The 55,971-nt window shown below is 71.0% G+C and carries 52 protein-coding genes and 3 tRNA genes (1 of these 55 cut by a window edge); 28 read left to right on the top strand and 27 right to left on the bottom strand.

The window, feature by feature from the left end:
- Positions 1-79: 79 nt before the first annotated feature.
- Positions 80-562: a MarR family winged helix-turn-helix transcriptional regulator gene (locus tag NON19_RS16765; RefSeq protein WP_255928869.1), complete on the bottom strand. Its 483-nt coding sequence runs from the start codon at positions 560-562 to the stop codon at positions 80-82.
- A gap of 2 nt (positions 563-564) precedes the next feature.
- The gene (locus tag NON19_RS16760; protein ID WP_255928867.1) at positions 565-1,995 is read right to left on the bottom strand and encodes an MFS transporter; all 1,431 of its coding nucleotides are present in this window, start codon (positions 1,993-1,995) and stop codon (positions 565-567) included.
- Between the two features lie 275 nt (positions 1,996-2,270).
- Between NON19_RS16760 and NON19_RS16755 the strand changes: the two genes are divergently transcribed.
- The 6 genes from NON19_RS16755 to NON19_RS16730 are packed head-to-tail and all read left to right on the top strand — an operon-like array spanning position 2,271 to position 7,577.
- Positions 2,271-3,626, top strand: a complete 1,356-nt coding sequence (locus tag NON19_RS16755) for an ATP-binding protein (protein WP_255928865.1) — start codon at positions 2,271-2,273, stop codon at positions 3,624-3,626.
- The gene (locus NON19_RS16750) at positions 3,623-4,045 is read left to right on the top strand and encodes a roadblock/LC7 domain-containing protein (RefSeq protein ID WP_372514165.1); all 423 of its coding nucleotides are present in this window, start codon (positions 3,623-3,625) and stop codon (positions 4,043-4,045) included. Before NON19_RS16755 ends, NON19_RS16750 begins: the two co-directional genes overlap by 4 nt.
- Positions 4,042-4,395 (top strand): DUF742 domain-containing protein, encoded by a 354-nt coding sequence (locus tag NON19_RS16745; RefSeq protein ID WP_255928863.1) that lies wholly within the window; start codon positions 4,042-4,044, stop codon positions 4,393-4,395. Before NON19_RS16750 ends, NON19_RS16745 begins: the two co-directional genes overlap by 4 nt.
- The gene (locus NON19_RS16740) at positions 4,373-4,972 is read left to right on the top strand and encodes a GTP-binding protein (protein ID WP_255928861.1); all 600 of its coding nucleotides are present in this window, start codon (positions 4,373-4,375) and stop codon (positions 4,970-4,972) included. Before NON19_RS16745 ends, NON19_RS16740 begins: the two co-directional genes overlap by 23 nt.
- A complete protein-coding gene (locus tag NON19_RS16735) occupies positions 4,969-6,492 on the top strand; it encodes a cytochrome P450 (protein ID WP_308213699.1) in 1,524 nt (507 codons plus the stop codon). The genes NON19_RS16740 and NON19_RS16735 overlap by 4 nt, the downstream gene beginning before the upstream one ends.
- Positions 6,456-7,577 carry a cytochrome P450 family protein gene (locus tag NON19_RS16730; protein WP_308213701.1) on the top strand — a complete coding sequence of 374 codons (1,122 nt, stop codon included), beginning with the start codon at positions 6,456-6,458 and terminating at the stop codon, positions 7,575-7,577. Before NON19_RS16735 ends, NON19_RS16730 begins: the two co-directional genes overlap by 37 nt.
- 23 nt (positions 7,578-7,600) lie before the next feature.
- Here the strand turns inward: NON19_RS16730 and NON19_RS16725 are convergent, their stop codons facing one another.
- The gene (locus NON19_RS16725) at positions 7,601-8,464 is read right to left on the bottom strand and encodes an alpha/beta hydrolase (protein ID WP_255928859.1); all 864 of its coding nucleotides are present in this window, start codon (positions 8,462-8,464) and stop codon (positions 7,601-7,603) included.
- Positions 8,465-8,560: 96 nt separating this feature from the next.
- On the opposite strand from NON19_RS16725, the gene NON19_RS16720 reads away from it, so the two are divergent.
- Positions 8,561-9,049, top strand: a complete 489-nt coding sequence (locus NON19_RS16720) for a hypothetical protein (RefSeq protein ID WP_255928857.1) — start codon at positions 8,561-8,563, stop codon at positions 9,047-9,049.
- Between the two features lie 301 nt (positions 9,050-9,350).
- Here NON19_RS16720 and NON19_RS16715 read toward each other — a convergent pair.
- The 3 genes from NON19_RS16715 to NON19_RS16705 all read right to left on the bottom strand — a co-directional run bounded on the left by NON19_RS16715 (position 9,351) and on the right by NON19_RS16705 (position 9,745).
- Positions 9,351-9,427 (bottom strand) — tRNA-Ile (locus NON19_RS16715).
- Between the two features lie 167 nt (positions 9,428-9,594).
- Positions 9,595-9,667 (bottom strand) — tRNA-Asn (locus NON19_RS16710).
- Positions 9,668-9,672: 5 nt separating this feature from the next.
- Positions 9,673-9,745 (bottom strand) — tRNA-Asn (locus tag NON19_RS16705).
- Between the two features lie 209 nt (positions 9,746-9,954).
- Between NON19_RS16705 and NON19_RS16700 the strand changes: the two genes are divergently transcribed.
- Together NON19_RS16700 and NON19_RS16695 are read left to right on the top strand one after the other, a co-directional pair.
- On the top strand, positions 9,955-10,254 hold the full coding sequence (locus NON19_RS16700; protein WP_255928855.1) for a YtxH domain-containing protein: 300 nt from the start codon (positions 9,955-9,957) through the stop codon (positions 10,252-10,254).
- 45 nt (positions 10,255-10,299) lie between these two features.
- A complete protein-coding gene (locus tag NON19_RS16695; protein WP_255928853.1) occupies positions 10,300-11,757 on the top strand; it encodes an FGGY family carbohydrate kinase in 1,458 nt (485 codons plus the stop codon).
- A gap of 128 nt (positions 11,758-11,885) precedes the next feature.
- On the opposite strand, the gene NON19_RS16690 is transcribed toward NON19_RS16695, so the two are convergent.
- From NON19_RS16690 to NON19_RS16665, 6 genes are all read right to left on the bottom strand, one after another.
- The gene (locus NON19_RS16690; RefSeq protein ID WP_372514164.1) at positions 11,886-13,142 is read right to left on the bottom strand and encodes an RNA polymerase sigma factor; all 1,257 of its coding nucleotides are present in this window, start codon (positions 13,140-13,142) and stop codon (positions 11,886-11,888) included.
- 95 nt (positions 13,143-13,237) lie between these two features.
- A complete protein-coding gene (gene dnaG, locus NON19_RS16685; protein ID WP_255928851.1) occupies positions 13,238-15,133 on the bottom strand; it encodes a DNA primase in 1,896 nt (631 codons plus the stop codon).
- A gap of 91 nt (positions 15,134-15,224) precedes the next feature.
- Entirely contained in the window at positions 15,225-16,499 is a 1,275-nt protein-coding gene (locus NON19_RS16680) for an NAD(P)/FAD-dependent oxidoreductase (protein ID WP_255928850.1), read from the bottom strand.
- Between the two features lie 777 nt (positions 16,500-17,276).
- Entirely contained in the window at positions 17,277-18,572 is a 1,296-nt protein-coding gene (locus NON19_RS16675; RefSeq protein ID WP_255928848.1) for a deoxyguanosinetriphosphate triphosphohydrolase, read from the bottom strand.
- Between the two features lie 70 nt (positions 18,573-18,642).
- Positions 18,643-18,825 carry a hypothetical protein gene (locus tag NON19_RS16670; protein ID WP_255928846.1) on the bottom strand — a complete coding sequence of 61 codons (183 nt, stop codon included), beginning with the start codon at positions 18,823-18,825 and terminating at the stop codon, positions 18,643-18,645.
- 149 nt (positions 18,826-18,974) lie between these two features.
- On the bottom strand, positions 18,975-19,388 hold the full coding sequence (locus NON19_RS16665) for a gamma-glutamylcyclotransferase family protein (RefSeq protein ID WP_255928844.1): 414 nt from the start codon (positions 19,386-19,388) through the stop codon (positions 18,975-18,977).
- Between the two features lie 87 nt (positions 19,389-19,475).
- On the opposite strand from NON19_RS16665, the gene NON19_RS16660 reads away from it, so the two are divergent.
- Positions 19,476-20,162 carry a SanA/YdcF family protein gene (locus NON19_RS16660; protein WP_255928842.1) on the top strand — a complete coding sequence of 229 codons (687 nt, stop codon included), beginning with the start codon at positions 19,476-19,478 and terminating at the stop codon, positions 20,160-20,162.
- A gap of 147 nt (positions 20,163-20,309) precedes the next feature.
- Here NON19_RS16660 and NON19_RS16655 read toward each other — a convergent pair whose 3' ends face one another.
- Positions 20,310-20,474, bottom strand: a complete 165-nt coding sequence (locus tag NON19_RS16655; RefSeq protein WP_255928840.1) for a hypothetical protein — start codon at positions 20,472-20,474, stop codon at positions 20,310-20,312.
- Positions 20,475-20,732: 258 nt separating this feature from the next.
- Here NON19_RS16655 and NON19_RS16650 point away from each other — a divergent pair, with 258 nt between their 5' ends.
- The gene (locus NON19_RS16650) at positions 20,733-21,140 is read left to right on the top strand and encodes a rodlin (protein ID WP_255928838.1); all 408 of its coding nucleotides are present in this window, start codon (positions 20,733-20,735) and stop codon (positions 21,138-21,140) included.
- A 180-nt stretch (positions 21,141-21,320) separates the two neighbouring features.
- Here the strand turns inward: NON19_RS16650 and NON19_RS16645 are convergent, their stop codons facing one another.
- Entirely contained in the window at positions 21,321-22,448 is a 1,128-nt protein-coding gene (locus NON19_RS16645) for an alpha/beta hydrolase (protein WP_255928836.1), read from the bottom strand.
- 260 nt (positions 22,449-22,708) lie between these two features.
- Here NON19_RS16645 and NON19_RS16640 point away from each other — a divergent pair, with 260 nt between their 5' ends.
- From NON19_RS16640 to NON19_RS16610, 7 genes are all read left to right on the top strand, one after another.
- Positions 22,709-23,467 (top strand): MgtC/SapB family protein, encoded by a 759-nt coding sequence (locus tag NON19_RS16640; protein WP_255928834.1) that lies wholly within the window; start codon positions 22,709-22,711, stop codon positions 23,465-23,467.
- A 90-nt stretch (positions 23,468-23,557) separates the two neighbouring features.
- Positions 23,558-24,505: a phosphotriesterase family protein gene (locus NON19_RS16635; RefSeq protein ID WP_255928832.1), complete on the top strand. Its 948-nt coding sequence runs from the start codon at positions 23,558-23,560 to the stop codon at positions 24,503-24,505.
- Positions 24,506-24,560: 55 nt separating this feature from the next.
- Positions 24,561-25,862, top strand: a complete 1,302-nt coding sequence (locus tag NON19_RS16630) for an ABC transporter substrate-binding protein (protein WP_255928830.1) — start codon at positions 24,561-24,563, stop codon at positions 25,860-25,862.
- A 5-nt stretch (positions 25,863-25,867) separates the two neighbouring features.
- Positions 25,868-26,782 carry a carbohydrate ABC transporter permease gene (locus tag NON19_RS16625; protein WP_255928828.1) on the top strand — a complete coding sequence of 305 codons (915 nt, stop codon included), beginning with the start codon at positions 25,868-25,870 and terminating at the stop codon, positions 26,780-26,782.
- Positions 26,782-27,618 carry a carbohydrate ABC transporter permease gene (locus tag NON19_RS16620; protein ID WP_255928826.1) on the top strand — a complete coding sequence of 279 codons (837 nt, stop codon included), beginning with the start codon at positions 26,782-26,784 and terminating at the stop codon, positions 27,616-27,618. Before NON19_RS16625 ends, NON19_RS16620 begins: the two co-directional genes overlap by 1 nt.
- A 76-nt stretch (positions 27,619-27,694) precedes the next feature.
- Positions 27,695-28,579: an oxidoreductase gene (locus NON19_RS16615; protein ID WP_255928824.1), complete on the top strand. Its 885-nt coding sequence runs from the start codon at positions 27,695-27,697 to the stop codon at positions 28,577-28,579.
- A gap of 589 nt (positions 28,580-29,168) precedes the next feature.
- Complete coding sequence (locus NON19_RS16610; RefSeq protein WP_255928822.1) at positions 29,169-31,004, top strand: APC family permease; 1,836 nt, start codon at positions 29,169-29,171, stop codon at positions 31,002-31,004.
- A gap of 26 nt (positions 31,005-31,030) precedes the next feature.
- On the opposite strand, the gene NON19_RS16605 is transcribed toward NON19_RS16610, so the two are convergent.
- From NON19_RS16605 to NON19_RS16590, 4 genes are all read right to left on the bottom strand, one after another.
- Positions 31,031-31,771 carry a polysaccharide deacetylase family protein gene (locus tag NON19_RS16605; RefSeq protein ID WP_255928820.1) on the bottom strand — a complete coding sequence of 247 codons (741 nt, stop codon included), beginning with the start codon at positions 31,769-31,771 and terminating at the stop codon, positions 31,031-31,033.
- Between the two features lie 501 nt (positions 31,772-32,272).
- Positions 32,273-34,987: a pyruvate, phosphate dikinase gene (ppdK, locus tag NON19_RS16600; protein WP_255928818.1), complete on the bottom strand. Its 2,715-nt coding sequence runs from the start codon at positions 34,985-34,987 to the stop codon at positions 32,273-32,275.
- Between the two features lie 435 nt (positions 34,988-35,422).
- Positions 35,423-36,550 (bottom strand): tRNA dihydrouridine synthase DusB, encoded by a 1,128-nt coding sequence (gene dusB / locus NON19_RS16595; protein ID WP_255928816.1) that lies wholly within the window; start codon positions 36,548-36,550, stop codon positions 35,423-35,425.
- Between the two features lie 75 nt (positions 36,551-36,625).
- Positions 36,626-37,492: a helix-turn-helix transcriptional regulator gene (locus tag NON19_RS16590; protein ID WP_255928814.1), complete on the bottom strand. Its 867-nt coding sequence runs from the start codon at positions 37,490-37,492 to the stop codon at positions 36,626-36,628.
- A 101-nt stretch (positions 37,493-37,593) separates the two neighbouring features.
- Here NON19_RS16590 and NON19_RS16585 point away from each other — a divergent pair, with 101 nt between their 5' ends.
- The 6 genes from NON19_RS16585 (at position 37,594) to NON19_RS16560 (ending at position 43,466) form a co-directional block, all read left to right on the top strand.
- A complete protein-coding gene (locus tag NON19_RS16585; RefSeq protein ID WP_372514162.1) occupies positions 37,594-39,069 on the top strand; it encodes an MFS transporter in 1,476 nt (491 codons plus the stop codon).
- 103 nt (positions 39,070-39,172) lie between these two features.
- Positions 39,173-39,751: a riboflavin biosynthesis intermediates N-glycosidase gene (ybiA, locus tag NON19_RS16580; RefSeq protein ID WP_255928812.1), complete on the top strand. Its 579-nt coding sequence runs from the start codon at positions 39,173-39,175 to the stop codon at positions 39,749-39,751.
- A gap of 142 nt (positions 39,752-39,893) precedes the next feature.
- Positions 39,894-40,898, top strand: coding sequence for an aldo/keto reductase (locus NON19_RS16575; RefSeq protein ID WP_255928810.1), 1,005 nt, complete (start codon positions 39,894-39,896; stop codon positions 40,896-40,898).
- 26 nt (positions 40,899-40,924) lie between these two features.
- Complete coding sequence (locus tag NON19_RS16570; protein ID WP_255928808.1) at positions 40,925-41,515, top strand: TetR/AcrR family transcriptional regulator; 591 nt, start codon at positions 40,925-40,927, stop codon at positions 41,513-41,515.
- 89 nt (positions 41,516-41,604) lie between these two features.
- Positions 41,605-43,050: an MFS transporter gene (locus tag NON19_RS16565; protein WP_255928885.1), complete on the top strand. Its 1,446-nt coding sequence runs from the start codon at positions 41,605-41,607 to the stop codon at positions 43,048-43,050.
- Complete coding sequence (locus NON19_RS16560; RefSeq protein WP_255928806.1) at positions 43,050-43,466, top strand: MarR family winged helix-turn-helix transcriptional regulator; 417 nt, start codon at positions 43,050-43,052, stop codon at positions 43,464-43,466. The genes NON19_RS16565 and NON19_RS16560 overlap by 1 nt, the downstream gene beginning before the upstream one ends.
- 66 nt (positions 43,467-43,532) lie before the next feature.
- Here the strand turns inward: NON19_RS16560 and NON19_RS16555 are convergent, their stop codons facing one another.
- On the bottom strand, positions 43,533-44,915 hold the full coding sequence (locus tag NON19_RS16555) for a glycine--tRNA ligase (RefSeq protein ID WP_255928804.1): 1,383 nt from the start codon (positions 44,913-44,915) through the stop codon (positions 43,533-43,535).
- Between the two features lie 162 nt (positions 44,916-45,077).
- Here NON19_RS16555 and NON19_RS16550 point away from each other — a divergent pair, with 162 nt between their 5' ends.
- The gene (locus tag NON19_RS16550; protein ID WP_255928883.1) at positions 45,078-45,485 is read left to right on the top strand and encodes a Fur family transcriptional regulator; all 408 of its coding nucleotides are present in this window, start codon (positions 45,078-45,080) and stop codon (positions 45,483-45,485) included.
- Positions 45,486-45,554: 69 nt separating this feature from the next.
- On the opposite strand, the gene NON19_RS16545 is transcribed toward NON19_RS16550, so the two are convergent.
- The 4 genes from NON19_RS16545 to leuA form a co-directional block, all read right to left on the bottom strand.
- Positions 45,555-46,358, bottom strand: coding sequence for an isoprenyl transferase (locus NON19_RS16545; RefSeq protein WP_255928802.1), 804 nt, complete (start codon positions 46,356-46,358; stop codon positions 45,555-45,557).
- A gap of 26 nt (positions 46,359-46,384) precedes the next feature.
- The gene (gene recO, locus NON19_RS16540; RefSeq protein WP_255928800.1) at positions 46,385-47,221 is read right to left on the bottom strand and encodes a DNA repair protein RecO; all 837 of its coding nucleotides are present in this window, start codon (positions 47,219-47,221) and stop codon (positions 46,385-46,387) included.
- A gap of 14 nt (positions 47,222-47,235) precedes the next feature.
- Positions 47,236-47,955 (bottom strand): TerB family tellurite resistance protein, encoded by a 720-nt coding sequence (locus NON19_RS16535; RefSeq protein WP_372514161.1) that lies wholly within the window; start codon positions 47,953-47,955, stop codon positions 47,236-47,238.
- A gap of 256 nt (positions 47,956-48,211) precedes the next feature.
- Complete coding sequence (gene leuA, locus NON19_RS16530; RefSeq protein ID WP_255928798.1) at positions 48,212-49,981, bottom strand: 2-isopropylmalate synthase; 1,770 nt, start codon at positions 49,979-49,981, stop codon at positions 48,212-48,214.
- A gap of 310 nt (positions 49,982-50,291) precedes the next feature.
- On the opposite strand from leuA, the gene NON19_RS16525 reads away from it, so the two are divergent.
- On the top strand, positions 50,292-51,410 hold the full coding sequence (locus tag NON19_RS16525; RefSeq protein WP_255928796.1) for a M4 family metallopeptidase: 1,119 nt from the start codon (positions 50,292-50,294) through the stop codon (positions 51,408-51,410).
- 9 nt (positions 51,411-51,419) lie between these two features.
- Entirely contained in the window at positions 51,420-51,686 is a 267-nt protein-coding gene (locus NON19_RS16520) for a protealysin inhibitor emfourin (RefSeq protein WP_255928794.1), read from the top strand.
- Between the two features lie 142 nt (positions 51,687-51,828).
- Here NON19_RS16520 and NON19_RS16515 read toward each other — a convergent pair whose 3' ends face one another.
- From NON19_RS16515 to NON19_RS16505, 3 genes are all read right to left on the bottom strand, one after another.
- On the bottom strand, positions 51,829-52,833 hold the full coding sequence (locus tag NON19_RS16515) for a GTPase Era (RefSeq protein WP_255928792.1): 1,005 nt from the start codon (positions 52,831-52,833) through the stop codon (positions 51,829-51,831).
- A 128-nt stretch (positions 52,834-52,961) separates the two neighbouring features.
- The gene (locus tag NON19_RS16510; RefSeq protein ID WP_255928790.1) at positions 52,962-53,312 is read right to left on the bottom strand and encodes a cytidine deaminase-like protein; all 351 of its coding nucleotides are present in this window, start codon (positions 53,310-53,312) and stop codon (positions 52,962-52,964) included.
- Positions 53,313-53,334: 22 nt separating this feature from the next.
- Positions 53,335-54,150, bottom strand: a complete 816-nt coding sequence (locus NON19_RS16505) for a helix-turn-helix transcriptional regulator (protein WP_255928879.1) — start codon at positions 54,148-54,150, stop codon at positions 53,335-53,337.
- A 154-nt stretch (positions 54,151-54,304) separates the two neighbouring features.
- Here NON19_RS16505 and NON19_RS16500 point away from each other — a divergent pair, with 154 nt between their 5' ends.
- Positions 54,305-55,711 carry an MFS transporter gene (locus NON19_RS16500; RefSeq protein ID WP_255928788.1) on the top strand — a complete coding sequence of 469 codons (1,407 nt, stop codon included), beginning with the start codon at positions 54,305-54,307 and terminating at the stop codon, positions 55,709-55,711.
- 68 nt (positions 55,712-55,779) lie between these two features.
- Here the strand turns inward: NON19_RS16500 and NON19_RS16495 are convergent, their stop codons facing one another.
- Positions 55,780-55,971, bottom strand: partial view of a hemolysin family protein gene (locus NON19_RS16495; RefSeq protein ID WP_372514160.1) — the end only. The gene runs 1,098 nt beyond the window's last position; 192 of the gene's 1,290 nt are visible here — the last part of the coding sequence; its start codon lies off the right edge, out of view — the gene reads right to left on this strand; the stop codon is at positions 55,780-55,782.

Raw genomic sequence — 55,971 nt, 5'->3', positions numbered from 1 at the left:
CCACCCGCCCACCCGTTTGTCCTGGGCTTTTGGTTGCCGTCGCGCTCTGTCCGGTGGTGGGTCGGGGTGACTGCGACCCCTAACGGCAGCGCGAGGCGGCCGTCTCGTCCAGGTGTTCCGCCAAGCGGAACAAAGCTGGCAGCGCCGCCCGCACGACCTCCCGCTCCCCCTCGTCCAGTGCCCCCAGCGCGGCGTCCAACCGCCGCTCATGCGCATCGGCCCAGGCCGCCAGCTGGGCCCGCCCCGCATCGGTGAGCGTCACCGCGGAGGCCCGCCGGTCAGCGGGGTCCACCGCGCGGGCCACCAGGCCCGCATTGATCATCTGGCCTATCAGGCCGGACACCGTACTGGTGGCCAGCCGCTGCCGCGCCGCGAGATCACCGATCCTGGCGGGCGAGTGCTCGGCCAGCACCTGGAGCAACTCCACCTGCGCCATGGGAAGTTGCTCCCACGGATAGTCGGTGCGTATGGAAGCCCGCAGCGCCCGCCGCAGCCGGGTGACGGCTTCGGTGAGCAGCCGGGCGTCCTGGGACTGCGCGGAGGATCGGGACCGGGGCGGCATGACTAGACCCTAGTCGCTCGTGGACTGCACCAGGCCGCGAGAGCCGCCAGCGCCGCGGCCGCGAGCAGCAGGACGAGCGCCAGCCGCGCCCCGTACCCCATCGAAAGGTGCAGCGCGAGGGTCACCAGCGCCACCCCGAGCGCGGTGCCGAGCCCGCGCGCCATGTTGACCAGACCGCCCCCGGTACCGGAGGAACTGCTGGGCACCGCCCCCATGATCAGCGTGTTGTTGGCGGGCGTGAAAACGCCCAGCCCGACCCCCAGCACCGCCAACAGCGGCGTCAGCCACACCGCGCCCAACGGCACCACGAGCAGCACCCCCAACGTCCCGGCGCACAGCGCGGCGCCCACCACGCACCGCCCCCGGTCGCTCATCCCGTGCGGCAGCAGCCGGTCCGCGCCGGTGGCCGCCACCGCGAACCCGGCGGGCAGCGCGGTCAGTACCAGCCCGGCCGCGAGTTCGGAGGAGCCCGCACCGGTCAGTACCACCGGCACCAACACCAGCGGCCCGAACAGCACCAGATACCCGCACAGCGCCCCCACGAGCCCGGCCGCCACCGGACGCAGCCGCAGCAGCGCCAGGTCGAGCAGCGGCGTGGCGGCCCGCCCCTGCCGTACGACGAAGCCCCAGCCCGCGGCCAGCGCGACGGCGAACAGTACGGCCGCGCCCCAGCCGGGCACGGCGAGTCCGGAGGCTGCCGAGACGCCCAGCAGCGCGGCGGTGGTGGCCAGCGCGAGCAGCGCGAGCCCCGGCCAGTCGAAGCTTCGGGCCGTGTTGCGGCTGCGGGTCCTGGGCAGCAGGTAGTGGCCCGCGACCAGGGCCACCACGCCGATGGGCACGTTGATGCCGAAGACCCAGCGCCAGCCGAGGGTGGAGACCAGGGCGCCGCCGACGGTGGGACCGAGCGCCAGGCCGAGCGCCTGGGCCGCGGCCTGTACGCCCAGCGCGGTCCGCATCCGGTCGCGTGGCGCGCTGGTGGCCACCAGCGCCACGCTGTTGGCCTGCATCATGGCCGCGCCGACCGCCTGCACCACGCGGAAGCCGACCAGGGCGCCGAGCGTGGGCGCCAGACCGCAGGCCGCGGAGGCCGCGGTGAACACCACGAACCCGTAGAGGTAGAGCAGCTTGCGCCCGTGCGCGTCGGCGAGCCGCCCCATCGGCACCAACAGGGCGACCAGGGCGAGCAGATAGGCCAGCGAGACCCACTCGACGGCGGCCAGCGGTGCGTGGAACTCGGTGCGCAGCCCGCGGTAGGTGAGCGTGACGATACTGGCGTCGAGCTGGCCCATGAAGGCGCCGAAGCAGACCGTGCCCACCGCCAGCCACCAGGCGCCGGGGCGGTTGCGGATCCGGTCCGGCCGGGGGCGTTCGTGGAGCAGGAACGTGGGCCAGGGGCGGCGGCGTGGCGGCGCCGGGGTCAGCGGACCCCTCATGAGTTCTCCCTCGCGGCGTGGTGTCCGACACTTCCAGGTTACATCGGTCACCGAAATGTTTGGCCGCCGACATATGACCGGTACAGGAAGTCGCAGGTCAGTAGCGGACAGCGACGCCGACCAACCCCCTACTCACCCCCTTACGACCCCTACCTCACCCCAAATGCCGCCAGTGATAAGGCGGTTGACCATTCGCTTCTCGCTCAGACGTGCGGTGGCCTTGGGTAAGATCCGCCGCACAGGCCGTGATCCCCCGCCCCCGTCCCGAGGATCTGATGACACGACACATACCGGAGGCGGTGTTCTGGTGCCTACTGGCCGGTGCACTGGCCGTCGTGGTCCTGCTGATACGCCAACGGCAGATCAGTGCCCGGTTGCGCCGGAGCGTCGCCTCACTGGAAGACAGCGTGCGCTCCCGTGACGAGGAAGTCCGCCATCTGGCCACCGTCCGGCTGCCCGCGCTCATGGAGGCCGGTCCGCACCAGCCCGCCGGAGCGCCGGGACTGCTGCACGGCCACCTCGCCGGGTCCGAGTACGCGAACAGTCTGAAGATGGTGTCCGACCTGTTCAGCCGGGCCGCGCAGACCGCTCAGGCGCGTGCGGACCAGTCGGCGAAGGCCGCGCTGATGGCCTCGATGCGCGCCCTGCAGGGCCTCGCCAACGAACAGCAGTTGGCCATCTCCGAGATGCAGGAGCGGCACGACAACCCCGATGTGCTGCAGGACCTGTTGGCGATCGACCACACCAACGCCCAGTTCGGCCGCCGCGCGCAGGCCATCGCCGTGCTGTGCGGCTCATGGCCGGGGCGCCAGCGCGCCGCCTCCTCGCTGGAGGACGTGGTGCGCGGCGCGACCTCCCGGATCCGCGACTACCGCCGGGTCGAGGTGCACGCGCAGGTCGAGGTCGCCGTGGTCAGCAGGGCCGTCGAACCGGTCGTGCTCACCGTCGCGGAGCTGCTGGACAACGCCGCCCGCCACTCGCAGCCCAACACCACCGTGCAGGTCAACCTGCAACCCGCGCACAACGGCACGGCCATCGTCATCGACGACGCCGGTGTCGGTCTGATCGAGCAGGAGATCCGCCGGGCCACCGAGTTGCTGACCGGCGCCGGGCAGAGCGTGGACATCACCCGGCTCGGCGACCCGCCGCAGTTCGGCTTCGCCGCCATCGGCGTGCTCGCCGCCCGCTACGGCTTCAGCGTCTCGGTCGACACCCGCTCCCCGTACGGCGGGGTGCGGGCGGTGGTCTTCCTGCCCAGCGCGCTGCTCGCCCCGGTGCCCGACGAGGGCGCCGACTCGGTGCGCACCCGTGCGCCGTCCACCGCCCGGCATGCGGCGCCCAAACGCCCGAGCGGCCCGGTGGCGGTGCCCGAACTCGTTCCGGAAAGCGACGGCGCCCAGCCGTCGGGCGCCGAGCCCGCCCCGGTGTACGGCTCGACCGCGGGCGGCCTGCCCAAGCGCCGCCGCAGGCAGCCGCTGACGGAACCCGCCGCGGCGGCCGAGCGGCCGGCGCCCGAGGCCCCGCAGGGCCGCTCGGCGCAGGACGCCGCCGCGATCATCGGGGCGTTCGCCCGCGGCACCCGGTCCGGCCGTGCCTCCTCATCGGACCACGAAGGGAATCCCCACACATGAACGGACTGCACGAGACCTCCAACGACCGGCTCGGCTGGATGCTGGACGACGCACTGGCCGTCCCCGGCGCCCGGCACGCGATCCTGCTGTCCGCCGACGGAATGCTGCGGGCGCACTCCAAGGGCATCAGCCGGGACGAGTCGGAGCGGCAGGCCGCCGCGCTGGCCGGGCTCCAGTCGATCAGCCGCTCCACCGCCGAGTTCTGCGACGACCCGGACACCGCCTGGCGGCAGACCCTGATCGAGTTCGTGGACGGGTTCGTCTTCCTGGTGGCGGCCGGGCCCGGCGCGTACCTGGCGGTGTCCGCCGCGGCCGACGTGGACATGGAAGCGGTCACGTTCCGCATGCACAAGCTGGTCGACCGGTTGGGCAAGGAGTTGACCAGTCCGCCACGGCAGGACGTGGGCAGGACCGCATGACCTCCGCGGGCAGGAGGCGGGGGCTGGTACGGCCGTACGTCATCACCGACGGCCGCGCCCATCCGACCCGCAACACCCTCGACCTGGTCACCCTGGTGATCGCCGCACGTGGTGAGACGGGCGGCCTGAGCCCGGAGAAGCGCCGCGTCATGGAGCTGTGCCGGGGTGGCGCGCTGTCCCTCGCCGAGGTGGCGGGGCACCTGCGGATCCCGGTGAGCGTCACCAAGGTGCTGCTCAGCGACCTGGTGGACAGCGGCCACATCGTCACCCGCTCCCCCATACCGTCCGCCGAACTCCCCGAACCAGCCATCCTCCAGGAGGTCCTCGATGGGCTCCGTGCTCGCCTCTGACGGCGTGTATCTGCCCGAGACGGTGCGGACCGCCGTCAAGCTGCTCGTCGTAGGACACTTCGCCGTGGGCAAGACCACATTCGTGGGCACCCTGTCGGAGATCCGGCCGCTGCGCACCGAGGAGACCATGACGCAGGCCGGTGCGCTCACCGACGACCTGGCGGGTGTCCCGGACAAGACCACCACCACGGTCGCCATGGACTTCGGGCGGCTCACCCTCAACGACCATCTGGTGCTCTACCTGTTCGGCGCTCCCGGCCAGCGGCGCTTCACCCAGCTGTGGCGGGACATGACCTACGGCGCGCTGGGCGCCCTGGTGCTCGCCGACACCCGGCGCCTTGAGCACTCCTTCGACGTGATGGGCCTGCTGGAGGAGCACGGTGTGCCGTACGCGGTCGCCGTCAACCACTTCGACGGCGCACCGGTGTACGCCGAGGAGGAGTTGCGCGAGGCGCTCGACCTGTTGCCCGAAACCCCGTTGGTGACCTGTGACGCCCGCGACCGCAGGTCGTCCACCGAGGCGCTGATCTCGCTCGTCCAGTACCTGTACTCCCGCAACCGCCAGGAGCACGCGTGACCAACCGTCCCCCGGACGACGCCCTCGCACCGCCCGGCTGCCCGGCCCACCGGCCCCGGCAGTCCAGTTACCCCGCGTACCCCAACGGGTCCGGCGCCACCCCGCTGTACGGCGTGGACTTCGCCCGCGATCCCGGCGCGGTCTACCAGCGGCTGCGCCGCCAAGGCCCGCTGGCGCCGGTGCAGTTGGCGCCCGGCGTCGACGCCACCTTGGTGCTCGGCTACGACGCCGCGCTGCACGTGCTGCGCAGCACCGAGACGTTCGGCAAGGACGCCCGGCGCTGGCGGGCACTGGCCGACGGGCGGGTGTCGCAGGACAACCCCGTGGTGCCGATGATGACCTGGCGGCCCAACGCCCTCTACGCGGAGGGCGATCGGCACCAACGGCTGCGCGGCGCCATCGACGACTGTCTGGCGAGGGTCGACCCGCATGCGCTGCGGGGCTATGTGGAACGCAGCGCTGACGCCGTCATCGACCGGTTCGGCCCGACCGGACAGGCCGATCTGCTGGCCGACTACGCCCGGCTGCTACCCCAGTTGGTGATGAACCAGATCTTCGGCTGCCCGCCCGAGCTGGGTGATCGGCTGCAGGAGGGCCTGCAGGGGATCTTCGACGGAATCGACGCGGAGGCGGCCGACCAACTCCTCACCAACACCCTGGTCACCCTCGTCGAGCAGAAGCGGAAGCGGCCCGGCGCGGATCTGGTCTCCTGGCTGATGGCCCATGAGGCCCGTTTGACCGACGAGGAGATGATCCACCAGCTCGTGGTGCTGATGGGCGCGGGCAACGAGCCGATGCACAACCTGATCGCCAACGGCCTGCGGCTGCTGCTGTCCGACGACCGGTTCGCCGGAGACCTGGGGGCTGGCGGCCTACCGGTGGAGGACGCGCTCGACGAGGTGCTGTGGACCGACCCGCCGATGGCCAACTACGGCGTGCACTACCCGTTCTACGACACCGAGGTGGCCGGATACCCGCTGCGCGAGGGCGAGCCGGTGGTCATCAGCTTCGCCGCCGCCACCACCGATCCCAGCCTCGCCGCCGACCGGCGCTCCGGCAACCGCGCCCACCTCGCGTGGAGCGCGGGACCGCACTCCTGCCCGGCCCGCCGCGAGGCGCGGATCATCGCGGCGGTCGCCATGGAGCGGCTGCTCGACCGGCTGCCGGACATCGAACTGGCCGTACCGGCCGAGGAGTTGGAGTGGCGCCCCGGTCCCTTCCAGCGGGCGCTCACCGCGCTGCCGGTGCGCTTCCCCCCGGTGGCCGCCCCCCTGCCCCCGGCCGTGCCGACCACACCGGCGCCGCGCCCGGCGCCTCCCGCCGCCGGGCCGCTCCCGGTGCCGACTCCCGTTTCGCCGTCCGCCCTGCCCGACGAGACCCCTGGAGACAAACGATGGACAGCCAGCCCCATGTCATCGACCCGGCCGGCCGCGACACCGCCGGAGAAGCGACCAGGATCGCCCAGCGCGGCCCGGCGACGCGGGTGGAACTTCCTGGCCAGGTGGTGGCGTGGTCAGTAGGCCGCATCGACCTGCTCAAGCGGCTGCTGACCGATCCGCGGATCTCCAAGGACTCCCACCAGCACTGGCCCGCCTTCGCGGCCGGTGAGATCCCGCCCGACTGGCAGCTGTACACCTGGGTGGCGGTGACGAACATGTTCACCGCGTACGGCGATGACCACCGGCGCCTGCGCAAGCTGGTCGCCCCGGCGTTCACCGCGCGCCGCACCGCCGCGCTGCGGCCGCGGATCGAGGAGATCGCCACCGGGCTGCTGGACCGGCTGGCCGCCGTACCGGACGGCCAGAGCGCCGATCTGCGCGAGGAGTACGCGTACCCGATCCCGATCCAGGTGATCTGCGAGCTGTTCGGCGTCCCCGACCACCAGCACGAGCCGCTGCGCAGGGCGGTGGACGGGGTGTTCGCCACCGCGAACACCCCCGAGCAGGCGGCGGCCAACTACCAGCTGATGTACCAGATCCTGCGCGAACTGGTGGAGATCAAGCGGTCAGAGCCGGGCGACGACATGACCAGTGTGCTGATCGCCGCCCGCAACGAGGACGACGGCACCCGGCTCAGCGAGGACGAACTGGTCGACACCCTGCTCCTGGTGCTCGGCGCCGGGCACGAGACCACCGTCAACCTCATCGACAACGCCATCCACGCCCTGCTCACCCACCCCGAGCAACTGGCGCTGGTCCGCTCCGGCCGGGCCTCGTGGGACGACGTGATCGAGGAGGCGCTGCGGTACCGCGCGCCTGTGGCGCACCTTCCGCTGCGCTACGCGGTGGAGGACGTGGAGCTGGAGGGGGTGCTGATCGCCAAGGGCGAGCCGATCCTGGCCAACTACCAGGCGGCGGGGCACCACGGCGAGCGGGCCGAGGAGTTCGACATCACCCGCGTCGACAAGGAGCATCTGGCCTTCGGCCACGGTGTGCACTACTGCCTGGGCGCGCCGCTGGCCCGGCTGGAGGCGGCGATCGCGCTCCCGGCACTGTTCGAGCGGTTCCCCGATGTCCAACTGGCGGTACCGGCCGAGCGGTTGGAGAGCGTGGAGTCGTTCATATCCAACGGGCACCGGACGCTGCCGGTGCTGCTGCGCGGCTGAGACGGCCGGGGTGCCGCTGCCGGTCATCGGCAGCGGTGCCCCAACTCGTCCAGGATTGTGGTGAGTTCCGTCCCGCGAAGCAGCGCCCTGACATGCCCGCTGTCGATCGAGCGCACATCGAACGGGTTGTCGGGAGTAAGCGCGTCCGCCTCCTTGATGAAGCGGTCCTGCAACGCCACCGGAATGCTGCGGTCGGCCGTCAGCCGTACGTAGCTGCGCGGTACCCGGCCCCATGTGGCGGCGTCCACCCGGGCGTCGGTCGAGAGCACGGCCAACGACTCGTCGGGCTCAAGGGTGTTGAGGTACGCCAGGAACTCCTGCTCGGTGCCGTCGGCCAGTACCGCGTCCTTGAGCGCGGCGAGCACGGCTGCGTCGGACGTACGCCAGTTGAGCCGCAGCGCGCCGATCTTCGCCGGGTCGCCGACCAGCAGCCCTGAGGTCGCGGCGAGCGCGCTGTCGGCGTTCTCCGGCGCCTGCGCGTACTCCCCCGCCGACAGTTGCACGCAGCACCACGCGGAGACGTAGACCAGCCGGTCGATCAACTCCGGCACCACCGCCGCGACACCGCTGATCGTCAGCCCGCCGAGGCTGTGCCCGACCAGCACCACCGGCCCGTGCTCCGCGACCCGGCGCACCGCCCCGGTGACCCGCTCCACGTTGTCCGCCAGCGTCACCGAGGCCAGCGCGGACGGCTCCCGGCCGAGCGCGTCCAGGTCCTGCGGCGCCTGGTAGGCAGGCAGGAAGGGCGCCTCGGGGCCGTGCCCCGGCAGGTCGACGGCCACCGTGCGGTGCCCCAGCAGCCCCAGCCCCCGCTGTACCGAGCCCCACGCGGCGGCGTTGCTGTTCTGTCCGTGTACGAGAACGAAGGTCGCGGTCACACCGGCCATGATCGCAGCCGCCCACGGCCCGCCGCCAGCGGTTTGTCGGCTCCACCGCGTCCGTCCGGATACCGTCTGCGCGAGCGGACTTCGCAGGAGGATGGGATGAACGCAGAGACCGTCACCGCGATATGCGCGGTCGTGATCGCTGTCGCGTCGCTGGTCGTCTCGGTCTACCAGGCGCACGCCACGCGGCAACACAACCGCCATTCGGTGCGCCCGATACTCCAACTACACCGCGGCTGGCCGATCGGAGGCAGAGCGGGGATCCGGCTCGTCAACTCCGGACTCGGGCCGGCGCTCATCGTCGACAGCACGCTCATCGTTGACGACGAAGTGATCGGCGCCTGGAACGCCCCCAGTGTCGACCACGTCCGCGACCGCCTGTCGGTGCGCCCTTCCGCCGTAACCTTCAACCAAGGCGAGGTCATCGCGACCGACTACGAACAGTTCTTGTTGAGTGTCGCAAGCTACGACCCGCAGAGCCACGCCGAACTGGAGGACCTGATCAATCGGCGACTCACGCTCAAGATCCGCTATGAGTCCCTGTACGGCGGAGAGGACTACACGGCCGTCCTGGGCCCAATCCGCTGACAGTGCCACTGATCCCTCACGGCGGCTACGCCGTCCACCTCACCGCCGCGGACAACCACACCGCACTCCGTCCGAGCCGCCGCGGGGGCCGCGCTGCCTTTTGATGTGTGGGGCTCGTGGTGCCCAGGCGTCCGTCCGGGTGGCTTGCCACGGTTACGCCGTCGGAGGACTGGACCTTGATCGTTCGCAGTTCGTCCGAGCGGTGGCCGAGCCCACGATCCCCAAGTGTCCCCCGGGCCATCCGGGGGACACTACGGCGTGGCTCCCTCGCAGGTGAAAACGGTTCTGCACGATGGAACCCTGGTGGGGCGTGTGGGACTCGAACCCACGACCGACGGATTATGAGTCCGCTGCTCTAACCGGCTGAGCTAACGCCCCGTACGGCGTGCCGTGCTTTGCCGTGCACACCGTCTGCCGCAGCATAGCCGCTCATACGATCTGTCGCCCTCACGGGTCACACACGCACGGCTGGGAGGACTTCACCCGCCGGGGATCCGGTTCCCAACCATACAAATAAGGACCCCAAAGGGGGTCCTTGAGCTGTGCTCCCCCGACTGGACTCGAACCAGTAACCTGCCGGTTAACAGCCGGCTGCTCTGCCAATTGAGCTACAGGGGACCGAGCTCCCCCGACTGGACTCGAACCAGTAACCCTTCGGTTAACAGCCGAATGCTCTGCCAATTGAGCTACGGAGGAATGCTCTGTGTGCCTCGAACGCACCCACATCCGGGCCTCCCCGGCGGCGTGCGCTCGCTGCGACACATACATTAGCGCAAGCAGGGGGGTGCTCCGCCAACCGGTATCGCCGCGGTTGTCACACGGCTACAGCGGGTAGGCGCCGAGCGCCGAACCGGTGCATGCTGACGAACGCAGCAGGTACGCCAGAACGAGGGAAGGGTGGAGCCATGCGCTATCGGCTGACGTTCATCGCCGGAGCCGCCGTGGGCTATGTGCTCGGCGCGCGCGCCGGACACGAGCGGTACGAGCAACTGCGCAAGACCGCCCAGCGGATCGCGCAGAACCCGGCGGTGCGCAACACCGTGGAGTCCGCGGGCCAGCAGAGCCGGGAACTGGCCGGAAAGGCCGTCGGCGCGTTCTCCACCCGGATCAGCGGGCGGCTGCCCGCCCCGGTGGCCGAACGGCTGCGCTCGCTGCGCGAACAGCGCGCGTCGGACGAGGACGACTGGGGCACCAGCAACACCTGATCCCGCGATACGCGGCGGCGCACGAATACGGCATGATCTGGCGCTATGGGGATAGTCGCCGGTTTGGACAGTTCGACCGCAGGAACCACCGTCGTCGTGTGTGACACCGACACGGGCGCCGTGCTGCGACAGGGGTACGCCCCGCATCCCACCGAGTCAGACGGCAAGCAGACCGAGATCGACCCGGAGGCATGGCTGCTCTCACTCGGCGAGGCCGCCAAGGACGGGCTGCTCGAAGGGGTCCAGGCCATCGGGGTCTCCGGCCAGCAGCACGGCCTGGTCGCCCTGGACGCGGGCGGGGTGCTGGTCCGGCCGGTACTGCTGCGCAACGACCGGCGGGCGCAGATCGCCGCGGCCGACCTCACCGAGGCGCTCGGCGGCCCCGGCGGCTGGGCGGAGGCGACCGGCTCGGTGCCCGAGGCCGCGTATCCGATCTCCAAGCTCCGCTGGCTCGCCCAGCACGAGCCCGCCTCGGCACAGCGCACGGCCGAGGTACTGCTTCCACACGACTGGCTGGTGTGGCAGCTGCTGGGCCGCCCCGCCCGCCGCACCACCGACCGGGGTGACGCCTCCAGCACCGGCTACTGGTCGGCGGCGACCGGCGGCTACCGCACCGACCTGGTGGAGCTGGCACTCGGCCACCGGGTGCGGCTGCCCGAGGTGCTGGGCCCCGCGGAGGCCGCCGGGCACACTCCGGAGGGGCTGCTGATCTCCGCCGGAACCGGGGACAACATGGCCGCCGCGCTCGGCCTCGGCCTCGCCCCGGGCGACGCGGTGGTGGCGCTGGGCGCCTCCGGCACCGTCTTCGCGGTGCACCACGAGGCGCTGATCGACCCCTCCGGCCTGATCACCTCGCTCGCCGACGCGACCGGCCACCACCTGCCCGTGGTGCAGACCCGCAACGCGGTACGGGTGCTGCGCGGCGCCGCCGAACTGCTGGGGACCGATCTGTCCGGGCTGTCGGAGCTGGCGCTGCGGTCCACGCCGGGCTCGTACGGGCTGGTGCTGCTGCCGTACCTGGAGGGCGAACGCACTCCCCAACTGCCGCACACCGCCGGGCTGTTGGCGGGACTGCGACGCGAAAGCATGAAGCCGGAACACCTCGCGAGGGCCGCGTTCGAGGGAACGCTGTGCGGGCTGGCTGACGCGCTGGACGTGCTGCGCGGGCGCGGGGTCGCGGTGCGCCGGGTGTTCCTGCTCGGCCCGGCCGGTGAACTGCCCGCCGTACAGGCGATGGCGCCGGGGCTGTTCGGGGTGCCGGTGGTGGTACCGCCGCCCGCCGACTACGCGGCGCTGGGCGCGGCCCGCCAGGCGGCCTGGGCGCTGGGCGTCCAGCAGGGCTCGTTGTCGCCGCAGGAGCCGCCGCACTGGGAGTCGGCGGTGCTCTCCGGGAGCAGGCTGGCCGAACCCGGCGCGGACGACCTGGCGGTCGGCTCGTCGGTACGGCAGCAGTACCGCGCGGTACGGGACCAGACGCATCCGGGGGCGTTCGCGGCGCTGTGAGCGCTCCGCTGGGAGTGCGGCGATATGTCGTCGGCCGTCTGCGGCGCCGTTGTGGCTGGTCGCGCCCACGCGGCGGAGCCGCACATGAACACAGCCCCGCGCCCCTTCGGGGCAGGCCCCACGGCGGATCAGTCCAGATAGCCCCGTAGCTGGTCGGCGAAGGCGTGGTCGCGGAGCTTGTTGAGGGTCTTGGACTCGATCTGGCGTATCCGCTCCCGCGTCACGCCGAAGATCCGGCCGATCTCCTCCAGGGTCCGTGGGCGACCGTCGACCAGCCCGTAACGCAGTTGCACGACCTTGCGCTCGCGTTCGCCGAGCGTGGACAGTACGGCCTCCAGGTGCTCGCGCAGCAGCAGGAAGGCGGCCGACTCGACGGGGGACGCCGCGTCGCCGTCCTCTATGAGGTCGCCGAGCGCCACATCGTCCTCCTCGCCCACCGGCGCGTGCAGCGAGACCGGTTCCTGGGCGAGCCGTAGCACCTCGGTGACCCGCTCCTCGGTGAGGTCGAGCTGGGCCGCCACATCGGCGGTGGCCGGTTCGAAGCCGCGTTCCTGCAGCAGACGGCGCTGGACCCGCACCACCCGGTTGATCAGCTCCACCACATGCACCGGAACCCTTATGGTGCGCGCCTGGTCCGCCAGGGCACGGCTCATCGCCTGGCGGATCCACCAGGTCGCGTAGGTGGAGAACTTGTAGCCACGCGCGTAGTCGAACTTCTCAACCGCCCTTATCAGGCCGAGGTTTCCCTCCTGGACCAGGTCGAGCATGGTCAGCCCGCGGCCCACGTAGCGCTTGGCGACCGAGACGACCAGCCGCAGATTCGCCTCTATCAGGCGGCGTTTGGCCATCCTTCCCCGCACCACGAGTTGGTCGAGTTCACCGGCCAGCCGGGAGTCCAGGTCGGTGGCGTTGCTCAGTTTCTCCTCGGCGAACAGCCCGGCCTCGACCCTGCGGGCCAACTCGACCTCTTCTTCGGCGGTCAGCAGCGGAATTCGGCCGATCTCCCTCAGGTACTGGCGGAAGAGATCGGCCGACGGTCCGGACACCTCGCCCGGATGAGCACGTTCCGGCTCCGGCTCGTCGCTGTCGACTCTCCCGTCGACCAGTACCTCGGCCTCGGGGTGCGCTGCGGCACGGCTCTGCGCGGGCACCCGCTCCAGCTCGGACTCCAACCTGGCGTCCACGGGGGCGAGTTGGACGGCACTGTCGGCCTGGGGGGCGAGGATCTGCGTCTGCACAGGAACGGCCTCCACACTGAGCGCGGTCACGGACTCGGAGGCGTACGGCAGTGGAACGGTTGCGGCCACGCCGCTGTCCGTCCGGGGGTACACCGTGAGCGGACGGCCGGGAGGTTCTGGCGTTCCGCGCTCCGAGGACTCAGGCACCGGACCCAGTGTGCGGTACGAGACGCCTCGACTACGAGGGGTGTGCGGTCAGTTTCTTCGGCTCTCGTTACCGGTAGCGTTCGCGCGACTACGATTCACAGGCCTGCGGCGCCCTGGTCGCGCAGCCGGTTGCCGTACTGCTGCAGCGCCCACAGCTCGTTCTGCACGGCGGTGATCTGTGCCGGGTCGGCGCGCGGGCCGAGCCGGGCGAGGTTGGCGCGCAGCTCGCCCTCCCGGCGCCTGACCGCCGCCAGCCGTACGCTGACCAGCACCTCTCCCGCGTAGATGTCGGGCGCCTTGTGCATCACCGGCTCGACGGCGAGCTCGGTGACCATGGCACGTACCGAGTCGTCGGGCACCGCGTCCCGCACCCGGGTGAGGTAGTCGCCGTCGGCCGCCGCCACTCCCCCGGCCGCGGCGATGGCCCGGCGGACCGCGGCATAGGGGGCCGCGGTGAACTCGTCCTCGCCGTAGGCGTCGAAGGCCGGGGCGACCAACTGCGGGTACTGCAGGGCGAGTTTGAGCAGCTCCCGCTCGACGCGGTGGTGCGGGCTGCGCAGGTCGAGCCGGGGGCCGGTGGGTCTCGCCGTGGCCTGCTGCGGCCCGGCGACGGGCGCGGTACGGGCGGCGGAGCGCTGGCGGTCCGGCTGGCGGCCGCGTTCGCGCTGCCAGCGGGCGAGCTGCCCGACCCGGCGGACCACGAAGTCCACCTCCAGGATGCCCAGCATTCCGGCGAGTTGGACGGCGTACTCGTGCTGGATCGCGGCGTCCTTGATCCCGGCGACGATGGGTGCGGCCTCCTCCAGCGCCGCCGCGCGTCCCTCGGCGGTGTCCAGGTTGTGCCGGGCGACGGTGGACCGGATGGCGAAGTCGAACAGCGGCAGCGCCTGGTCCACCAGGTTGCGCACCGCCGCGTCGCCCTCGGCCAGCCGCAGCTCGCACGGATCCATGCCACCGGGGCTGACCGCGATGGAGGTGCGGGCGGCGAACTTCTGGTCGTCCTCGAAGGCGCGCAGCGCGGCGCGCTGACCGGCCGCGTCCCCGTCGAAGGTGAAGACCACCTGCGAGCCGGAGTTGTCCATCAGCACCCGGCGAAGGATCTTGATGTGGTCCTCGCCGAAGGCGGTGCCGCAGGTGGCGATGGCGGTGGTGACACCCGCGAGGTGGCAGGCCATGACGTCGGTGTAGCCCTCGACCACCACCGCGCGGCCGGTCTTGCCGATGTCCTTCTTGGCGAGGTCGATCCCGTAGAGGACGTGGGACTTCTTGTAGAGCGGGGTCTCGGGGGTGTTGAGGTACTTCGGCCCGTTGTCGTCCTCGCGCAGCTTGCGGGCGCCGAAGCCGATCACCTCTCCGGTGATGTCGCGGATCGGCCAGATCAGTCGACCGCGGAACCGGTCGATGGGGCCGCGGCGGCCTTCGCTGGCCAGCCCGGAGAGTAGCAGCTCCTTGTCGGTGAAGCCCTTGCCGCGCAGGAAGCGGACCAGGTGGTCCCAGCCCGCCGGGGCGTAGCCGACGCCGAAGTACTGCGCCGCGGCCTGGTCGAAGCCGCGCTCGGCGAGGAACTTGCGGCCGATCTCGGCCTCGGTGCCGCCGAGTTGGTCGACGTAGAACTGGGCGGCGATCTTGTGCGCCTCGACCAGCCGGGTGCGCTCGCCCTTCTGGCTGCCGGGGGTGTAGCCGCCCTCCTCGTAGCGCAGGGTGATGCCAGCCTGGGCGGCCAGCCGCTCGACCGTCTCGGCGAAGGAGAGGTGGTCGAGCTTCATGACGAAGTCGAGGGTGTCACCGCCCTCCTGGCAACCGAAGCAGTAGAAAAGCCCCTTGCTCGGACTTACCTGGAAGGAAGGGGACTTCTCATCATGAAAGGGGCATAGCCCTTTGAGGTTGCCACCGCCCGCCGGACGGAGTTGAAGGTACTCGGACACCACGGCGTCGATCGGGACCGCGTCCCGAACCGCCTTCACATCCTCATCCCGGATCCTGCCCGCCACGCAAGAATTCTACGGTTGAAGTGTGACAGCGGTGCTCGCCTCTGAGGGTGGTGGGCGACGGGCGGGCTGACAGCAGTTCCCGGGCGGCGGGTCACTCCAGGAAGGACTCCAGCGGGACACTCGGGTCGGCCAGCCGGTCGGGGTCGACGGTCCGGGCGGAGCGGATGAGTTGCTGGAGGGTGTCCGTCACATCCCAGACGTTCACGTTCATCGCGGCCTGCACCCGGGCCCCCTCCGCGCCCCGCCCCAGCCAGAAGGCGATGAACTCCCGCTTTCCCACATCGCCACGGCAGACCACCTCGTCGTAGCTGCCCGGCGCCACGTGCCCGGAGAACTCCATGCCCAGGTCGTACTGGTCGGAGAAGAAGTACGGCACCCGGTCGTACGACACCTCCTGCCCCAGCATCGAGCGCGCCGCGGCGGGTCCGCCGTTGAGCGCGTTCGCCCAGTGCTCAACGCGCAGCCGCAGCCCCAGGGTGGGGTGCTGGGCGGAGGCGCAGTCACCCGCCGCGTAGACGTCGGGGTCCGAGGTGCGCAGCGCGGCGTCCACCGCGATGCCGCCGCCGTCGGCGCGGGCGGCGAGGGTGAGCCCGGCCGCCTCGGCGAGCGCGGTGCGCGGTGCGGCGCCGATCGCGGCGAGCACGTCGTGCGCCGGGTGCTCCTCGCCGTCGTCGGTACGGGCGGCGAGCACCATGCCGTCCTGGCCGACGATCTCGGTCAGCTTGGCGCCGAAGTGGAAGCGGACGCCGTGCTCGCGATGCAGGTCGGCGAAGACCCCGCCGAGTTCGGGGCCGAGGGCGGCGTACAGCGGGGTCGGTTCTGGCTCGACGATGGTCACCTCCGCGCCGTACTCACGGGCGGCGGCGGCCACCTCAAGGCCGATCCAGCCCGCGCCCGCGATCACCAGATGGCCGTTGTCCCGGCCCAGCGAGGTGAGGACGCCGCGCAGCCGCTCGGCGTGCGCCAGTCGGCGCAGGTGGTGTACGCCCGCCAGATCGGTGCCGGGAATGCGCAGCCGCCGTGGCTCGGCGCCGGTGGTGAGCAGCAGCTTGTCGTACGTCAGCGCGGTGCCGTCGCCCAGGGTGACGGTCCTGGCGACCCGGTCGAGGTGGACGACCGGCTGGCCGAGGTGGAGCTCGATGTCCGCGCTGGCGTACCAGGCGGGTTCATGGACGAAGACCGAGTCGCGGTCGTCCTTGCCCAGCAGATAGCCCTTGGACAGTGGGGGACGTTCATAGGGGTGGTCGCGTTCGTCGCCGATGAGGATCACCCGGCCGGTGAAGCCCTCGGCCCGGAGGGTCTCGGCTGCCTTCGCCCCGGCCAGTCCGGCTCCGACGATGACGAACGTCTGGTGTGCGTCGACCACTGTGCGCCTCCTCGCGCGGAATCCCCCGGTGAATCCGTCCTCAGGGAGCGTCCCGCACCGTACGGCCCACGTGAAGGGCGCCGCACCGTGGGGGTGCTTGGCCTGCGATCTCCATGGTGCAGGGGCCGGAGGGTGATGGTCACCCCCCGGCCACGGTTCGCTTTTCATCGGGCGGCGCGCCCCGGGGGGCTTTCTGGAGTGCGGGCGGTTTCGACACCGCCGGGCTGCGCCGTGGGGGTCGTCCGCCGTCGCGGCGGGGGTGGGTGTGGCCCGTCGCGGCGGGGGTGGCGTGTTGTGCATCGCGCTTGGCGGCGGGGGCTGCGCTTTGGGGCGCTGGCCGCGCGCTCGGGTGGCCTGGCCGCGCTTGGCGGCGGCTGCGCTTTGGCTGCGCGCTTGAGGGGGACTGGCTGCGCTTGGGGCGCTGGCCGCGCTTTGGTTACGCGCTTCGCTGTGCTGGCCGCGCTTTGGCTGCGCCCTCGGGGGGCCTGGCCGTGCTTGAGGGCGCTGGCCGTGCTTCGGCTGCGCGCTTGGGGGTTACGCCTCCGTTGCGGTGGGTCCCCGGGTGGTTGCTGCTGCGCTTGGGGGCGGCCTCGGCTGTGGCGGCGGGGATTGGTTGGCGCTGTGCTTGGCGGCAGCCTCCGTTGACGGTCCCCACTCCCCGCCGCGACGGCGGACAACCCACGCGGCGCAGCCCGGCGGTGCGGAACGCAGCCGCACCCCCAAAAGGCCGCCGCAGGCGGCACGCGGCGTAGCCCCGGGGTGGCGTCTTCGGACGCGTTACCGGGTCAGGCGGTGGTGGAGGGTCAGCGCCGCGGCGTCCGTCAGGGACGCGATCTGGTCGATGACCACCCTGAGGCGGCCCCGGTCATCCGGGGCCGCCTCGTGCATGCCGCGGAACTGGGGGTCGAGGCCCTCGGGGGCCCTGGCCACCAGGGCTTCGGCCAACTCCGCGATGACGACACGCTGTTCGGCCCGGCGTCTGGCCTGGTCGGCGCGTTGCATCACATACCGGTCGGCCACCGCCTTCAGCACGGCGCACTCCAGCCGTACGCCCCGCGGCACAACGAGTTGCGCCGCGTACCGGGTGAGGCGGCCGGGACCGTACGCGTCCCTGGTGGCCCGCTCCGCCGCCAGGCAGAAGCGGCCGATCAGCTGCGAGGTGGCGTCCTTCAACCGGGCCTGCGCGAGGGCGGAACCGTCGTAGCCGTGCGGCCACCACTCCTGGTCCAGCAGCCGGTCCAGCGCCTCCGCCAGCTCGTCCGGCGCCGCGTCCGGCGCGTACCGGCCCAAGGCCACCGCGTAGACCTCCTGCCGCTCCGGCTCGGCGAGCAGCAGGTTCGGATCGAGGTGCCCTGCCATCAGGCCGTCCTCGACATCGTGCACGGAGTACGCGACGTCGTCCGACCAGTCCATGACCTGGGCCTCGAAGCACCGGCGGCCGGGCGGGGCGCCCGCCCGCAGCCAGTTGAAGACCGGTGCGTCGTCCTCGTACACCCCGAACTTGCGGGACGCCGGATCCGCGGGGTGATCTCCTTGCCCCCAGGGGTACTTGGTGGCGGCGTCCAGCGCGGCACGGGTGAGGTTGAGGCCGACGCTGGAGACGCTGCCCGAGCCGTCGGTGGTGAACCGCTTGGGCTCTATCCGGGTCAGCAGGCGCAGCGACTGCGCGTTGCCCTCGAACCCCCCGCATTCCTCGGCGACTTCGGCGAGCACCTGCTCGCCGTTGTGGCCGAACGGCGGATGGCCGAGATCGTGCGCCAGACAGGCGGTCTCCACCAGGTCGGCGTCGCAGCCCAGCGCCGCCCCCAACTCCCGTCCCACCTGGGCGCATTCCAGGGAGTGCGTCAGCCGGGTGCGCGGACTGGTGTTGACCTCCGGCATGGCCGCGGCCGGGTCGACGACCTGGGTCTTGCCCGCGAGCCGCCGCAGCGCGGCGGAGTGCAGCACCCGGGCGCGGTCGCGCTGGAACGCGGTGCGGCCCGGCCGCTTGTCCGGCTCGGGCACCCAGCGCTCGGTGGCCGCTTCGTCGTACGGGGCGCCGGTGGTGGTCGCCACCGGGTGGTTCCAGTCCATACTGCGACGGTAACCGCAGCCACTGACAGCCGCGCCCGCGCGTCACCGCGCCGGACCGGTTCCGGCCCGGTCAGGCGGCGGGGCGGGCCTCCGCGGTCGCGGCGGTACGCCGACTGGGCGGGGCTATCCGGGTCAGCTGCGCACTGAGCTGCCGGGAGACCAGGGACACGAGCTGCGCCGTACTGTCGAACACACCGTCGAAGTCGATATCGAAGTCGGAACCGGACTCGGGCTCGGGCGTCACATCCTTCATGACCCAAGTCTGGCGACGGTCGGTTGCGTCGGCGTTGCGGGGACGTATCGTCCCTGAAGCATCGGTTCCAGTGAAGCACCCGTTCCAGTATGGGAGTTGGGTGTCGACGCGGTCCGGCGGTGCCCCACCGGGGCCGCCCGCCGGGAGGTCTACCGCCGCCAGTCGCCGCTCCGGATGGGCACCCCGTTGGCCCGTAGCACGCGAGCCGTGGCGGGAGCGGCGAAGTAGACCCACGCCGACCGCGGCCGACCGGACGTCGGCCGGACCTCGCGCGCGACGCGTTCGTAGAGGTTGCCGGGCGCGCCGGGCACGTACTCCTCAAGGCGGTCCAGATCCGCCAGCACCGCCTCGTACACCTGCGGCAGTGGATCGATCAGCTCGCCGTGGATCTCGCCGCCGCCCGGATCGTCCACCGCGTACGGATACCCGGGGCCCTCGTACAGCAGCGCACCGCTGAGCACGGCGGGCGTCTCGGCGGCGGTGCGGCCGCGCAGCAACCCGTGGTTGGCCTCACCGGGACGCAGCGTGCCGTAGACGAATACGGGCAGGCGGCCAGCGTCCATGATCCGTCATCATGTCATCGCGGGAACCGGCCCGCCGGGATCGGCGTCGGTGATCTGCGGTGAAGGACGACAACGGGGGGCATGGGGATGCGTGAACGCATACGGGCGCTGCTGCCGAGGACGCGGAAGGGCTGGCGGCGCACCGTCCAACTGGCCGCCGCCGTCTGCACGTTGGCGCTGCTGCCCGCCACCTGGATGTACACCGCAGCCACGCCCCGGGTACGTGACGTGGCCGACGTCCCGGCGGCACCGGTCGCCGTGGTCTTCGGCGCGGGCCTGGTGAACGGCGCGCCGTCGCCGTACCTGGCCCACCGGCTGGCCACCGCCGCGCGGTTGTACCGGAACCACAAGGTCGTCGCCCTGCTGGTGACCGGCGACAACAGCCGCGACGACTACAACGAACCCGGCGCGATGCGCGGCTACCTGGTCCAGCACGGCGTCCCGGCCGACCGGGTGGTGCTCGACTACGCGGGCTTCGACACCTGGGACTCCTGCGCCCGCGCCAAGCGGATCTTCGGGGTGGATCGGGCGATCCTGGTGAGCCAGTCCTTCCACATCCGCCGCGCACTGGACCTGTGCCGGGCCGCGGGCATCTCCGCGTACGGCGTGGGCGTGGCCGAGCCGCACGACGCCACCTGGTACTTCGGCGGGGTAAGGGAGGTGGCGGCGGCGTCGAAGGCGGCCTTCAACGTGCTGGTGCGCCCGGATCCGAGCCTGCTGGGCCCCAAGGACGACGGGATCGCGGTGGCGCTGCGCGCGGCGGCCCGGAGCTAGGCGCTCCGCTGGGAGTGCGGCGATGTGCCGTCGATGATCCGCGGCGCCATGGTGACTGGTCGCGCCCACGCGGCGGAGCCGCACATGAACACAGCCCCGCGCCCCTTCCGGGCGCTACCGAACCACAGCGGACTTCCCCCGGCCTGCTTAGCGGAACAACAAGACGATGAAGACGACCACCGCCAGTGCCACCGGAACGCCGATGACGAACATCGGCCCGACCCACGGCCGGTCCAGCGGTTCCGGCGGTGGCGGCGCGTACGGCGCGATGGTGACCAGCGGCTCCTCGGGTTCCTCTGCCTCAGACGCCACCCGGGAATCCTACGCTCAGCGCCACCGCGTCGCGCCGGAGCACCGGGCCGCGGCTGGCGGTTGGCGGCTGCGGCCGGGCGGCTGCGGAATGCGTGGGCGGCGCACGAACACAGCAGCGGATTCCATTCCTCGAATTGCGCACCCCGGTGGCGCATGCAATTGGGCCGGGAGGGTGAACGATAGGAACTTCTCCTTGCGCCGGGAGTTGTGCAGTCTGCTCCGGTAGTGGGGCGCTCCAGGATCGGAAGGAAAACTCGCGTGATCAAGAAGATTCTCGCTACAGCTGCGGTGGTCACTTCCATCGTTGGTGTCTCTGCCGCGCCGGCGATGGCCATCGGCGACGACCACGGCCCCAACTCCGCCAACGGCAACGGCTCGGAGCAGAGGTACGGGAACACGACCACCGGCGGCTACATGAGCCCGCAGATCGGCTTGGTCCAGGGCACGCTCAACAAGCCCTGCATCGCTGTGCCGGTCCGGAACATCCAGGCCAACGTGCCGATCGTCAACCTCATCCCGATCAACGTCCAGCTGCAGGACATCGTCAACCAGAACGGCAGCCAGATGTGCACGGAGAACTCCAGCTTCAGCCAGGGCGACGCCCCGCTGTCGCACATCCTGGACAACATCCCGGTTCTGTCCGGGAATGGCGCGGCCAACCACTGACCGTCATCCTGGGAGCTCCCTGGCCGCTGACTTTCCGTCGGCGGCTGGGGGTCCCCGTTTTTGTGACGCGTTCCGCATAAGCAAGCACGCAATAAGCGGATCAACCGCGCTGGACAGTCTGAGGGCCTGTCCGCGAATTAGCCGCGGACAGGCCCTCAGGCTGTCTGGAAAGCGTCGCCGCTAGGCCTGCTGGGCGCGCGCCGAAAGCTGCTTGTCGAGCCAGAGGATGACCTCGGGGTACTCGGCGCGCCAGGTCTTGAAATTGTGGCCGCCCTCGTCGCGGATCAGCGTGTCGATCCTGGTGGGCGCCTTGGCCTTCGAGACGAACTTCATGGTGGGGCCGTAGTTGTCCTCGCCCTTCTTGCTGCTGGTCAGCAGGAGGGAGACCGGCGGTGCGGGCAGGTGCTCCATCCGCCAGATCAGGTCGTTCTCCCGCTTGACCTGGGCGCTGCCCGCGTAGAGGTCACCGGTGTCCCGGTCCTGCCGGGCGAAGTAGTCACCGGAGAGGCTGGCGCCCGCGCCGTAGCGGGTGGGGTTGGTCATGGGGAACTTGAGCGCGCAGTAGCCGCCGGTGGAGTCTCCGACGGCGCCCCAGGAGCCGGGGGTGTCGGTGGTGCGGTACTGGCTGGAGACAGCCATCGGCAGGTCCTGGTTGAAGAAGGTCAGCGCCTGCGGGCCGCCGGGGACGTCGGTGCAGTTGGTGTCCCGGCCGGGCACGATGGCGGGCCGCACCATCACGTAGATGGTGGGCTTGATCTTCTTCGCCACGATGTCGTCGGAGACGGTGCGCGGGATCTTCAGCCCGGTGATCAGGTTCTTCGCCACGCCCGGGTAGCCGGTGAGGGCGACGACGACCGGGAACCTGTCCTTCTCGTGGCCCTTCTGGAAGTACTGCGGCGGCAGGTAGACGAAGCCGTCGGTGGTCAGGCCGGAGGACGGGCCGCGGAAGGTGACCTCCTGGACCTCACCCGCCTTCGCCTTGCCGCCCTTGAGCCCGGCGTCGGTCTTGCCCTTGACGACCAGGCTGACCGGACGGCCGTCGGTCGTGTGGCCCGCGTCCACGAGCTGCTGGCCCTCGGGGTTGCCGAGCAGGTCGTCCCACGAGGAGTAGAACCCGAAGTTGTTGTTGGCGGCGACCAGGATGACGCCCAGGATGGCGACCTGGGTCGCGGCGATCAGCCCGAGCCGACCGAGCCACGGCACCGGCCCCCGTTTGGCGGCGCGCGGCCACAGCCATAGCGCGGCGGCGACCACCGCTAGTGCGATGATCACCAGCACTATGAAGAACACTTTGGACGTGAGTCCCACGGTCGTCGTCGCTCTCTCTTCAGGCTTCGGGCAGTCCCTCTCAAGAGAGGAGACGGATATCCGTTCGGATTGGTTGACTCCGCTTTGCGGCGAGCTTTCCCCGCCTTTACCGTCTGCCCACCCATACCCGACATACCACCTAACTCCGGACACACCCTGGCGAAATACCGAGCCCGCGGGCCATCTGAGTCGTCTGACTGACTGATTGTCAGCCCGCAGGGATAGGCTCGGCTGAACACTCTCTGTATGGGAGGTGACCGATGCACACGATCGCGTTGCCGCTGTGGGACCCGGCCGCCGGGCAGGGCGTGCGGCAGCTCACCGAGCTGGCGCTCGCGCTGGTGCTCTCCACGCTGATCGGCCTGGAGCGGGCGATCCAGCAGAAGAGCGCCGGGCTGCGGACCCACACCCTGGTCGGGGTGGGCAGCGCGCTGTTCATGGAGGTCTCCCAGCACGGCTTCAACGGCGTCCTCGCCCTGGGCCACGTCTCCTTCGACCCCTCGCGGGTGGCCGCGCAGATCGTCTCCGGCATCGGCTTCATCGGCGGCGGCATCATCTTCGTGCACCGCAACACGGTGCGCGGGCTGACCACCGCCGCGACCGTCTGGTTGACCTGTGGTGTGGGCATGGCCTGCGGCGGCGGGCTGCCGCTGCTGGCGGTCGCCGCGACGTTCGGGCACTTCCTGGTGATCCGCGGCTATCCGCTGATAACCCGCCGCATCCCGGGCGTCTCGGCGGCGGAGCACGCCGAGTTGCTGCTCTCCTACCGCCCGGGCAGCGGCGTTCTGCCACGCGTCCTTGAGCGGTGCACCGGAGAGGGCTTCCGGGTGGTGGACGTACGCGTGGAGCACGCCCCCTGGCTGGAGCGCGAGGAGGACCGCGAGCGGCCCACGGGCACCTCAGAGGTGCGGCTGTCCATCGAGGGCCGGGGCGAGGTGCACCTGCTGGTTTCGGAGCTGTCCGAGGTTCCCGGCGTCGTCAGCATCTGGTCCCCCGCCACCGCCGACGCCACCGACTGACCCGGCCAGCCCCGCACGGTGGCCCCCGGTGCATGATCGTCACGCGGCCGGGGTGCGTCCCGGCCTCCGCCACCCGATCGGAATGCCGCGATGACACTCAGCCAGCCCGCCGTCCGCACCGTCCTCGGCGACATCCCCGCCGCCGAGTTGGGCGTCTGCGACGCCCACGACCACCTGTTCTTCCGCAGCCCGCAGCTGCCCGGCCAGGAGCTCGACGACCCTGACGCGGCCACCCAGGAGCTGTGCGCTTTCCGGGAGTTGGGCGGACGGGCGGTCGTGCAGTGGTCGCCGTTCGGCACCGGCCGCCGCACCGACGCGCTCCCCCAGGTCTCCCGCGACGCGGACGTGCACATCATCGCGGCCACCGGTCTGCACCAGGCCGCCCACTGCGCGCCCGGCCTGCCGGAGCGCGTGCTGCACCGGCTCACCGACCTCTTCGTCCGCGAACTCACCGAGGGCGTACGCCGGAACGAGGACCCGGACGGTCCCGCCGAACCGGTCAGGGCGGGCCTGATCAAGGTCGCCGGTGCCTTCCACGGGCTCGACGCGCACGCCCGGCAGGTGATGACGGCCGCCGCCGAGGCGCACCACGCGACGGGCGCGCCGATCGCCGTACACCATGAGCTGGGCACCGCACCGCTGGACGTGCTCGACCTGCTGTGCGGGCGGTTGGCGGTGCCGCCGACCTCGGTGATCCTCGGCCATCTCAACCGCTCCCCCGATCTGCGGGTGCAGCGGGCGGCGGCGGAATCCGGCGCGTTCCTGGCGTTCGACGGGCCGTCACGGGCCAACCACGCGACGGACTGGCGGCTGTTCGACTCGCTGGTGACGCTGGCCGCCTCGGGCCACGCCCACCAGGTGCTGATCGGCGCCGACACCACGACGGCCGCCGCACGGGCCGCCACCGGAGGCGGTCCCGGTATGCCGTTCCTGCTGCGGGTGCTCCGGCCGCGCATCGCCCGGGAGTTGGGCGAGGAGGTGGCGCACGCGTTCTTCGTGGCCAACCCGGCGCGTGCCTTCGCGGTGGAATGGCGCTGACCAATTCACGTGTTCGCAATGCGTGTTACACGCATCCGGACGATACTTCTGGACCATGTCGGAGCCGCAGCACAGCACGTTTCCCGCGTTAACCCGCCGCCGACTGCTGGGACTCGGCGGCGGCCTGGCGCTCACCGGCGCGCTCGCCGCCGCCTGTGGGTCGAACACCGGCCGCGGCGGCGGCAGTTCGGGCAGTGGTCCCGCACTGTCGCAGTGGTACCACCAGTACGGCGAGGCCGGTACCGAACAGGCGGTACGCCGCTACGCGGCGGCGTACCGGCAGGCCAGGGTCACCGTCCAGTGGCGACCCGGCGACTACGACCAGCAGACCGCCGCCGCGCTGCTCACCGACGCCGGTCCCGATGTCTTCGAGGACGACGGCCCGACCATCGACCAGATCCAGGGCGGCCAGGTCGTGGACCTCACCGACCAGATCAAGGACGCCCACGCCGACTTCAACCCGGCGGTGCTGCAGCCGAAGACGTACCAGGGCAGGGTCTACGGCATTCCGCAGGTCATCGACGCGCAGCTGCTGTACTACCGCAAGAGCCTGCTGGCCAAGGCAGGTGTCCAACCGCCGCGGACACTGGACGAGTTGGTGGCCGCCGCCCACGCGCTGACCGGCAAGGACACCAAGGGCCTGTTCCTCGGCAACGACGGCGGCGCCGGAGTGCTCGGCCAGGGCGGCATCCCACTGGTCGCCGCCGGGCTGAGCCTGGTCACCGACGACGGCAGGGTCGGCTTCGACGACCCGGCCGCCGCCCGCACCCTGGGCAAGCTGCACACCCTGTACGCCAGCGGTTCCCTGCTGCTCGGGGCGCCCGCCGACTGGTCCAATCCGGCGGCGTTCACCCAGGGGCTGACCGCCATGCAGTGGACGGGGCTGTGGGCGCTGCCGCAGATCCGCGAGGCCCTCGGCGACGACTTCGGCGTGCTGCCGTTCCCCGGGGACGGCAGCGCCGGGCGGCCCGCCGTGCCGGTGGGCGCCTACGCCTCGGCGGTCAGCGCCCGCAGCAGGCACGTCGACGCGGCCAAGGCGTATGTGAAGTGGCTGTGGGTGGACCGCACCGACTACCAGGAGGACTTCGCCCTCTCCTACGGCTTCCACATCCCGGCCCGGCTCTCGCTCGCCAGGAAGGCGGCGAAGCTGCGCTCGGGCGCGGCGGCCGACGCCGTACGGTTCAGCACCGACCACGGGCACGCGCTTCCGCTGCTGTGGACGCCCAAGTCGCAGGTGGCGCTGACGGACGCGGTCAGCCGGATCGTCAAGGACGGCGCGGATCCCGCGGCCCAGGTGAGGTCGGCGGCGGCGACGGTCACCGCCGAACTCCAGCGTGTGCGCCGCAAGACGGGCTGAGCGGGATGCTGTCCAGGCTGCTCGGGCCGCAGCGGCGCTATCTGTGGTTCTGGGTGTTCACCGGCCCGTTCGTGATCGGGTTGACAGTGTTCGGCTACGTACCGCTGCTGTGGAGCATCACGCTCAGCTTCTTCGACGCCCACAACACGGTGACACCCAGCCACTTCGTCGGATTCGCCAACTACACCGCGATACTGTCGGATTCGGCCTTCACCTCCAGCCTGGCCACCTTCGCGGTGTTCTCGCTGTTCATCGTCCCGGCGACCTACGCGCTCTCGCTGGCGCTGGCGCTGATGGTCAACAGGCTGCGGCTGGCCCGGGCGTTCTTCCGCTCGGTGTTCTTCCTGCCGACCGCCTGCTCCTACGTCGTGGCCTCGATGATCTGGAAGCTGTCGATCTTCAACGGGGTGCGGTTCGGGCTGGCCAACACCGTACTGGGCTGGTTGGGCCCGGACCCGGTCGCCTGGCTGTCGACCACCCGTCCGCCCTGGTACTGGGTGGTGATCGTCACCGTACGGCTGTGGTTGCAGGCCGGTTTCTACCTGGTGCTGTTCCTGGCCGGGCTGCAGCGTATCCCCGGCACGCTGTACGAGGCGGCGGCGGTGGACGGGGCCCGGCCCGGCTGGCAGGTCTTTAGGTACATCACCTTCCCGCAACTGCGCGCCACTTCGGTGGCGGTGGTGCTGCTGCTGGTGATCAACGCCTTCCAGGCGTTCGACGAGTTCTACAACCTGCTGTCCACCGCGCGCGGCTATCCGCCGTACGCCCGGCCGCCGTTGGTCTACCTGTACTACGTGGCGCTCGGGCAGGGCCAGGATCTGGGCATGGGCAGCGCGGGCGCGGTGGTGCTGGCGCTGGTCATCGCGGTGGCCACGGTGGTTCAGGCCCGCTGGTTCGGTCTCGGCCGCAAGGAGGCGTGATGGGCGAGGGGTTGCGCAGCTTCGCGCGGGCGCTGCGGGTGGTCATCCTGATCGCGCTCGCCGTGCTGTTCCTGATCCCGTTCTACCTGCTGGTGCGCAACGGCCTGGCCAGCGAGTCCGACATCACCGCCGCCCACTGGACCTTCTTCCCCACGCACGTGCGGTGGGGCAACGTCCGTGAGCTGTTCGACGATCCGTCGGTGCCGATGCTGCACGCGCTGTGGAACTCCACCCGGATCGCGGTGGCGACCACCGCCGGAACACTGCTGCTGGCCTCACTGGCCGGGTACGGGCTGGCCCGCATCCCGTACCCGTGGGCCAACCACGTCTTCTACGGGATCCTGGGCACCCTCATGATCCCCTCGGCGGTCACCTTCGTCCCCAGTTTCGTGCTGGTCTCCACCCTCGGCTGGATCTCCACGCTGCGCGGGCTGATCGTGCCCACGCTGTTCAGCGGGTTCGCCGCGTTCCTGTTCCGGCAGTACTTCCTGGGTTTCCCAAGGGAGTTGGAGGACGCGGCGCGGGTGGACGGGCTCGGCTACTGGCGTACGTACTGGCGGGTCGTCGTGCCGAACTCGGCGCCGGTCTTCGCCGCCGTCGGCGCGATCGTCTTCATCGGTTCGTGGAACGCGTTCTTGTGGCCGCTGGTGATCGGCCAGGACCAGCAGTCCTGGACGGTGCAGGTGGCGCTGGCCACGTTCAACAACGGGCAGACGGTCAACCTGCACGAGATGTTCGTCGCGGCGGCGGTCTCCATCCTGCCGCTGCTGGTGGTGTTCGTCGTGCTGCAGCGCTTCATCGTCGCCGGAGTGGAGCGCTCCGGGATCGACGACTGATCGTCCCGGACCTAGGCTGATCACCACGGGACAGGGTAGGCGCCCGCAAGACCGAGCGACGAAATGGGCTGGTGTGATGGGCTGGACCGCGAACGACATACCCGACCAGACCGGCCGTACCGCGGTGGTCACCGGTGCCAACAGCGGCATCGGCTACCGCGTGGCGCGGGAGCTGGCCCGGCACGGCGCACACGTCGTGCTCGCCTGCCGTAGCGAGCGGCGCGGACAGGCGGCGGTCGAGCAGCTGGTCGGCGAGGTGCCGTCGGCCCAGGTGGCCTACCGCCACCTGGACCTGGCGGACCTGGCGACGGTACGGGCGTTCGTCGAAGACCTGCCCGGCGAGCGGCTCGACCTGCTGGTCAACAACGCGGGCGTGATGGCGTTGCCGTACGCCAGGACGGTGGACGGCTTCGAGACGCAGTTCGGGGTCAACCACCTCGGGCACTTCGCACTGACCGGGTTGCTGCTGCCCCGGCTGCTGGCCGCGCCCGGGGCGCGGGTGGTGAGCGTGTCCAGCGCGATGCACATGATCGCCAACATCGATCCGGGGGACCTCAACAGTGAACGCAGGTACGGGCGTTGGATCGCCTACGGGCGGTCGAAGACCGCCAACCTGCTGTTCATCCATGAACTGGCCCGCAGGCTGCGGGCGGCCGGATCGGACGTGGTCGCCGCCGCGGCGCATCCCGGTTACGCGGACACCAATCTGCAGAGCGGACTGCTCCGGCTCGGCAACCGGCTCATCGCCCAGTCCGCGGCGGCTGGCGCGCTGCCGGTCCTCCACGCCGCCACGGCGGCGGGGGTACGGGGGGACGCGTTCTTCGGCCCCCGGGTCCTGGCGTTCCGGGGTGCGCCCGGACCCTCCTGGCGGGCACCGTGGACCCGCAACGACGTTGCCGCGGAGCGGCTTTGGGCGGCGTCCGAACAACTAACGGGCATCCGCTACACGGCGCTGGCGTAAGGGGTCCGCTTCTCCCTGCGGGTGCGTTCGCTTTTTTGCCCACCCACCCGATTGCCCTGGGCCTTTGGGCGCCGTTGCGCATGGCGGGCTTTGCGTCGCGGTCCGCTCCGCGCTGCGGGTGCGTTCGTTTGTTTTGCCCACCCACCCGATTGCCCTGGGCCTTTGGGCGCCGTTGCGCATGGCGGGCTTTGCGTCGCGGTCCGCTCCGCGCTGCGGGTGCGTTCGTTTTGTTTTCCCCACCCCACCCGATTGCCGTGGGCCTAACGGAGACGTGAGGGGCCGGGGTCGGAGGGGTGGGGGTCCTGGACGCCGGGGTTCCCCATGCCGAAGGCCAGGGGCGTATTTGCGGGCCGAACTTCCGGGCAACCGAAGGCAGGGGCGCAGGGCCCGTAAATATACGGTCCAGGACCCCCACCCCGGAGGCCCCGGCCCCGCCCGCACGATGCCGTACCCCGGAAACGCCAGCGCGAGCGGACCGTCAAGATCTCGTCAGGGAGCGGGCGCGTCGTGCCAAGAGGGCGCTAGGGAACCGGGGCGCGCCCTAGCGTGCGGGAAGTCTGGGACTCCCCGCACGGAGGTACGACACCGCATGACCACAACAGAGCCGCAGCCCACAGACACCCGCGAGCAACCGCCTGATACCGGCGACCGCCACAAGCTGACCGCGCTGGGCGGCCTGGCCGCCCTCTCGCTGGACGCGATGGCCTCGGTGGCCTACGGCCCGGAGTCGATCGTGCTGGTGCTGGCCGCGGCCGGCGCGCACGGCCTCGGCTACACGCTCCCGGTGACCCTGGCGATCGCCGCCCTGCTGGCGGTACTCGTCGCCTCGTACCGCCAGGTCATCGCCGCGTTCCCGAACGGCGGCGGATCATACGCGGTCGCCAGGACGCATCTCGGCCGCCGCACCAGCCTGGTGGCGGCGGCCTCACTGATCCTGGACTACGTGCTCAACGTGGCGGTCTCGGTGACCGCCGGTGTCGCCGCCCTCACCTCCGCCTTCCCCTCCCTCTACGGCGACCGGCTGTGGCTGTGCCTGGCCGTGCTCGTCCTGGTCACGGCGGTCAACCTGCGCGGCATCGCCGAGTCGGCGCGGATCTTCATGATCCCGACCATCGTCTTCGTCGGATCGATCCTGGCCCTGATAGTCGCGGGCCTGTTCCGCGACCACCCGGCGAGCACGGTGACCGCCGCCGGGCACAGCTCCGTACTGGCCGCCAACGCCACCACCGTCGGCGCGCTGCTGCTGCTCAAGGCGTTCTCCGCCGGATGCTCCGCGCTGACCGGCGTCGAGGCGATCGCCAACGCCGTACCGTCCTTCCGCGCCCCACGCGTCAAGCGGGCGCAGCGCACCGAGGTCGCGCTGGGCGCGCTGCTGGGCATCATGCTGATCGGCCTGTCGGTGCTGATCGGCCGGTTCCATCTCCAGCCGGTCGAGGGGGTCACCGTTCTCGCGCAGCTCGCGGACGCCTCGCTCGGCCACAACTGGGCGTTCTACGTGGTGCAGTTCGCCACCACGACCCTGCTGGCGCTGGCCGCCAACACCTCCTTCGGCGGACTGCCGGTGCTGATGGCGCTGCTGGCCCGGGACAACCACCTGCCGCACGTCTTCGCGCTGAAGGCCGACCGCCAGGTGCACCGGCACGGTGTGCTGGCGCTGGCCGCGGTCTCGGCGGCGCTACTGGTGTTCTCCGGCGGCGACACCGACACGATCGTGCCGCTTTTCGCCATCGGTGTGTTCGTCGGCTTCACCATCTGCCAGGTCGGCATGGTGATCCACTGGCGCCGGGAGAGGACACCGGGCTGGATGCCCAAGGCCGCGCTCAACGCGTTCGGCGCCGTGCTGACCGGCGTGGCGACGGTCATCGTGACGGCGACGAAGTTCACCGAGGGGGCCTGGATCATCGTGGTGGCGCTACCGCTGCTGGTGCTGCTGTTCGAGCGGATCCACCGGGCGTACAGCCGGATCGGCGAGACCCTGGGCCTGGGCCGGGTGCCGGAACCGCCGCACCGCGACCGGTCGTTGGTGATCGTGCCGGTCTCGACGCTGTCCCGGCTGACCAGCGAGGCCCTGACGGCGGCGGCCTCGCTCGGCGACGAGGTGATGGCCGTGACGGTCACCGCTCCGGACCCGGAGGACCAGGCGCACGCGGAATCGCTGCGCCGTGACTGGGACTTGTGGAACCCGGGCGTACCGCTGGTCGAACTGTCCTGCCCAGGACGGGCGTTGGGCCGCCCGGTGACCCAGCTGATCCGCGATCTGGCGGTCGAGCGACCGGGTACCCGGATCACCGTGATGATTCCGGAGGTCGAGCCCGCGCACGTGTGGCAGCGGCTGCTGCAGAACCAGCGCGGCGCGGTGCTGGCACACGCGGTCCGCAGGGACACCGACGCGGTCATCTGCAGGTTGCGCTTCCGCTTGGGATAACCGATCGAGGGCGCGCGCCCGACAGCTCACGGGCCGTGCGAGTACACCGCGCCGGGGTGCATTCCCCCAACTCCCGCGAAGAGTTGGGGGATCGTGACCAGCGTGTAGCCGCGGGCGCGCAGGGCGTCGATGATGCGCGGGGTCGCCGCGATCGTCGCGGCGTAACGGTCGTGCAGGTCCACGATGCCGCCGGACCGGGCCTGCTTCAGCACGCGGCGTTCGATGAGCGGCGCGTCGTGGTGCTTCCAGTCGCGCGGATCGTCGTTCCACAGCACGACGGACACCCCGGCCGCCCGGGCCACGGCCCGTACCCGTGCGTCCTCCGAGCCGTAGGGCGGCCGGAGCATGGTCGGCCGGACGCCGTCGACCGCCGCGATCTGCCGCGCGGCGGCGGTGATCTGGTACCGGATCCGGGCGGACGTGATCCGGGTCAGATCGGGATGGCTGACCGTGTGGTCGCCGATGGCGTCCCCGTCCCGGTACTCGCGCAAGACGTCCCGTGGGCGCTCGCGCACCTGCCGTCCGATGAGGAAGAACGTCGCGGGAACATGCCGCCCCTCCAGCACCCGCAGCAGCGGCGCGGTGTACGGGGAGGGGCCGTCGTCATAGCTCAGCGCGAGGCACCTGGCCCGCTGGCAGTCGACATCCGCCACTCGACTGGGCGCGGGCTTGGGCGCGGGCGCGCTCCTCGACGTGGAGGCGGTCCCCTGCGCGGGGGCGTGCGCCGCCCCGCTACAGCCGGTGACCACTGAGGTAACAACGGTCACCGCCAGTCCCCAAGCCACCAGGCCTCGCCTTGGCACTCATCCCACCTCCTCCCAGCACCGCTGCCCACCGAACAAGCGACAAAACACCCGCAATCTCACCTACACGGTCACCCCGGCCATGGCGGCGCGCAGAGACGGCAACCCACACCGCGATGGCACGCAGACGGTGACCCCGTTCCCGCGAGGTGAGCGAGCCAAAGGGCGCGCCGGTCTCGAAAGCGACGAGGAGTAGGGAGCGACGAAGGAGCGACCGCTCGACGAGGAGTGTCGAGACCGGGTACAAGCGCCCGGCGGCGAGCGAACACAAAAAGAGGGGGCGGCACCTCCGCACAAGGTGCCGCCCCCGATGAGGGTTTTCCGGAAGTGGTCCAATCAGGTCGGGCGAAAGCCGCCGCGGTTCGGCAGCGCCCTGAAGGGGCGCTGCCCAACCGTGCGACCAGCCGCAACGGCGCCGCAGACGAACGACGACAGATCGCCGCCCTCCCAGCGGAGCGGGACCGCTCAGCGGTGGTCGCTGCCCTCGCTGCGCGACGCCGCGCGGCCCGCCTCCAGGCGCGCTACCGGGATGCGGAACGGTGAGCAGGAGACGTAGTCCAGCCCCACCTCGTGGAAGAAGTGGACGGACTCCGGGTCACCGCCGTGCTCGCCGCACACGCCGAGCTTGAGGTCCGGCCGGGTGGCCCGGCCCGCCTCGACCGCGTGCTTGACCAGGGAGCCGACGCCGTCCCGGTCGATGGTCTCGAACGGGCTGACGCCGAAGATGCCCTTCTCCAGGTACGCGGTGAAGAAGCTCGCCTCCACGTCGTCACGGGAGAAGCCCCACACCGTCTGGGTCAGGTCGTTGGTGCCGAAGGAGAAGAACTCGGCGGCTTCCGCGATCTGCCCGGCGGTGAGCGCGGCGCGCGGCAGCTCGATCATCGTGCCGAGCTTCAGGCCGAGTTCGACGCCGTGCCGTGCCTCGATCTCCGCGATGACCTTCTCGGCGTCCTCCCGGACCAGTTCGAGCTCCTGCACCGTGCCCACCAGCGGGATCATGATCTCCGCGCGGGGGTCGCCGCCCTGCTCGCGCCGGGTGGCCGCGGCCTCGGCGATGGCCCGTACCTGCATGGTGAACAGGCCGGGGATGACCAGGCCGAGCCGTACCCCGCGCAGGCCGAGCATCGGGTTCTGCTCGTGCAGCCGGTGGACGGCCTGGAGCAGCCGCAGGTCGTTCTCGTGCGGCTCCTTGCGCGACTCGGCGAGCGCCACCCGTACCGAAAGGTCGGTGATGTCGGGCAGGAACTCGTGCAGCGGCGGGTCCAACAGCCGTACGGTGACCGGCAGTCCGTCCATCGCCTCGAACAGGTCGATGAAGTCCTGGCGCTGCAACGGCAGCAGGGCGTCGAGCGCGTTGGCCCGCTCGTCGTCGTGGTCGGCGAGGATCAGCCGCTCGACCAGCTCCCGGCGGTCGCCGAGGAACATGTGCTCGGTGCGGCACAGGCCGATGCCCTGGGCGCCGAACCGCCGTGCCCGGGCGGCGTCTTCGGCGTTGTCGGCGTTGGCGCGCACCCGCAGGCGGCGCACCCGGTCCGCGTAGGCCATGACGCGGTGCACGGCCTGGACGAGTTCGTCGGCGTCGTCGGCGCCCGCGTGCATCCGGCCCTCGAAGTACTCAACGACCGGGCTGGGTACGACCGGTACCTCGCCGAGGTAGACCTTGCCGGTGGAGCCGTCGATGGAGACCAGGTCGCCCTCCTCGACCACCACTCCGCCGGGCGCGGTCAACCGCCGCCGCTTGGTGTCGACTTCGAGCTCCTCGGCGCCGCACACACAGGTCTTGCCCATGCCGCGGGCGACCACGGCGGCGTGCGAGGTCTTGCCGCCGCGCGAGGTCAGGATGCCCTCGGCGGCGATCATGCCGTTGAGGTCGTCGGGGTTGGTCTCGCGGCGGATCAGGATGACCTTCTCGCCGGAACGGGACCACTTGACGGCGGTGTAGGAGTCGAAGACCGCCTTGCCGACCGCCGCGCCGGGTGAGGCCGCGATGCCCCGGCCGAGCAGTTCGGTGCTGGCGGCCTCGTCGAAGCGCGGGAACATCAGCTGCGCGAGCTGCGCGCCGTTGACCCGCTGGAGCGCCTCGGCCTCGTCGATCAGCCCCTGGTCGACGAGCTGGGTGGCGATCCGGAACGCCGCGGCCGCGGTGCGCTTGCCGACCCGGGTCTGCAGCATCCACAACTTGCCGCGCTCGATGGTGAACTCGATGTCGCACAGGTCCTTGTAGTGCGTCTCGAGCGTCTCCATGATCTGCATCAGCTCGTCGTAGGACGGCTTGTCGATGCGCTCCAGATCGGCGAGCGGCACGGTGTTGCGGATGCCCGCGACGACGTCCTCGCCCTGGGCGTTCTGCAGGTAGTCGCCGTAGACGCCCTGTTGACCGCTGGCCGGGTCACGGGTGAAGGCGACGCCGGTGCCCGAGTCAGGGCCGAGGTTGCCGAAGACCATGGAGCAGACGTTGACGGCGGTGCCGAGGTCGTGCGGGATGCGCTCCTGGCGGCGGTAGAGCTTGGCGCGCTCGCCGTTCCAGGAGTCGAAGACCGCCCTTATGGCGAGGTCCATCTGCTCGCGCGGGTCCTGCGGGAACTCCCGGCCCGCCTCCTTGAGCACGATCTGCTTGAAGTCCTCGACCAGTTGCCGCAGGTCGGCGGCGTCAAGGCCGAGGTCGCTGGTGGCGCCCTTGGCCTGCTTGGCCTCCTCCAGCGCCTCCTCGAACAGGTCGCCGTCCACGCCCAGCACCGTCTTGCCGAACATCTGGACGAGGCGGCGGTAGGAGTCCCAGGCGAACCGCTCGTCGCCCGCCTGGGCGGCGAGCCCGGCCACCGAGGTGTCGGACAGGCCGATGTTGAGGACGGTGTCCATCATTCCGGGCATGGAGAACTTCGCCCCGGAACGCACCGACACCAGAAGCGGGTTGTCGCTCTGGCCGAGGCGCTTGCCCATCCGCTGCTCAAGGGCGGCGAGGTGCGCACTCACCTCGTCGCGCAGTTCGGCGGGCTCGCTGCCGGACTCCAGGTAGACCTTGCAGGCCTCGGTGGTGATGGTGAAGCCGGGAGGGACCGGCAGACCGAGGTTGGTCATCTCGGCGAGGTTCGCGCCCTTGCCACCGAGCAGGTCCTTCAGGTCCTTGTTGCCCTCAGTGAAGTCGTAGACGAACTTCCGGGGTGTTTTCTGTTCCGACACGGGACCGACTCCTCGCCCACGGGGGTGTGCCCTGACGGCGGGGAGCGTACCCATCTCCAAGGCAGCGCAGTGCGTCTACGGCCACGTCATATGGGCGTAACCACTCGTCTGCCAGCAGATCGAAAGCGGAATGGCGCATACAGCCTGCGATCCACTCTCGTTGATTGAGCGCTCATCCGCGTTTAGAACCTGAACACATGAGCGCGGAAGTCGCGCGTTTAGCACGGAGATAACCACGGAGGGTGATGGTTACGTAAGGTCGCTGAAGCCAACCCGCGTGACACCCGGTGCCATGAATTGGAGATGTGACGGCACTCGATGCCACGCGATCAAGGTGCTCAAATGAGCGGAACCCTAATCATGCGTGGCGAGAATCACGCACCCGTCACCCCCGCCCATCTCACATGCTGGACGCTCGAAGCGCGCCGGAAACACTCAGCCGCCGGAGGTGTCCAACTCCGCGTCGGCGCTCACCACCGCGCAGTCGTAAGGGTCCTTCAGCCAGCCGTCCGGCAGCACCACCCGCTTGGTCCCGGCGGTGCGCCCGCGCGGCCCCTCGGCGCCCTCAGGCCACGGCTGGTCGAGGTCCAACGCGCTCAGATGCTCGTCGAGTTCGGCCAGCGACGACGACATGGCCAGCCGCTGGCGCATCTGCGAGCCGACCGAGAAGCCCTTGGTGTACCAGGCGACGTGCTTACGGAAGTCGATGACGCCGCGCTCCTCGTCGCCCAGCCACTCGGCGAGCAGTTCGGCGTGCCGCCGCATCACCCCGGCGACCTCCCGGAACGACGGCCGAGCGCTGCCGCCCCCGCCCTCGAAGGCGTTCACCAGGTCACCGAACAGCCAGGGCCGCCCCAGACAGCCGCGGCCCACCACCACACCGTCGCAGCCGGTCTCGCGCATCATCCGCACCGCGTCCTCGGCGCACCAGATGTCGCCGTTGCCCAGCACCGGGATCTCCGGCACCGCCTCCTTCAACCGGGCGATGGCCGACCAGTCGGCCGTGCCGCCGTAGTGCTGCGCCGCGGTACGGCCGTGCAGCGCGACCGCGGTGACGCCCTCCTCGACGGCGATGCGCCCGGCGTCGAGGTAGGTGAGGTGGTCGTCGTCGATGCCCTTGCGCATCTTGATCGTCACCGGCAGCGGCCCGGCGTTGCCCACCGCCTCCCGCAGGATCGCGCGCAGCAGGTGCCGCTTGAACGGCAGCGCGGAACCGCCGCCCTTGCGGGTCACCTTGGGCACCGGGCAGCCGAAGTTGAGGTCGATGTGGTCGGCGAGGTCCTCGTCCACGATCATCCGGACCGCCTTGCCGACGGTCACCGGATCGACGCCGTACAGCTGGATGGAGCGCGGGCGCTCGGTGGCGTCGAAGTGGATCAGCTGCATGGTCTTGTCGTTCCGCTCGACCAGCGCCCGGGTGGTGATCATCTCGGAGACGAACAGCCCCTTGCCACCCGAGAACTCCCGGCACAGCGTGCGGAACGGCGCGTTGGTGATCCCGGCCATTGGTGCGAGCACCACGGGCGGCGACACGGTGTGCGGGCCGATCTGCAGGTTCGTCATCGCGGCAGGGCTTCCTTGGGACGGCGGACGGTACGGGCGATCTCCCATTGTCCCCCACCGGTGCGGCGGGCCCGCTCAGACGGCGACCGGTACCCGTTCGGCCTCGGCGACCGCCAGCTCGCGCAGCCGTTCCAGCCGGACGCGGGTGTCCTCGTCCAGCGGGGTGTAGACCACCAGGCGGGTGCCGTTGCGCGGGCGCAGCCACATGCTGGTGTGCTCCAGGTTCAGCAGGCCGACCCGGCTGTTGAGGAAGCGCTTGGGCCGGTTGGACGGCGGCGCGACCTCGTGCTCCCGCCAGATCTCCCGGAACTCCGGCGACTCCCGCTCAAGCCGCTTGACCAGGTGCGTCCACAGCGGCTCCGCCACGTGCTCGCCCATCCCGGCGCGGAACTGGGCGGTGCAGCGGCGCATCACCTCGTCCCGGTCGACCACCGCCTCGCGCCAGGCGGGATCGGTGAACACCAGCCACATCACGTTGCGGTCCTCCGGCGCCAGCGCGTCGAGGTCGGCCACCAACCGCCCGTAGACCCTGTTGTACGCGAGGATGTCGTACCGCCCGTTCATGACGCAGGCGGGCAGCGGTTCGAGCTGCTCCATGGTGGCCCGCACCGCTGGCGTGACCGTGGGGCAGTCCTTGCTCGGCACCGGGTCCGAGACCCCGGCCAGCGTGAACAGGTGGGCGCGCTCGCCCGGGTCGAGCAGCAGGGTCCGGGCCACCGCGTCCAGCACCTGCGCGGAGACCTGGATGTCGCGGGCCTGCTCAAGCCACGTGTACCAGGTGACGCCGACCGCGGACAGCTGAGCGACCTCCTCGCGGCGCAGCCCCGGGGTGCGCCGCCGCGAGCCCGCGGGCAGGCCCACCTGGTCGGGAGTGATCCGCTCCCGGCGGCTGCGCAGGAAGTCGGCCAGTTCGCGTCGGCGTATGTCGGTGCTCGCGCTCATGGCACCAGGGTGCCGCACCCCTCATACGGTTGCCAGGTGCTTCCAATACCTGGATAACCACACTCTGGTACCCCCTTAAGTCGGCCAGCATCGTGGTGGCCGTGAAGACACAGATCGCACAGACCGAACTCCAGCCCTCCCGGGCCACGGTCCGGCCGACCGTGCGCCGCCCCGGCGGCCATGACTCCACCACGTCCCCGGTACTCAGCCCGCTCGGCCTGCTCACGCTGCTGCTGGGCGCGGCGCTCCCCATGATCGACTTCTTTATCGTCAACGTGGCGCTGCCCACCATCGAACGCGATCTGCGCACCGGCCCGGCGCTGCTGGAGATGGTCGCGGCGGGCTACGGCGTGGCGTACGCGGTGCTGTTGGTGCTGGGCGGACGGCTCGGCGACATGATCGGGCGCCGCCGCCTCTTCCTGATCGGCACCGCGCTGTTCGCGCTCACCTCGCTGGCCTGCGGTCTGGCACCGAACGCCTGGACGCTGGTGGGCGCCCGGGTCGCCCAGGGCGCGGCCTCCGCGCTGATGCTGCCGCAGGTGCTGGCCACCATCCAGTCCACCACCACCGGTGCGCGGCGCGGCCGGGCGCTCGGCCTGTACGGCGCGACCGGCGGTATAGCGGCGGTGGCCGGTCAGGTGCTGGGCGGCTGGCTGGTCGCCGCGAACCTCGCGGGCACCGGCTGGCGCTCGATCTTCCTGGTGAACGTCCCCGTGGCGGCCGTCGCGATGCTGCTCGCGCTGCGCGCGGTGCCGGAGACCCGCTCGGCGAAGCCCGCGCGGATCGACGGTGCGGGCACGGTGCTGCTGGCGGCCACACTGCTCGCGCTGCTGGTGCCGCTGATGGAGGGGCGGGCGGTCGGCTGGCCGCTGTGGTGCTGGCTGCTGCTGGGCGCGGCGCCGTTCGTGGCGGCCGGGTTCTGGCTGGTGGAGCGGCGCGCCGAGGCCTCCGGCGCGGACCCGCTGGTGCCGCCGTCGCTGCTGGGCAACCACGGGATGCGCAGCGGCCTGCTGGTGGCCCTGCCGTTCTTCACCGGGTTCGGCGGCTTCATGTTCGTGATGGCGGTCGGGCTCCAGCAGGGGCTGCGGCTGGGTCCGGTGGCGGCGGGCACCGCGCTGGCGCCCATGGCGGTGGCGTTCTTCGCCGCCTCCCTGCTCGCACCGCGGCTGGTGGTGCGGTACGGGCGCCGGGTGGTGACCACGGGCCTGACGGTGCAGGGCGTCGGGCTGCTGGTCGTGGTGGCTACCGCGCTGGCGCTGTGGCCGCACATGGGGCCGCTGGAGTTCGCGCCCGGGATGGCGGTGCTCGGCTTCGGCCAGGGGCTGGCGATGAGCACGGTGTTCCGGATCGTGCTGTCGGAGGTTCCGGCGGACCGCGCCGGGGTGGGCAGCGGCGTGATGGTGACCACCCAGCAGTCCTCGCTGGCGCTGGGCGTGGCGACGCTGGGCACCTTGTTCCTGTCACTGGCGTCCTCGGTCGGCATGCGGGACGCGCTGGTGACGGCGATCCTGGTGCAGGTGGCGGGCGGCGCGGCGGCGGTCGCACTGAGCCTGCGGCTCCCCCGCCAGGTGGGGTGACCAGGGGGACACGGGCCCGCGGATGACGGCGGTACGGGGGTGATCGCCGTAATCCGCGGGCCCGTTGGCCGCGTTGTCACAGTGTCCTGCCACGCTCTACCGCATGAGCGAAACGCACCGGATCAGTCATCCCTCCGAGACCAGGGACCGGGAGGCGCTGGCCGCCCTGGTGGCCGCTGGGGCGAGGCCCAAGTACCTGATGTTCTGGGGCCACCGGCCCCGGCGGGACGGAAGCGTCGGCCCCGGCTGCCTGAGCCAGTGGTGGCCCGCGGAGTTCACCGTGGACGGCGTCCGCTACCCGACGGCCGAGCACTGGATGATGGCGGGCAAGGCCCGGCTGTTCGGCGACGAGCGCACCGCGGCCAAGGTGCTGGCCGCCGGGCATCCCAACGAGGCGAAGGCGCTCGGCCGCCAAGTGCCCGGTTTCGACGAGGAGTTGTGGGCCCGGCACCGCTGGGAGCTGGTGGTCCAGGGCAACGTCGCCAAGTTCGGCCAGCACCCCGGGTTGCGTGACTTCCTCCTGGGCACCGGGTCCCGGGTGCTGGTGGAGGCCAGTCCGCTGGACCGGGTCTGGGGCATCGGTCTGGCCGCGGACGACGAGCGCGCCGCGGATCCGGCGCGGTGGCGGGGGCTGAACCTGCTGGGGTTCGCGTTGATGGAGGCCAGGGCGCGGCTGGGTTGAACCGGTCGGCGCTCCGCCAGCAAGACGCGTGAGGGCACGCAGAGGGCCACGGCGGTTCCGCGAACACAAAGGGAGTGACAGATATTGAAATCTGTCATCGCGCATGCCATTGTTGGTGCCGTACCCGTTGAAGGAGCACCACATGCGAACCCGCACCCTGGGCGCCACCGGCCCCACCAGCTCGGCCCTGGGCCTCGGCTGCATGGGCATGTCCGCGCTGTACGGCCCCGCCGACCGCGCCGAGTCCATCGCCACCATCCACGCCGCCCTGGACGCCGGGATCACCCTGCTGGACACCGGCGACTTCTACGCCATGGGCCACAACGAACTGCTGGTACGGGAAGCCCTGGAGAGCAGCAAGCAGGGCCGCCAGAACGCGCTGCTCAGCGTGAAGTTCGGCGCGCTGCGTGACCCGGACGGCGGCTGGTCCGGCTACGACGGCCGCCCCGAGGCGGTGAAGAACTTCCTCGCCTACTCGCTCCAGCGGCTCGGCACCGACCACATCGACGTCTACCGGATCGCCCGGCTCGACCCGGCGGTGCCGATCGAGGAGACCGTCGGCGCCATCGCCGAGGCCGTACAGGCCGGACACGTACGCCACATCGGCCTGTCCGAGGTCGGCGCGCAGACCATCCGCCGGGCCGCCGCGGTGGCCCCGATCAGCGACCTGCAGATCGAGTACTCGCTGTTCTCCCGGGACATCGAGCGGGAGATCCTGCCGACCTGCCGCCAGTTGGGCATCGGCGTGACCGCGTACGGCGTGCTCTCCCGCGGCCTGCTCAGCGGCCACTGGACCCGCGAGCGCGGCACCGCCCCGGGAGACTTCCGCGGCATGAGCCCGCGGTTCAGCGGCGAGAACCTGGACCGCAACCTCGAACTGGTCGAGGCGCTGCGGCAGATCGCCGAAGCCAGGGGTGCTACCGTCGCCCAGATCGCCATCGCCTGGGTACTCTCCCGCGGCGAGGACATCGTGCCGCTGGTCGGCGCGCGGAGCCGGGCCCGCCTCACCGAGGCGCTGGGCGCGCTGGATGTCACCCTGGACGCGGCGGACCTCGACGCGATCGAGAAGGCCGTCCCGGCCGGCGCCGCCGCGGGCGACCGCTACCCGACCGCGCAGATGCACCACCTCGACAGCGAGAAGCAGTAGCCCACCAGAAAGGCTGGCCCCCTACCATGCCGCCGGAGACCCTGACCCCCGAACGCATCCTCGAAGCCACCGAGGACGTGTTGCGCCGCTTCGGTCCCGCCAAGGCGACCGTGGTCGACGTGGCCCGGGCGCTGGGGGTCAGCCACGGCAGCGTGTACCGGCACTTCCCCAGCAAGGCCGCGCTGCGCGAGGCGGTGACCGAGCGCTGGCTGGACCAGTCGCACGCCGTGCTGTCCCGGTTCGCCCGGGCGCAGGGGCCCGCGCCGGAGCGGCTGCGCGGCTGGCTCGAGGCGCTGTTCGCGGCCAAGCGGGCCAAGGCGGGCGACGATCCGGAGCTGTTCGCCACGTACATGGTGCTGGTCGGCGAGAACAGCGAGGTGGTCGCCCGCCACATCGACACGATGGTGCGGCAGGTGGCGCACATCATCGAAGAGGGCGTGGACAAGGGCGAGTTGGGGCTGCCCGCCGACACCGACCCGCTCGTGGCGGCCCGAGCGGTATGGGACGCCACCAGCCGGTTCCACAATCCGGCCCACGCGGCCGAATGGAGTGCGGAGCACATCCGCCCCGCGTTCGACGCCGTCTGCGCCCTGGTGCTGCGCGGCCTCGCGGCATAGTCCGGCGCGGGGCGAATAGTCAGCCACTCCAGGGGCAGCCGTACGATGGGAAATACTTACATGCGTACAACTAATCTTCCGGAGTGCCCGTGCCAGAGCTGAGCCGTGGACGACGCTTCCTGGTCCTGGCCATCTGCTGCATGTCCCTGCTGATGGTCAGCCTCGACAACACCGTGCTGAACGTCGCGCTGCCATCGATGCAGCGGGAGCTGCACACCACCATCTCCGGTCTGCAGTGGACGATCGACGCCTACACGGTGGTGCTCGCCAGCCTGCTGATGCTCTCCGGCTCGACCGCCGACCGGATCGGCCGCCGCCGTACCTTCCAGGTGGGACTGGCGGTCTTCACCCTGGCCTCCCTGCTGTGCAGCCTCGCCCCGGGGCTGCCCTGGCTGGTGGGGTTCCGGATGCTCCAGGCGGTGGGCGGCTCGATGCTCAACCCCGTGGCGATGTCGATCATCACCAATGTCTTCACGGAGCCGAAGGAGCGGGCCCGAGCGATAGGTGTGTGGGGTGGGGTCGTCGGCATCAGCATGTCGGCCGGGCCGGTGATCGGCGGGCTGCTGGTGGAGACCACCGGCTGGCGGGCGATCTTCTGGCTGAACGTCCCGGTGGGCCTGCTGACGCTCACCCTCACCAGGCTGTTCGTTCCGGAGTCCCGCGCCCCCAAGCCGCGCCGGGTCGACCCGGTCGGCCAGTCGCTGATGATCCTGCTGCTCGCCGGGACGACCTACGCGATCATCCAGACGCCGGCCCAGGGCATCGGCGACCCGCTGATCGTCAGCTGTGTGGTGATCGCCGTCCTCTCCCTCGCCGGACTGCTGTGGTACGAACCGCGGTGCGCCGAGCCCCTGCTCGACCTGCGGTTCTTCCGTAGCGCGCCGTTCACCGGCGCGACCGTGATAGCGATCTGCGGCTTCGCCGCGCTCGGTGGGTTCCTCTTCCTCAACACCCTCTACCTGCAGAACCTGCGCCATCTCGACGCGCTGCACGCGGGTTTGATGATGCTGCCGATGGCCGTCATGTCGCTGTTCTTCGCCCCACTGTCCGGCCGGATCGTCGGCACCCGGGGGCCGCGGCTGCCGCTGCTGCTGGCCGGGACGGCGATGTGCGCCTGCGGGGTGGGCATGGCGCTGCTGTTCTCCGCGACGGTCTCACTGGATGTGGTGGTCGCCGCGTACCTGGCCTTCGGCATCGGCTTCGGCCTGGTCAACGCGCCGATCACCAACACCGCGGTGTCCGGTATGCCGCGGGCCCAGGCGGGTGTGGCGGCGGCCGTCGCCTCCACCAGCCGCCAGATCGGCACCTCCCTCGGGGTCGCCGTCATCGGCTCGGTGATGGCCTCCGGCGCGGCGGGCGGCTACGCGGCGGGCTTCGTCACGGCCAGCAGGACCGCCTGGTGGATCATCGCCGGGTGCGGAGCGGCCGTTTTCCTGGTCGGTAGCATCACCTCCGGCCGCTGGGCACGCCGCACCGCGGACCGTACCGCGGACCGCCTGAAAGCCGACGAGATCAGGATGCCGGTGAGCGCGTAATGGACGACAGGACGGGGACCGCGACGGAGGTCTGGCACGGCCTACGGGCGCTGGTGCTGGAGCGGCACGACCGCCGCAAGCAGGTGTCCGAGGCCCTGGGCATGAGCTTCAACCGGATCAAGGCGCTGCGGCGGATCGCCGCCCAGCCGCACACCCTGCGGTCGCTGGCCGAGTACATGGTGATCGACGCGCCCTATGCCACCTTGATCGTGGACGACCTGGCCAAGCGCGGCCTGGTGGAGCGCACCGCCAACCCGGCGGACCGCCGCTCCAAGCTGGTGCACATCACCCCGCGGGGCAAGGCCGCGGCCGACGAGGCCAACCGGATACTCGACACCCCGCCCGAGCCCCTGCTCGCCCTGCCGCCCGAGGACCTGGCGGCGCTGGACCGGATCGTCAACCGGCTGCTGGACTGACCCACCAGACGCGCGAGCGGGGCCGGGGGCTGTGATCACAGCCCCCGGCCCCGCTCCGTTCGAACGTCAGCAGCCGAGCAGACGGCCGCCCAGGTAGGCCTGGACCTGGTCCAGCGAGACCCGCTCCTGCTTCATGGTGTCGCGCTCGCGCACCGTGACCGCGTTGTCGTCCAGGGTGTCGAAGTCGATCGTCACGCAGTACGGCGTACCGATCTCGTCCTGGCGGCGGTAGCGGCGGCCGATGGCGCCCGCGTCATCGAACTCGATGTTCCAGTTCTTCCGCAGGTCGGCGGCGAGGCCCTTGGCCTTCGGCGACAGCTGCGGGTTGCGGGACAGCGGCAGCACGGCGACCTTCACCGGGGCCAGCCGCGGGTCGAGGCGCATCACGGTGCGCTTCTCCATCTGGCCCTTGGCGTTCGGCGCCTCGTCCTCGTTGTACGCGTCGAGCATGAAGGCCAGCATGGCGCGGTTGACACCGGCCGCGGGCTCGATGACGTACGGGGTCCAGCGCTCGCCCGCCTCCTGGTCGAAGTACGACAGGTCCTGGCCGGAGGCCTTGGAGTGCGCGGACAGGTCGTAGTCGGTGCGGTTGGCCACGCCCTCCAGCTCGGAGAACTCGGTGCCACCGAAGTTGAAGCGGTACTCGATGTCAGCGGTGCGCTTCGAGTAGTGGGAGAGCTTCTCCTTCGGGTGCTCGTACCAGCGGATGTTCTCCTCGCGGATGCCCAGGTCGCGGTACCAGTTCCAGCGCTGGTCCATCCAGTACTCGTGCCACTTCTCGTCCTCGCCCGGCTTGACGAAGAACTCCATCTCCATCTGCTCGAACTCGCGGGTGCGGAAGATGAAGTTGCCTGGGGTGATCTCGTTGCGGAAGGACTTGCCGACCTGGGCGATGCCGAACGGCGGCTTCTTGCGCGAGGTCTGCTGGACGGCGGCGAAGTTGGTGAAGATGCCCTGCGCGGTCTCCGGCCGCAGATAGGCGACCGAGCCGGAGTCCTGGGTCGGGCCGAGGTGGGTGGACAGCAGGCCGGAGAACTGCTTGGGCTCGGTGAAGCCGCCCTTGTTGCCGCAGTTGGGGCAGTTGATGTCGGCCAGGCCGTTCGCGGGCATCCGGCCGTGCTTGGCCTCGTACGCCTCCTCCAGGTGGTCGGCGCGGAAGCGCTTGTGGCAGGAGGTGCACTCGGTCAGCGGGTCGGTGAAGGTCGCCACGTGCCCGGACGCCTCCCAGACCTCGCGAGCCAGGATCACCGACGAGTCGATACCGACCACGTCGTCGCGCGAGGTGACCATGGAGCGCCACCACTGGCGCTTGATGTTCTCCTTGAGCTCCACGCCCAGCGGTCCGTAGTCCCAGGCGGCGCGCTGGCCACCGTAGATCTCGGAGCAGGGGTAGACGAAGCCACGGCGCTTGCTCAGGCTGACGATGGTGTCGATCTTGTCGGCGGCCACGGTGCTCTCTTCATTACGACGAAGCGGTCAAGTGGGGTCCGCTGCGGCCCAGCGAATAACTCAGGTTACCGGCGCCCGAGGCCTCCTGACCAAATCGGATTCGCTTTACGATCATCCGGCACTGGCACAATGGGAGCGAGCCGGAACGAGGAGGACGAGACCGTGGCCACCGCCAACCCCCCCGTCCAGGGACGCGCCACCCGCCAGCGCGCTGCCGTGTCGGCCGCCCTGGCGGAGGTCGACGAGTTCCGCAGCGCCCAGGAGCTGCACGATCTGCTGCGGCACCGCGGCGACTCGGTGGGCCTGACCACCGTCTACCGCACCCTGCAGTCGCTCGCCGACGCGGGCGAGGTGGACGTACTGCGCACGCCCGACGGCGAGGCGGTCTACCGCCGCTGCAGCAGCGGCCACCACCACCATCTGGTCTGCCGCCACTGCGGCAAGGCCGTGGAGGTCGAGGGCCCGGCGGTCGAGAAGTGGGCGGACTCGGTCGCGGCCGAGCACGGCTACGTGGACGTCGACCACACGGTGGAGATCATCGGCACCTGCGCGGACTGCGCGCAGAAGTAGGGGCTTTCCGGGGGCGAAGCCCCCGGAAAGCCCCTACGCCGGGCTTCGCCCCCCAGGCCCCGAACCGGTTTACGGGTTCGGGTTAGCGCCGCCGAAGCGGCGGTCGCGGGAGGCGTACTCCAGGCAGGCCCGCCACAGGTCGCGGCGGTCGAAGTCCGGCCACAGGACGTCCTGGAACACCATCTCGGCGTAAGCGCTCTGCCAGATCAGGTAGTTGGACGTGCGCTGCTCACCGGACGGGCGGACGAACAGGTCAACGTCCGGCATGTCCGGGTAGTACATGTACTTCGCCAGCGTCTTCTCGTTGACCTTGGACGGGTCGAGCCGGCCCGCCTTGACGTCCGCCGCCAGCTTCGCCGCCGCGTCCGCGATCTCCGCCCGGCCGCCGTAGTTGACGCAGAAGTACAGCGTCATCACGTCGTTGTCCTTGGTCTGCTCCTGGGCGATCTGGAGCTCCTGGACCACGGACTTCCACAGCTTCGGCATCCGTCCGGTCCACCGGATCCGGATGCCCATCGCGTCCATCTCGTCGCGGCGGCGCCGGATCACATCGCGGTTGAAGTTCATCAGGAAGCGGACCTCCTCCGGAGACCGCTTCCAGTTCTCGGTCGAAAAGGCGTACAGCGAAAGGTTCTTGACGCCCATCTCGATGCAGCCCTTGAGCACGTCGAGCACCACGCCCTCGCCGACCTTGTGCCCCTCGGTGCGCGGCAGTCCGCGCTGCTTCGCCCAGCGTCCGTTGCCGTCCATGACGATCGCGACGTGGTTGGGCACGAGCTCGCCGGGGATCTTCGGCGGCCGCGCGCCCGACGGGTGCGGCTCCGGCGCCTGGTACTCGCGTCGGCCGCGGCTGAGGATCCCACGACGTGCCATGTGTGTCTTTCCCTACTTCCGTGTTCCTAGACGTTCCGGGGGCTTCGCCCGCTGGTCCCGGCGGATTCGGGTTCGGGGGCCTCGCCTGCGAACCCCCGCTTCGCCCCCGAGCCCCCGGCGTTCTCCACGAACCGTAGCGAACGCAGGCCCCGCTCCAAATGCCACTGCAGGTACGCGGCGACGATCCCGCTGCCCTCCCGCGAGTGGCGCTCCTCGCAGGCGTCCGCCGTCTCCCAGTCCCCGGTGAGCAGCGCGCCCAGCAACTCCAGCGACTCCGGAGAGGGTACGACGCTGCCGGGCACCCGGCACTGGGCGCACACCACTCCGCCCGATGCGACCGAGAAGAACCGGTTCGGCCCGGGCAGCCCGCATTTGGCGCACGCCTCGAAGCTGGGCGCGTAACCGTTGACCGCGAGCGAGCGCAGCAGGAAGGCGTCCAGCACCAGCCGCGGGTCGTGCGCCCCGCCGGCCAGCGTACGCAAGCCCCCGACCAGCAGCAGGTACTGCTGCACGGCGGGTTCACCCTCGTGATCGGTGAACCGCTCGGCGGTCTCCAGCATCGCCGTACCGGCGGTGTAGCGGGCGTAGTCGGTGACGATGTCACCGCCGTAGGCGGCGATCGTCTCGACCTGGGTGCACAGCGGCAGCCCGCGGCCCACCAGTTCCCCACCGCGGGCGAAGAACTGCACGTCGACATGGGAGAACGGCTCCAGCCGGGCGCCGAACTTCGACTTGGTGCGCCGCACTCCCCTGGCCACCGCGCGCACCCGGCCCTGCCGCCGGGTGAGGATGGTGACGATCCGGTCCGCTTCGCCCAGTTTCTGGGTGCGCAGTACTACGCCGTCGTCGCGGAACAGGGTCATGGCCCCATTGTCGCCTACGACGGGGTGCGCGCGGCCGCCTCAAGGAGCCGGTCGGTGTCCTCCGCGGGCAGCCGCAGCGAGCGGCCGACGGCGGCCAGCGCCTCGCGCTCGGCGGGCAGGTAGGGGCCGTCGGCCAGCGCGATGCGGGCGCCCTGCAGCAGCACCCGCTCCCGGCCCTGCGGGGCGAGGTGTCTGGTGAGCGGCTCCAGGGCCTCGTGCAGCTCGATCGACAGCCAGGTCCCGCACCCGTCGAGGGCGCCCGCCAGCGAGTCGTAGGCGCCGGGCAGCCGCCCCTCGTCGGCGGCGAGCGCGGCCAGCAGACCGATCAGCTGGTCCTCGGTGCAGTCGCTGAACCCGGCCTCGCGCACCGCCTCCAGCGCGGCCTGCCGGGCCTGCCGGGAACCGGCGCCGCCCGCGGTGAGCACCGCGAGGGCGATGGTGTGCACCGCGTCCCGCAGCATCGCGGAGAACCGGCTGCTGGTGGGCGCGTCCAGGACGTCGAGCCCGAAGCGGCGGTGGCACATCCCGCACTCCACCACGGTGCCCGCCGGTCCCCGGGACAGCAGCGGAATGCCCAGCACGGTGAACCGCCGCAGGCCGGACCGGCGGCAGTAGTTGCGGTCACCGCCGCAGTCCGGGCAGTAGAACTCACCGTCGCCCTCGGTCTGCCAGACGGTGCGCACCCCCCAGATGAATCGGCCCCGACAGCGCGGTTCCGGCGATGGCAGGCCCACGATGCACCCTCCGGCGGCTCGTCCTGGCACGTGCGAACTCCCGCGATGTCCGATCGCGTTCCACGGCACGGCCGCCGGAGGCAGCGCAGCGCGGCTCAGCGCGGAAGTAACGCTCCGGCAACGTCGCCGTGTTGGAGTGATGTTAGCCACACAGATGACGTGCAGTCAGTACCGCGTACTCATCCGGTCACCCGAACCACGAAAACGCGGCCCCGGCGGCCGGGGTCGGCGGCCGGGACCGCGTGGGTCCACCGGGTCAGTCGCGGTACGCGCGGTTGACCGCGGAGACCACGGCCTTGATCGAGGCGCGCACGATGTTGGCGTCGATACCGACGCCCCACAGCACCTTGCCGTCGATCGCGCACTCCACGTAGGAGGCGGCCTGGGCGGTGGCGCCCTCGGTCTGCGCGTGCTCGGCGTAGTCGAGCACGCGTACGTCCACGCCGGTCGCCCCCAGCGCGTCGATGAACGCGGCCAGCGGGCCGTTGCCGGTACCGGTCAGCACGGTCTCGGTGCCGTCCACCACCGCCTCGACGGTGAGCGCGTCGCCGCCGCCGTTGGTGGTCGAGGTCTGCGCCGAGCGCAGTGCGATCCGGCCCCAGGCGTTGTCCGGCGTGGGCAGGTACTCGTCCTGGAAGACCGCCCAGATCTCGGCCGGGGTGACCTCGCCGCCCTCGGCGTCGGTCTTGTTCTGGATGATCTTCGAGAACTCGATCTGCATCCGGCGCGGCAGGTCCAGCTTGTGGTCGTTCTTCAGCACATAGGCGATACCGCCCTTGCCGGACTGCGAGTTGACCCGGATCACGGCCTCGTAGGAACGGCCCACGTCCTTGGGGTCGATGGGCAGGTAGGGCACCGCCCACTCGATCTCGTCCACGCTCCTGCCCTGCGCCGCCGCGTCCGCTTCCAGCGCCTCGAAGCCCTTCTTGATGGCGTCCTGGTGGGAGCCGGAGAAGGCGGTGTAGACCAGGTCGCCCGCGTAGGGGTGGCGCGGGTGGATCTCCATCTGGTTGCAGTACTCGGCGGTGCGGCGGATGTCGTCGATCCGCGAGAAGTCGATCTGCGGGTCAACTCCCTGCGAGAACAGGTTCATTCCCAGGGTGACCAGGTCGACGTTGCCGGTGCGCTCGCCCTGGCCGAACAGGCAGCCCTCGATGCGGTCGGCCCCGGCCATGATGGCCAGCTCCGCCGCGGCGACCGCGGTGCCGCGGTCGTTGTGCGGGTGCACGGACAGGCAGATGTGCTCGCGGCGGGTCAGGTTGCGCGACATCCACTCGAAGCGGTCGGCGTGCGTGCTGGGGGTCGAACGCTCCACCGTGGCGGGCAGGTTGAGGATGATCTCGCGGCCGTCCTCCGGCTGCCAGACGTCCATCACCGCCTCGCAGACCTCCAGCGCGAAGTCCAGTTCGGTGTCGGTGAAGATCTCGGGGCTGTACTGGTAGCCGAAGACCGTCTGGTCGCCGAGGATCTTGTCCGCGTACTCCATCACCAGGCGGGTGCCGTCCACCGCGATCTGCTTGGTCTCCTCGCGCCCGCCGCGGAACACCACCCGGCGGAACAGTGGCGCGGTCGCGTTGTACAGGTGCACGGTGGCGCGCGGCGCGCCGACCAGCGACTCGACGGTCCGCTCGATCAGTTCCTCGCGGGCCTGGGTCAGGACGGAGATCGTCACGTCCTCCGGGATCGCGCCCTCTTCGATGATGGAGCGCACGAACGCGAAGTCGGTCTCGCCGGAGGAGGGGAAGCCGACCTCGATCTCCTTGTAGCCCATGCCGACCAGCAGGTCGAACATCGCCCGCTTGCGGGCCGGGGACATCGGGTCGATCAACGCCTGGTTGCCGTCCCGCAGGTCGGTGGAGAGCCAGCGCGGCGCCTTGGTGATCCGCTGCTCCGGCCAGGTGCGGTCGGGGATGTGCACGGCCTCGTACGGGCGGTACCGGTGGACCGGCATCCCGGAGGGGCGCTGGCGGACCGTGGCGGCGGTGATGGGGGTGGGCCTGCCGACGCTGTTGTGGGTGCTGCTCATGCTGTGAGGCTCCAGAGTCCTGTTGGCTCGGGGTCGGCCGACGGGGGCGGTATCGCGCAACGCCGAACTCCGCGGGGAGGGGTCGGCCTCGACTACAGGCCCTCGCCGCGGCAGCTAAGGAGAAGCAGCCCAAAACGCATGGTGGGGGAAGCCTAGCCCGGCAGGCCCCACGGCGCACAGGAGAAGCCCGGTTCCTCTCAGTATGCAAGACGCCGGGCCGACACGTGGCAAACGCGGAGCTTCCACTCGTTCTCGTCAATTACGGGCACGTACCGTGACAACGTCGCCACGCGGTGCCAGATTGCGGGGCATGACCAACGCGCCTGACCGTCCCGCTGTCTTCTGCCCGATCGTCCCACCCCACCTGCTGGAATCCCTCGCCCGGCACGAGGACCCCGAAATCCACCTTCCGGCGCGTTACACGCTGGAGTTGGACGCCTCGCACCGCACCCGGCGCCGGCTCGGCGCCCCGGGGGCCGCCGAGTCCGCCGTCGCCGAGGCGGCCGGCGACCGGCCCGACCGCACCATCTACGACGCCGGGCACCAGCAGACGCTGCCCGGCACCGAGGCGCGCGCGGAGGGCGCGCGGCCGAGCAAGGACCAGCCGGTCAACCACGCGTACGACGGTCTCGGCGCCACCTTCGAGCTGTATCTGAAGGCGTACCGACGGCACTCCATCGACGGCCGGGGCCTGCCGCTGAACGCCAGCGTCCACTACGGGCAGGGCTACAACAACGCCTTCTGGGACGGCAAGCAGATGGTCTTCGGTGACGGCGACGGGCGGATCTTCCAGGACTTCACCGGCTCGATCGACGTGATCGGGCACGAGCTGACACACGGCGTCACCCAGTACTCGGCGAAGCTGGAGTACTTCGGACAGTCAGGAGCGCTCAACGAGTCGGTCTCCGACGTGTTCGGCTCGATCATCAAGCAGCACGCGCTGGGGCAGACCGTCGACCAAGCCGACTGGCTGATCGGCGCGGACGTCCTCGCGCCGGGGATCCACGGCACCGCGCTGCGCTCGATGAAGGCGCCGGGGACCGCCTACGACGACCCCGCGCTCGGCAAGGACCCGCAGCCCGCCACCATGGACGGCTACGTCACCACCTCGCAGGACAACGGCGGAGTGCACATCAACTCCGGCATTCCCAACCACGCCTTCTACCTGGTCGCCACCGCGCTCGGCGGGCACAGCTGGGAGCGCGCGGGCCGGATCTGGTACGACACCCTCACCGGCGGCCAGCTGGCCTCGGACGCCGACTTCGCCGCCTTCGCCAGGGCCACCGCGGCGGCGGCGCACACGCGGTACGGGGACGGGGAGGAGCACCAGGCGGTGCTCAAGGCCTGGTCCCAGGTCGGTGTCGCGGTCAGCGCCGCGGTGCCCCGGCAGACGGCGCCGGAGGGTGCGCCGTTCCCGGCGCAGGGGTAGGCCTAGAGCATGCGGATAGTGGTGACGAGGACCGGCGGCTTCGCCGGGATCACCCGTCGGGCGGAGCTGGACACCACCGGCCGCCCCGACGCGGCGCGGCTGCGGTCCTTGGCCCTGGCGGCCCTGTCAGACGCCTGGCCGGACCGCCCGGCCGGGGTGCCGGACGGTTTCAGCTACGAGCTCGACGTGGACGGCGTCACGGCGTACTGCGCCGACCCCGAACTGTCCCCGTCCCAACAGGAGCTGGTCTCAAAGGTGTTGGGCGAGGGGGCCTGAGGGGGCCGGGCGAAGTCCGGTGGCGTCCCGAAGGGGCGCGGGGCTGTGTTCATGTGCGGCTCCGCCGCGTGGGCGCGACCAGCCACGACGGCGCCGCAGCCGACCGACGGCCCATAGCCGCACCCCCCGTGGAGCGCCTAGCTCAGAAGCCCAGCTTGCGCAACTGCTTCGGGTCCCGCTGCCAGTCCTTGGCGACCTTCACATGCAGGTCCAGGAAGACCGGCGTGCCCAGCAGCGCCTCGATGTGCTTGCGGGCCTTGGTGCCGACCTCCTTCAGGCGGGCGCCCTTGGGGCCGATGATGATGCCCTTCTGGCTGGGGCGTTCGATGTAGATGTTGGCGTGCACGTCGACCAGCGGCTTGTTCGCCGGGCGGCCCTCGCGCGGCAGCATCTCCTCGACGACGACCGCGATGGAGTGCGGCAGCTCGTCCCGGACACCCTCCAGGGCCGCCTCGCGGATCAGCTCGGCCACCATGACCTGCTCGGGCTCGTCGGTGAGGTCGCCCTCCGGGTAGAGCGCGGGCCCCTCGGGGAGCAGCGGAACCAGCAGATCCGCCAGGAGCGAGACCTGGCCAGCCCCTCGCCCACCGCCATCCTCGGTCGAGGAACCGCGTCCCGCCTCCTTTTCCGCGGCCACCGCCGAGACCGGAACGATCTCCTGCCACTCGATGCCGAGCTCCCTGCCGAGCTGGTCGACCGCGATCAGCTGGGCGGCCAACCGCTCGGCGTCGACCAGGTCGCTCTTGGTGACGATGGCGACCTTCGGGGTCTTCTTGATCTCCGCCAGCTCCTTGGCGATGAACCGGTCACCAGGGCCGAGCTTCTGGTCGGCGGGCAGGCAGAACCCGATCACGTCGACCTCGGACCACGTGGTCCGTACCACGTCGTTGAGCCGCTCGCCGAGCAGCGTGCGCGGCTTGTGCAGCCCGGGAGTGTCCACCAGGACGAGTTGGGCGTCCGGGCGGTGCACGATGCCGCGCACGGTGTGCCGGGTGGTCTGCGGCCGGTTGGAGGTGATCGCCACCTTCTGGCCGACCAGAGCGTTCGTCAGGGTGGACTTGCCCGCGTTGGGCCGACCGACGAAGCAGGCGAAACCGGCCCGGTGGGAATTGTGCGGGGATGGAGTGCGAACGCTCATGCCGCCCATTGTCCCTGATGGGCGGCGATGGATTCGCCGGGGCGGCTCGCGGTCGGCTCGGCACGGCCGGGCCGCGCCGACCGGGTTGTTCGCCGCCCCGGCGGGAGAAGACCTCCAGGCGCCCCGAATCCCGTGCCCTACGCCTCCAGGCGGGTGCGCAGGGTGCCGTCCGCCGCGGCCAGGAAGACCGGGGTGCCGGGGCCGCCGAGGTCACGGACGACCGCCTGGTCCTGCGCCGGGACGGTCTCCGCCTCGGTGACCACTGCCGCCGCCTCCAGGGACTTCGCGCCGCTGGCGACAGCCATCGCGATGGCCGTCGCCAGCGCGCTCAGCTTCAGCGAGGCCAGATCCACCGTCCCCGCCACATAGGTGCGGCCCGTCTCGTCGCGTACCGCCGCGCCCTCGGGCACCCCGTTGCGGGCGCGCACCGAGCGGGCGAGCGTGATGATCTTGCGGTCCTCGGGGTCGATGGCTGCTGCGTCACTCATGGAGCGAGCATACGGTGAGCGTTCAACTGGCCACCGGGCGGATGGTTTCCCGGCGGCCCTCCGGCGAGACCAGCCGCTCCAGCTTCTCGGCGGTCTCGGTGCCCGGCACCGGGTTGTGCATCACGATGGTCAGGTCCGGCCGGGCCGGGATCCGCAACTGTGTGCTCTCGAAACGCAGCGAACCGACCACCGGATGCACGATCTCCTTCACCATCTGCCCACTGGGCTGGACGTCACCGCGCGCCCACAGCTCCGCGAACTGCCCGCTGACCGCGGCCAGTTCGTCCACCACCGCACGGAATCCCTGGTCGTCCGGGTGCTCGGAGGCGGCGGCCCGGTACTGGGCGACGACCGACGCGGCGATGGCGCCGCTGGTGTTGGCGCGGCTGCGGTAGACCTCGTTGGTGAAGAAGCTGACCAGGCAGTTGGTGTCGCTCTCGCCGAAGCCGAAGGTGAGCCCGGCCGCCTCGTTGAAGGCGACGATGTTCCAGTACGCGTCCATGATGTGCGCCGGGAACGGCATCCAGGCGTCGATCAGCCGCTTGAGCCCCTCGCAGGACCCCTCGCGCGATTCGGCCCGCGGCAACGGGGGGTTGAGCCCGGCGAGTACGTAGAGATGGCGCCGCTCGGCGCCGTTGAGCCGCAGCACCCGGGCCACCGAGTCCAGCACCTGCGGCGAGACGGAGATGTCCCGGCCCTGCTCCAGCCACTGGTACCAGGAAGCGCCGACTCCGGCGAGCACCGCGACCTCCTCGCGGCGCAGCCCGGGAGTGCGGCGGCGCGCTCCGCCGTCCGGTAGCCCGGCCTGCGCGGGGGTGACCCTGGCGCGGCGGTTCATCAGGAACTCACGCAGTTCCTGACGGCGCGGTGACTTCAAGGACTTGACCGGCTGTTCCACGCGTTCTCCCCCTGATCGGCGCTGCCTGGTGGTCCGGCCACCAGCATAAGCTGCCGCTCCCCACGGCCTTCCGGATCACCGCAGGCTCTACGGCATGGCGATCGACACACCAACTCCACTGACCACCGCCGCCGTTGACGCGGCGCCCGCACGGCTGACCATCCGTGCCAAGCTGGTCCTCCTCGTCCTCTGCGCGGCCCAGTTCATGATCGCGCTCGACTTCTCCATCCTGAACGTCGCACTGCCGGTGCTCGGCCGGGACCTCGGCATGAGCCAGGCCAACCTGCAGTGGGCGGTCACCGCGTTCGCCCTGCCGTCCGGCGGTTTCCTTCTGCTGTTCGGCCGGGTCGCCGACCTGTTCGGGCGGCGCCGGATGTTCCTCACCGGGCTGGCGGTGTTCACCGCGGCGTCGGTGCTGGCCACCCTGGCCTGGGACCCGACGGTGTTCCTGGTGGGCCGGGCGGTGCAGGGGCTGGGCGCCGCGGTCATCGTGCCGACCGGGATGTCGCTGCTGACCACCACGTTCCCCGAAGGCCCGCAGCGCGAGCGGGCGTTGGGCATCAGCGGCACCCTGATGTCGCTGGGCTTCACCGTCGGCATGGTGCTCGGCGGCACGTTGACGGACACGTTCGGCTGGCGCTCCACGATGGGGCTGCTCGGCATCGCCGGAGCGCTGGTGCTGGCCGCCGCGCCGGGGCTGCTCACCGAGTCGCGAAACGCCCTGCGGGCGCGCGTCGACGTGCCGGGTGCGGTGACCGTCACCGGTGGCCTGCTGGCGTTGATCTACGCGCTGTCCACGGCCTCGCAGCGCGGCTTCGGCGGTGCCGATGTGATCGTGGCGCTGGTGGCGGGTGTGGCGCTGCTGGCCGCCTTCGTGGTGGTCGAGTCGCGGGTGGCCGAGCCGATGGTCTCGCTGCGGATGCTGCGCCGCCCCTCGGTGGCGTGGGGCAACCTGGCCGGGATCACCACGTTCTCGATGATGAGCACGGTGATCTTCATGCTCACCCTGTACCTGCAGGAGGTGCGCGGGCTGAACGCGTTCCAGACCGGTCTGGTCTTCGGTGTGCAGGGGCTCGGCGCCGCGGTGACCGGTGCGACGGCGGCACGCGTGGTGGGCCGGTTCGGGGTGCGCAGGACGCTGGTGGGCGGCCTGCTGCTGCAGGCGGTGGTGACGGCGGCGCTGGTCTTCGTGGGCGGCGGTTCGTACGGTACGTGGCTGGCGCTGGCCGCGGCGACGATCGCGTGCGTCGGGCACCTGTGGGCGATCGTCTCGTACGGCATCGTCGCCACCTCCGCACTGCCCGACCACGAGCAGGGGTTGGCGACCGGACTGGTCACCAGCTCCCAGCAGTTGGGCATGACGATCGGCATTCCGCTGCTCGGCGCGCTGGCCGCGTCCCGTGCCAGCCTGCTGGACGGCGTCCGCCTGGGATTCGGCGTGGACGCCGCGATCGTCGCGGCGGCGGCGGTGGCCACGGCCTGGGGTCTGCGGCGCCGGTGAGGGTGACGGTGGCCGGGCCATTGGGCTCGTCCCGCTGGGCACCAGCCCGAACGCGCCCGCACCCGCGCCTACTCCGGCGAACCTCCCGCGAGCTCCGCGGGCTCGACCAGAACGGTGCCGATCCGATTGCGGCGCCCGGACGGGGACTCCGCCGTCAGGCGGAGCGCCCCCGGCGCATCGGCGTCCTCCGGAAGCCCAACCACCGCCGAGGCGCCGGGAATCGGCACCCGGCCGAGAGCCTTGGCCAGCAGACCGCCGAC

It is taken from the genome of Streptantibioticus rubrisoli, from assembly GCF_024436055.1.
Lineage (GTDB): Bacteria > Actinomycetota > Actinomycetes > Streptomycetales > Streptomycetaceae > Streptantibioticus_A > Streptantibioticus_A rubrisoli.
The sequence above is the reverse complement of the archived record's forward strand: the minus strand, read 5'-3'. Positions and strand labels throughout refer to the sequence as shown.

What these genes read in the sequence shown, in the direction of transcription:
- NON19_RS16765 (WP_255928869.1), bottom strand. Translation starts at nt 562, where the DNA reads ATGCCGCCCCGGTCCCGATCCTCCGCGCAGTCCCAGGACGCCCGGCTG.
- NON19_RS16760 (WP_255928867.1), bottom strand. Translation starts at nt 1,995, where the DNA reads ATGAGGGGTCCGCTGACCCCGGCGCCGCCACGCCGCCGCCCCTGGCCC.
- NON19_RS16755 (WP_255928865.1), top strand. Translation starts at nt 2,271, where the DNA reads ATGACACGACACATACCGGAGGCGGTGTTCTGGTGCCTACTGGCCGGT.
- NON19_RS16750 (WP_372514165.1), top strand. Translation starts at nt 3,623, where the DNA reads ATGAACGGACTGCACGAGACCTCCAACGACCGGCTCGGCTGGATGCTG.
- NON19_RS16745 (WP_255928863.1), top strand. Translation starts at nt 4,042, where the DNA reads ATGACCTCCGCGGGCAGGAGGCGGGGGCTGGTACGGCCGTACGTCATC.
- NON19_RS16740 (WP_255928861.1), top strand. Translation starts at nt 4,373, where the DNA reads ATGGGCTCCGTGCTCGCCTCTGACGGCGTGTATCTGCCCGAGACGGTG.
- NON19_RS16725 (WP_255928859.1), bottom strand. Translation starts at nt 8,464, where the DNA reads ATGGCCGGTGTGACCGCGACCTTCGTTCTCGTACACGGACAGAACAGC.
- NON19_RS16720 (WP_255928857.1), top strand. Translation starts at nt 8,561, where the DNA reads ATGAACGCAGAGACCGTCACCGCGATATGCGCGGTCGTGATCGCTGTC.
- NON19_RS16700 (WP_255928855.1), top strand. Translation starts at nt 9,955, where the DNA reads ATGCGCTATCGGCTGACGTTCATCGCCGGAGCCGCCGTGGGCTATGTG.
- NON19_RS16695 (WP_255928853.1), top strand. Translation starts at nt 10,300, where the DNA reads ATGGGGATAGTCGCCGGTTTGGACAGTTCGACCGCAGGAACCACCGTC.
- NON19_RS16675 (WP_255928848.1), bottom strand. Translation starts at nt 18,572, where the DNA reads ATGGACTGGAACCACCCGGTGGCGACCACCACCGGCGCCCCGTACGAC.
- NON19_RS16670 (WP_255928846.1), bottom strand. Translation starts at nt 18,825, where the DNA reads ATGAAGGATGTGACGCCCGAGCCCGAGTCCGGTTCCGACTTCGATATC.
- NON19_RS16665 (WP_255928844.1), bottom strand. Translation starts at nt 19,388, where the DNA reads ATGGACGCTGGCCGCCTGCCCGTATTCGTCTACGGCACGCTGCGTCCC.
- NON19_RS16660 (WP_255928842.1), top strand. Translation starts at nt 19,476, where the DNA reads ATGCGTGAACGCATACGGGCGCTGCTGCCGAGGACGCGGAAGGGCTGG.
- NON19_RS16640 (WP_255928834.1), top strand. Translation starts at nt 22,709, where the DNA reads ATGCACACGATCGCGTTGCCGCTGTGGGACCCGGCCGCCGGGCAGGGC.
- NON19_RS16635 (WP_255928832.1), top strand. Translation starts at nt 23,558, where the DNA reads ATGACACTCAGCCAGCCCGCCGTCCGCACCGTCCTCGGCGACATCCCC.
- NON19_RS16630 (WP_255928830.1), top strand. Translation starts at nt 24,561, where the DNA reads ATGTCGGAGCCGCAGCACAGCACGTTTCCCGCGTTAACCCGCCGCCGA.
- NON19_RS16625 (WP_255928828.1), top strand. Translation starts at nt 25,868, where the DNA reads ATGCTGTCCAGGCTGCTCGGGCCGCAGCGGCGCTATCTGTGGTTCTGG.
- NON19_RS16620 (WP_255928826.1), top strand. Translation starts at nt 26,782, where the DNA reads ATGGGCGAGGGGTTGCGCAGCTTCGCGCGGGCGCTGCGGGTGGTCATC.
- NON19_RS16615 (WP_255928824.1), top strand. Translation starts at nt 27,695, where the DNA reads ATGGGCTGGACCGCGAACGACATACCCGACCAGACCGGCCGTACCGCG.
- NON19_RS16610 (WP_255928822.1), top strand. Translation starts at nt 29,169, where the DNA reads ATGACCACAACAGAGCCGCAGCCCACAGACACCCGCGAGCAACCGCCT.
- dusB (WP_255928816.1), bottom strand. Translation starts at nt 36,550, where the DNA reads ATGACGAACCTGCAGATCGGCCCGCACACCGTGTCGCCGCCCGTGGTG.
- NON19_RS16590 (WP_255928814.1), bottom strand. Translation starts at nt 37,492, where the DNA reads ATGAGCGCGAGCACCGACATACGCCGACGCGAACTGGCCGACTTCCTG.
- ybiA (WP_255928812.1), top strand. Translation starts at nt 39,173, where the DNA reads ATGAGCGAAACGCACCGGATCAGTCATCCCTCCGAGACCAGGGACCGG.
- NON19_RS16575 (WP_255928810.1), top strand. Translation starts at nt 39,894, where the DNA reads ATGCGAACCCGCACCCTGGGCGCCACCGGCCCCACCAGCTCGGCCCTG.
- NON19_RS16570 (WP_255928808.1), top strand. Translation starts at nt 40,925, where the DNA reads ATGCCGCCGGAGACCCTGACCCCCGAACGCATCCTCGAAGCCACCGAG.
- NON19_RS16560 (WP_255928806.1), top strand. Translation starts at nt 43,050, where the DNA reads ATGGACGACAGGACGGGGACCGCGACGGAGGTCTGGCACGGCCTACGG.
- NON19_RS16545 (WP_255928802.1), bottom strand. Translation starts at nt 46,358, where the DNA reads ATGGCACGTCGTGGGATCCTCAGCCGCGGCCGACGCGAGTACCAGGCG.
- recO (WP_255928800.1), bottom strand. Translation starts at nt 47,221, where the DNA reads ATGACCCTGTTCCGCGACGACGGCGTAGTACTGCGCACCCAGAAACTG.
- leuA (WP_255928798.1), bottom strand. Translation starts at nt 49,981, where the DNA reads ATGAGCAGCACCCACAACAGCGTCGGCAGGCCCACCCCCATCACCGCC.
- NON19_RS16525 (WP_255928796.1), top strand. Translation starts at nt 50,292, where the DNA reads ATGACCAACGCGCCTGACCGTCCCGCTGTCTTCTGCCCGATCGTCCCA.
- NON19_RS16520 (WP_255928794.1), top strand. Translation starts at nt 51,420, where the DNA reads ATGCGGATAGTGGTGACGAGGACCGGCGGCTTCGCCGGGATCACCCGT.
- NON19_RS16515 (WP_255928792.1), bottom strand. Translation starts at nt 52,833, where the DNA reads ATGGGCGGCATGAGCGTTCGCACTCCATCCCCGCACAATTCCCACCGG.
- NON19_RS16510 (WP_255928790.1), bottom strand. Translation starts at nt 53,312, where the DNA reads ATGAGTGACGCAGCAGCCATCGACCCCGAGGACCGCAAGATCATCACG.
- NON19_RS16505 (WP_255928879.1), bottom strand. Translation starts at nt 54,150, where the DNA reads ATGAACCGCCGCGCCAGGGTCACCCCCGCGCAGGCCGGGCTACCGGAC.
- NON19_RS16500 (WP_255928788.1), top strand. Translation starts at nt 54,305, where the DNA reads ATGGCGATCGACACACCAACTCCACTGACCACCGCCGCCGTTGACGCG.